At 66.7% G+C, this 55325-nt stretch carries 53 protein-coding genes (1 of these 53 running past the window's edge); 23 read left to right on the top strand and 30 right to left on the bottom strand.

Going from position 1 to position 55325, the window contains the following annotated elements; translation table 11 throughout:
* Both ACQR2C_RS27850 and ACQR2C_RS27845 read left to right on the top strand, forming a co-directional pair.
* Nucleotides 1-694 carry the 3' portion of a glycosyltransferase family 2 protein gene (locus ACQR2C_RS27850; RefSeq protein WP_315802761.1) on the top strand. Its footprint begins 239 nt before the window's first position, so the window shows 694 of its 933 coding nt (coding positions 240-933); its start codon lies beyond the left edge, outside the window; it ends in the stop codon at nucleotides 692-694.
* A gap of 78 nt (nucleotides 695-772) precedes the next feature.
* Nucleotides 773-1945 carry a M20 aminoacylase family protein gene (locus ACQR2C_RS27845; RefSeq protein WP_434882534.1) on the top strand — a complete coding sequence of 391 codons (1173 nt, stop codon included), beginning with the start codon at nucleotides 773-775 and terminating at the stop codon, nucleotides 1943-1945.
* A gap of 16 nt (nucleotides 1946-1961) precedes the next feature.
* Here the strand turns inward: ACQR2C_RS27845 and qhpR are convergent, their stop codons facing one another.
* The 4 genes from qhpR to ACQR2C_RS27825 all read right to left on the bottom strand — a co-directional run bounded on the left by qhpR (nucleotide 1962) and on the right by ACQR2C_RS27825 (nucleotide 6750).
* A complete protein-coding gene (gene qhpR, locus ACQR2C_RS27840) occupies nucleotides 1962-3023 on the bottom strand; it encodes an AraC-like transcriptional regulator QhpR (protein WP_316217337.1) in 1062 nt (353 codons plus the stop codon).
* A gap of 148 nt (nucleotides 3024-3171) precedes the next feature.
* Nucleotides 3172-4578, bottom strand: a complete 1407-nt coding sequence (gene eat / locus ACQR2C_RS27835) for an ethanolamine permease (RefSeq protein WP_315802764.1) — start codon at nucleotides 4576-4578, stop codon at nucleotides 3172-3174.
* Nucleotides 4571-5353: an ethanolamine ammonia-lyase subunit EutC gene (eutC, locus tag ACQR2C_RS27830; protein ID WP_315802765.1), complete on the bottom strand. Its 783-nt coding sequence runs from the start codon at nucleotides 5351-5353 to the stop codon at nucleotides 4571-4573. Before eutC ends, eat begins: the two co-directional genes overlap by 8 nt.
* Nucleotides 5350-6750: an ethanolamine ammonia-lyase subunit EutB gene (locus ACQR2C_RS27825; protein ID WP_316238493.1), complete on the bottom strand. Its 1401-nt coding sequence runs from the start codon at nucleotides 6748-6750 to the stop codon at nucleotides 5350-5352. Before ACQR2C_RS27825 ends, eutC begins: the two co-directional genes overlap by 4 nt.
* Before the next feature lie 250 nt (nucleotides 6751-7000).
* Between ACQR2C_RS27825 and ACQR2C_RS27820 the strand changes: the two genes are divergently transcribed.
* Nucleotides 7001-7513: a GNAT family N-acetyltransferase gene (locus ACQR2C_RS27820; protein WP_315802767.1), complete on the top strand. Its 513-nt coding sequence runs from the start codon at nucleotides 7001-7003 to the stop codon at nucleotides 7511-7513.
* Nucleotides 7514-7647: 134 nt separating this feature from the next.
* On the opposite strand, the gene ACQR2C_RS27815 is transcribed toward ACQR2C_RS27820, so the two are convergent.
* The 3 genes from ACQR2C_RS27815 to ACQR2C_RS27805 all read right to left on the bottom strand — a co-directional run bounded on the left by ACQR2C_RS27815 (nucleotide 7648) and on the right by ACQR2C_RS27805 (nucleotide 12775).
* The gene (locus tag ACQR2C_RS27815; RefSeq protein ID WP_434882572.1) at nucleotides 7648-9975 is read right to left on the bottom strand and encodes a TonB-dependent receptor domain-containing protein; all 2328 of its coding nucleotides are present in this window, start codon (nucleotides 9973-9975) and stop codon (nucleotides 7648-7650) included.
* Between the two features lie 159 nt (nucleotides 9976-10134).
* Nucleotides 10135-10506 carry a DUF2946 family protein gene (locus tag ACQR2C_RS27810; RefSeq protein WP_316178114.1) on the bottom strand — a complete coding sequence of 124 codons (372 nt, stop codon included), beginning with the start codon at nucleotides 10504-10506 and terminating at the stop codon, nucleotides 10135-10137.
* A 205-nt stretch (nucleotides 10507-10711) separates the two neighbouring features.
* Nucleotides 10712-12775 (bottom strand): hypothetical protein, encoded by a 2064-nt coding sequence (locus tag ACQR2C_RS27805; RefSeq protein WP_316238219.1) that lies wholly within the window; start codon nucleotides 12773-12775, stop codon nucleotides 10712-10714.
* A 23-nt stretch (nucleotides 12776-12798) separates the two neighbouring features.
* Here ACQR2C_RS27805 and ACQR2C_RS27800 point away from each other — a divergent pair, with 23 nt between their 5' ends.
* Nucleotides 12799-12915: an ABC transporter gene (locus tag ACQR2C_RS27800; RefSeq protein ID WP_434882533.1), complete on the top strand. Its 117-nt coding sequence runs from the start codon at nucleotides 12799-12801 to the stop codon at nucleotides 12913-12915.
* Between the two features lie 2 nt (nucleotides 12916-12917).
* Here the strand turns inward: ACQR2C_RS27800 and ACQR2C_RS27795 are convergent, their stop codons facing one another.
* From ACQR2C_RS27795 to ACQR2C_RS27785, 3 genes are read right to left on the bottom strand one after another with little or no spacing between them, the layout of a single operon-like run.
* On the bottom strand, nucleotides 12918-15740 hold the full coding sequence (locus tag ACQR2C_RS27795) for a DUF4159 domain-containing protein (RefSeq protein WP_434882532.1): 2823 nt from the start codon (nucleotides 15738-15740) through the stop codon (nucleotides 12918-12920).
* Nucleotides 15737-16693 (bottom strand): DUF58 domain-containing protein, encoded by a 957-nt coding sequence (locus tag ACQR2C_RS27790; protein WP_434882531.1) that lies wholly within the window; start codon nucleotides 16691-16693, stop codon nucleotides 15737-15739. The genes ACQR2C_RS27795 and ACQR2C_RS27790 overlap by 4 nt, the downstream gene beginning before the upstream one ends.
* Nucleotides 16693-17691: an AAA family ATPase gene (locus ACQR2C_RS27785; RefSeq protein ID WP_316217332.1), complete on the bottom strand. Its 999-nt coding sequence runs from the start codon at nucleotides 17689-17691 to the stop codon at nucleotides 16693-16695. Before ACQR2C_RS27785 ends, ACQR2C_RS27790 begins: the two co-directional genes overlap by 1 nt.
* A 265-nt stretch (nucleotides 17692-17956) precedes the next feature.
* Here ACQR2C_RS27785 and ACQR2C_RS27780 point away from each other — a divergent pair, with 265 nt between their 5' ends.
* Genes ACQR2C_RS27780 through ACQR2C_RS27760 form a run of 5 tightly spaced genes read left to right on the top strand, consistent with a single transcriptional unit; the run spans nucleotide 17957 to nucleotide 21528 of the window.
* Nucleotides 17957-18577: a DUF1285 domain-containing protein gene (locus ACQR2C_RS27780; RefSeq protein WP_315802773.1), complete on the top strand. Its 621-nt coding sequence runs from the start codon at nucleotides 17957-17959 to the stop codon at nucleotides 18575-18577.
* An 8-nt stretch (nucleotides 18578-18585) separates the two neighbouring features.
* The gene (locus ACQR2C_RS27775; RefSeq protein WP_315802774.1) at nucleotides 18586-19248 is read left to right on the top strand and encodes a CoA pyrophosphatase; all 663 of its coding nucleotides are present in this window, start codon (nucleotides 18586-18588) and stop codon (nucleotides 19246-19248) included.
* Entirely contained in the window at nucleotides 19245-19508 is a 264-nt protein-coding gene (locus tag ACQR2C_RS27770; protein WP_315802775.1) for a DUF6111 family protein, read from the top strand. Before ACQR2C_RS27775 ends, ACQR2C_RS27770 begins: the two co-directional genes overlap by 4 nt.
* Nucleotides 19505-20755 (top strand): CCA tRNA nucleotidyltransferase, encoded by a 1251-nt coding sequence (locus tag ACQR2C_RS27765; protein ID WP_315802776.1) that lies wholly within the window; start codon nucleotides 19505-19507, stop codon nucleotides 20753-20755. The genes ACQR2C_RS27770 and ACQR2C_RS27765 overlap by 4 nt, the downstream gene beginning before the upstream one ends.
* Nucleotides 20752-21528 (top strand): TSUP family transporter, encoded by a 777-nt coding sequence (locus tag ACQR2C_RS27760; RefSeq protein ID WP_434882530.1) that lies wholly within the window; start codon nucleotides 20752-20754, stop codon nucleotides 21526-21528. Before ACQR2C_RS27765 ends, ACQR2C_RS27760 begins: the two co-directional genes overlap by 4 nt.
* 10 nt (nucleotides 21529-21538) lie before the next feature.
* Here ACQR2C_RS27760 and ACQR2C_RS27755 read toward each other — a convergent pair whose 3' ends face one another.
* From ACQR2C_RS27755 to ACQR2C_RS27730, 6 genes are all read right to left on the bottom strand, one after another.
* Nucleotides 21539-23479, bottom strand: coding sequence for a diguanylate cyclase (locus ACQR2C_RS27755; protein ID WP_315802778.1), 1941 nt, complete (start codon nucleotides 23477-23479; stop codon nucleotides 21539-21541).
* A gap of 206 nt (nucleotides 23480-23685) precedes the next feature.
* Complete coding sequence (locus ACQR2C_RS27750; protein WP_316178143.1) at nucleotides 23686-24411, bottom strand: HAD family hydrolase; 726 nt, start codon at nucleotides 24409-24411, stop codon at nucleotides 23686-23688.
* Between the two features lie 31 nt (nucleotides 24412-24442).
* A complete protein-coding gene (hemF, locus tag ACQR2C_RS27745; RefSeq protein ID WP_315802780.1) occupies nucleotides 24443-25330 on the bottom strand; it encodes an oxygen-dependent coproporphyrinogen oxidase in 888 nt (295 codons plus the stop codon).
* A 106-nt stretch (nucleotides 25331-25436) separates the two neighbouring features.
* Entirely contained in the window at nucleotides 25437-25805 is a 369-nt protein-coding gene (locus ACQR2C_RS27740; protein ID WP_315802876.1) for a 6-pyruvoyl trahydropterin synthase family protein, read from the bottom strand.
* Nucleotides 25806-25821: 16 nt separating this feature from the next.
* Complete coding sequence (queE, locus tag ACQR2C_RS27735; protein WP_315802781.1) at nucleotides 25822-26454, bottom strand: 7-carboxy-7-deazaguanine synthase; 633 nt, start codon at nucleotides 26452-26454, stop codon at nucleotides 25822-25824.
* A complete protein-coding gene (locus ACQR2C_RS27730) occupies nucleotides 26451-26933 on the bottom strand; it encodes a tRNA (cytidine(34)-2'-O)-methyltransferase (protein ID WP_316178147.1) in 483 nt (160 codons plus the stop codon). Before ACQR2C_RS27730 ends, queE begins: the two co-directional genes overlap by 4 nt.
* Nucleotides 26934-27213: 280 nt before the next feature.
* On the opposite strand from ACQR2C_RS27730, the gene petA reads away from it, so the two are divergent.
* From petA to ACQR2C_RS27710, 4 genes are all read left to right on the top strand, one after another.
* Nucleotides 27214-27744 (top strand): ubiquinol-cytochrome c reductase iron-sulfur subunit, encoded by a 531-nt coding sequence (gene petA / locus ACQR2C_RS27725; protein ID WP_315802877.1) that lies wholly within the window; start codon nucleotides 27214-27216, stop codon nucleotides 27742-27744.
* Nucleotides 27745-27804: 60 nt separating this feature from the next.
* On the top strand, nucleotides 27805-29871 hold the full coding sequence (locus ACQR2C_RS27720; protein WP_316178149.1) for a cytochrome c1: 2067 nt from the start codon (nucleotides 27805-27807) through the stop codon (nucleotides 29869-29871).
* 114 nt (nucleotides 29872-29985) lie between these two features.
* Nucleotides 29986-30318, top strand: a complete 333-nt coding sequence (locus ACQR2C_RS27715; RefSeq protein WP_316178150.1) for a YnfA family protein — start codon at nucleotides 29986-29988, stop codon at nucleotides 30316-30318.
* Nucleotides 30319-30464: 146 nt separating this feature from the next.
* Complete coding sequence (locus tag ACQR2C_RS27710) at nucleotides 30465-31139, top strand: dienelactone hydrolase family protein (RefSeq protein ID WP_315802785.1); 675 nt, start codon at nucleotides 30465-30467, stop codon at nucleotides 31137-31139.
* Nucleotides 31140-31184: 45 nt separating this feature from the next.
* On the opposite strand, the gene ACQR2C_RS27705 is transcribed toward ACQR2C_RS27710, so the two are convergent.
* On the bottom strand, nucleotides 31185-31388 hold the full coding sequence (locus tag ACQR2C_RS27705) for a hypothetical protein (protein WP_315802786.1): 204 nt from the start codon (nucleotides 31386-31388) through the stop codon (nucleotides 31185-31187).
* Between the two features lie 399 nt (nucleotides 31389-31787).
* Between ACQR2C_RS27705 and ACQR2C_RS27700 the strand changes: the two genes are divergently transcribed.
* Nucleotides 31788-32840, top strand: a complete 1053-nt coding sequence (locus ACQR2C_RS27700; protein ID WP_316238227.1) for a hypothetical protein — start codon at nucleotides 31788-31790, stop codon at nucleotides 32838-32840.
* Nucleotides 32841-32901: 61 nt separating this feature from the next.
* Here ACQR2C_RS27700 and ACQR2C_RS27695 read toward each other — a convergent pair whose 3' ends face one another.
* Complete coding sequence (locus ACQR2C_RS27695; protein WP_316238228.1) at nucleotides 32902-33318, bottom strand: 4-oxalocrotonate tautomerase; 417 nt, start codon at nucleotides 33316-33318, stop codon at nucleotides 32902-32904.
* Nucleotides 33319-33450: 132 nt separating this feature from the next.
* Here ACQR2C_RS27695 and ACQR2C_RS27690 point away from each other — a divergent pair, with 132 nt between their 5' ends.
* The 5 genes from ACQR2C_RS27690 (at nucleotide 33451) to ACQR2C_RS27670 (ending at nucleotide 39372) form a co-directional block, all read left to right on the top strand.
* On the top strand, nucleotides 33451-34023 hold the full coding sequence (locus tag ACQR2C_RS27690; protein WP_434882529.1) for a TetR/AcrR family transcriptional regulator: 573 nt from the start codon (nucleotides 33451-33453) through the stop codon (nucleotides 34021-34023).
* A 393-nt stretch (nucleotides 34024-34416) separates the two neighbouring features.
* Nucleotides 34417-34770, top strand: a complete 354-nt coding sequence (locus tag ACQR2C_RS27685) for a hypothetical protein (RefSeq protein ID WP_434882528.1) — start codon at nucleotides 34417-34419, stop codon at nucleotides 34768-34770.
* Nucleotides 34728-35477: a DUF3658 domain-containing protein gene (locus ACQR2C_RS27680; protein WP_434882527.1), complete on the top strand. Its 750-nt coding sequence runs from the start codon at nucleotides 34728-34730 to the stop codon at nucleotides 35475-35477. The genes ACQR2C_RS27685 and ACQR2C_RS27680 overlap by 43 nt, the downstream gene beginning before the upstream one ends.
* Before the next feature lie 1058 nt (nucleotides 35478-36535).
* Entirely contained in the window at nucleotides 36536-38698 is a 2163-nt protein-coding gene (locus ACQR2C_RS27675; RefSeq protein WP_434882526.1) for an anthranilate synthase component I, read from the top strand.
* Nucleotides 38699-38832: 134 nt separating this feature from the next.
* The gene (locus ACQR2C_RS27670) at nucleotides 38833-39372 is read left to right on the top strand and encodes an adenine phosphoribosyltransferase (RefSeq protein WP_035646710.1); all 540 of its coding nucleotides are present in this window, start codon (nucleotides 38833-38835) and stop codon (nucleotides 39370-39372) included.
* Nucleotides 39373-39388: 16 nt separating this feature from the next.
* On the opposite strand, the gene ACQR2C_RS27665 is transcribed toward ACQR2C_RS27670, so the two are convergent.
* The 11 genes from ACQR2C_RS27665 to ACQR2C_RS27615 form a co-directional block, all read right to left on the bottom strand.
* A complete protein-coding gene (locus tag ACQR2C_RS27665) occupies nucleotides 39389-40057 on the bottom strand; it encodes a hypothetical protein (RefSeq protein WP_315802792.1) in 669 nt (222 codons plus the stop codon).
* Between the two features lie 56 nt (nucleotides 40058-40113).
* Nucleotides 40114-40875 carry a hypothetical protein gene (locus ACQR2C_RS27660; protein ID WP_009025709.1) on the bottom strand — a complete coding sequence of 254 codons (762 nt, stop codon included), beginning with the start codon at nucleotides 40873-40875 and terminating at the stop codon, nucleotides 40114-40116.
* Nucleotides 40876-41138: 263 nt separating this feature from the next.
* Nucleotides 41139-42338 carry a M48 family metalloprotease gene (locus ACQR2C_RS27655; RefSeq protein WP_434882525.1) on the bottom strand — a complete coding sequence of 400 codons (1200 nt, stop codon included), beginning with the start codon at nucleotides 42336-42338 and terminating at the stop codon, nucleotides 41139-41141.
* Between the two features lie 33 nt (nucleotides 42339-42371).
* Nucleotides 42372-42929 carry a LemA family protein gene (locus tag ACQR2C_RS27650; RefSeq protein ID WP_315802794.1) on the bottom strand — a complete coding sequence of 186 codons (558 nt, stop codon included), beginning with the start codon at nucleotides 42927-42929 and terminating at the stop codon, nucleotides 42372-42374.
* 189 nt (nucleotides 42930-43118) lie between these two features.
* Entirely contained in the window at nucleotides 43119-43550 is a 432-nt protein-coding gene (locus tag ACQR2C_RS27645; RefSeq protein WP_434845364.1) for a COG4315 family predicted lipoprotein, read from the bottom strand.
* Between the two features lie 145 nt (nucleotides 43551-43695).
* A complete protein-coding gene (locus ACQR2C_RS27640) occupies nucleotides 43696-44685 on the bottom strand; it encodes a small ribosomal subunit Rsm22 family protein (protein WP_434882524.1) in 990 nt (329 codons plus the stop codon).
* 62 nt (nucleotides 44686-44747) lie between these two features.
* Nucleotides 44748-48212 carry a chromosome segregation protein SMC gene (smc, locus tag ACQR2C_RS27635; RefSeq protein ID WP_434882523.1) on the bottom strand — a complete coding sequence of 1155 codons (3465 nt, stop codon included), beginning with the start codon at nucleotides 48210-48212 and terminating at the stop codon, nucleotides 44748-44750.
* Nucleotides 48213-48455: 243 nt separating this feature from the next.
* A complete protein-coding gene (locus ACQR2C_RS27630) occupies nucleotides 48456-49112 on the bottom strand; it encodes a DsbA family protein (protein WP_315802798.1) in 657 nt (218 codons plus the stop codon).
* A gap of 118 nt (nucleotides 49113-49230) precedes the next feature.
* Entirely contained in the window at nucleotides 49231-49710 is a 480-nt protein-coding gene (locus ACQR2C_RS27625) for a DUF721 domain-containing protein (protein ID WP_315802799.1), read from the bottom strand.
* 26 nt (nucleotides 49711-49736) lie between these two features.
* Complete coding sequence (locus ACQR2C_RS27620) at nucleotides 49737-50057, bottom strand: HigA family addiction module antitoxin (protein WP_315802800.1); 321 nt, start codon at nucleotides 50055-50057, stop codon at nucleotides 49737-49739.
* Entirely contained in the window at nucleotides 50029-50313 is a 285-nt protein-coding gene (locus ACQR2C_RS27615) for a type II toxin-antitoxin system RelE/ParE family toxin (protein WP_315802801.1), read from the bottom strand. The genes ACQR2C_RS27620 and ACQR2C_RS27615 overlap by 29 nt, the downstream gene beginning before the upstream one ends.
* Before the next feature lie 121 nt (nucleotides 50314-50434).
* Here ACQR2C_RS27615 and mutY point away from each other — a divergent pair, with 121 nt between their 5' ends.
* Entirely contained in the window at nucleotides 50435-51529 is a 1095-nt protein-coding gene (mutY, locus tag ACQR2C_RS27610) for an A/G-specific adenine glycosylase (RefSeq protein ID WP_410051434.1), read from the top strand.
* A 238-nt stretch (nucleotides 51530-51767) separates the two neighbouring features.
* Here the strand turns inward: mutY and ACQR2C_RS27605 are convergent, their stop codons facing one another.
* Entirely contained in the window at nucleotides 51768-52511 is a 744-nt protein-coding gene (locus tag ACQR2C_RS27605) for a helix-turn-helix domain-containing protein (protein WP_434882522.1), read from the bottom strand.
* A gap of 466 nt (nucleotides 52512-52977) precedes the next feature.
* On the opposite strand from ACQR2C_RS27605, the gene ACQR2C_RS27600 reads away from it, so the two are divergent.
* From ACQR2C_RS27600 to ACQR2C_RS27590, 3 genes are all read left to right on the top strand, one after another.
* Nucleotides 52978-53415: an HIT family protein gene (locus ACQR2C_RS27600; protein ID WP_434840462.1), complete on the top strand. Its 438-nt coding sequence runs from the start codon at nucleotides 52978-52980 to the stop codon at nucleotides 53413-53415.
* Nucleotides 53416-53613: 198 nt separating this feature from the next.
* Nucleotides 53614-54438, top strand: coding sequence for an SDR family NAD(P)-dependent oxidoreductase (locus tag ACQR2C_RS27595; protein WP_434882521.1), 825 nt, complete (start codon nucleotides 53614-53616; stop codon nucleotides 54436-54438).
* Nucleotides 54439-54585: 147 nt separating this feature from the next.
* Nucleotides 54586-55008: a PaaI family thioesterase gene (locus tag ACQR2C_RS27590; RefSeq protein WP_434882520.1), complete on the top strand. Its 423-nt coding sequence runs from the start codon at nucleotides 54586-54588 to the stop codon at nucleotides 55006-55008.
* Nucleotides 55009-55325: the final 317 nt, after the last annotated feature.

Genomic DNA, 55325 nt, shown 5'->3' with positions numbered 1-55325 from the left:
CGACATCTACGTGCTGGTCGATGGTGACGCGACCTATGACGCGCCGAGCGCGCCCGGCATGATCGCGCGTCTCGTGAGCGAGCGGCTCGACATGGTGGTGGGCCTGCGGGTCGACCAGGAGCAGGCCGCCTACCGCATGGGCCATCGCACCGGCAACTGGATGCTGACGAGCTTCCTTGCCGAGGTGTTCGGCCAGGCCTTCAAGGACATCCTGTCCGGCTACCGCGTGTTCTCGCGCCGCTTCGTCAAATCCTTCCCCGTCCTCTCCGACGGATTCGAGATCGAGACCGAGCTGACCGTGCATGCGCTGGAGCTGGCGCTGCCGGTCGCCGAGCTCGCGACGCCATACTACGCGCGGCCCGAAGGCTCCGTCTCCAAGCTCAACACCTGGCGCGACGGCTTCCGCATCCTCGGCACGATCCTGAAGCTGTATCGCTCGGAGAAGCCGCTGCGCTTTTTCAGCGCTATCGGCATCTTCCTCGCGCTGGTCTCGATCGGCTTCGCGATTCCCATCTTCGTCACCTATATCGAGACCGGGCTGGTGCCGCGGCTGCCGACCGCCGTGCTGTCGATGGGCCTGATGATCATGGCGCTGCTGTCGGCCTCCTCGGGCCTCGTGCTCGACACCGTCACCCGCGGCCGCCGCGAGATGAAGCTGCTCGCGTACCTGTCACACGCCCCGATCGAGGGCTGATGCGGGCGAGAGCTTGTGTCCATCCGCCGTTCCGGTCATGGTTCGGGCGTCACCGTCCCGAACGAGAACACCGCCTCCATGCCCATCCTGAACAGCATCGCCGCGCTCACCGACGACATGGCCGCCTGGCGCCATGATTTCCATGAACATCCCGAGCTGATGTACGAGGTGCACCGCACCGCCGGCATCGTCGCCGAGCGCTTGCGCGAATTCGGTTGTGACGAGGTGGTGACCGGCATCGGACGCACCGGCGTGGTCGGTGTCATCCGCGGCCGTCGGACCAGCTCAGGTCGCACCATTGGCCTGCGCGCCGACATGGACGCCCTGCCGATCGAGGAAGCCTCGGGCGTGCCCTATGCGTCGAAGACGCCGGGCCTGATGCATGCCTGCGGCCATGACGGCCACACCGCGATGCTGCTCGGCGCCGCGAAGCATCTCGCCGACACCCGCAATTTCGACGGCACGGCGATCGTGATCTTCCAGCCGGCCGAGGAGGGCGGCGCCGGCGGCAAGGCGATGGTCGACGATGGGCTGATGACCCGCTGGGGCATCCAGGAGGTCTACGGCCTGCACAACGCGCCGGGCGTGCCCGAAGGCGTCTTCGCGCTGCGGCCGGGCCCGATGCTGGCGTCGTCGGACCAGCTCGAGATCACCGTCCGCGGCAAGGGCGGGCATGCCGGTGCCGGGGTCCACAAGGCGGTCGACAGCGTGCTGATCGCGGCGCACATCATCACCGCGCTGCAGTCGATCGTGTCGCGCAACGTCGATCCGATCAAGTCGGCGGTCATCTCGATCTGCGTCGTCGAGGCCGGCACGGCGATGAACGTCATTCCGGAGACCGTCGAACTGAAGGGGACCGTGCGCACGCTCGATCCCGAGGTGCAGGACCTGGTGGAGCGCCGCATTGCCGAGGTCGCCGACGGCATCGCCCGCACCTATGGCGGTGAGGCGACGACGAAATACACGCGGCTCTACCCGATTACGATGAACCATGCGCGCGAGACCGGGGTCGCCGCCGATGTCGCCCGCGACGTCGTCGGTGCGGAGCGGGTGGTCGACAATGCGCCGCCGCTGATGGGCGCCGAGGACTTCGCCTTCATGCTGCAGGCCCGCCCCGGCGCCTTCGTCTTCCTCGGCATGGGCGACGGCAAGGACTGCCACCATCCGGCCTATCGCTTCAACGACAACATCCTCGGCCATGGCGCCTCCTATTGGGTGCGGCTGGTCGAGAAGACGATGCCGACAGATTGATGCCGGTCGCGCGGCTTTAGCTGCGAGCCGTCGCCTGCAATGACCGTTGGCGCCAATGCCGCGGGCTGCAGCCGGTCCAGCGCGAGAACGCGCGGGAGAAGGCTGAGGCTTCGGAATAGCCGAGCAGGAAGGCGACGTCGCCGAGCGGCAGATGCGCTTGGCGCAGATAGTGGCGGGCGAGGTCGAGCCGCGTCGCCTCGACCAGGTCGGAGAAGGTGGCGCCGAACTCGGCAAGCCGGCGCTGCAACGTCCACGACGTTGTCGACAGCGCATCGGCGACCTCCTCGAGATGAAGCGCGCCGGCCGACAACCGCCGCCGGATCTCGCCACGGACCAGATCGAGGAACGCCGGCGTGCCGCAGGAGCCGGCGACACCGGCAAGATCCGTCGTCAGCCGCTGCAGGCGTGGAAGATCCGCCCCCGGCATCGCCCGGTCCAGGCCGCGATCGCGAAACACCAGCGCATTGGTGCCTTGCGACCAGCCGACGTCGGCATCGAAGGCTGCCTCATGATCGCGCCAGGCCGCCGGCCGGGCGTGTTCGAACAGCACCATGTCAGGCGCCCAGCCCGATGGCAGGCACGCACGGAAGACGTTCGCGAACATGCCCATGGTCAATTCGGCATCCTGCCGGCGATCGACGATCGAGCCGTCGAGAATGCGATATTCGAGCCGCAGCAAGCCGTCGTGGCGCGTCAGGCGGGTTTCGGTCGCCTGCTGATGCCAGGGAAACCACAGCGCGAGATGCTCGATCGCCGAGCCCAGCGTCGGCGCCGCCAGCGCGATCTCGCCGATCAGGCCGAGCATCCGCGGCTGGTAGCGTTGGCCGAACCAAAGGCCGAAATTGTCGTTGCCGGTCTCCTGTGCGGCGTCTTCCATCATCGCGACATAGTCGGCGAGGTCGAGCGCGCGGCGGGTCTCGCCGAGGCAGCTGGCATCGATGCCGATCCGCTCGAACACCGCTTCCGGACGGCCGCCTGTCTGGGCGATGAAATCAGCGACGCCGGTGGCCGCGGCGGCCAGAATGTTGCGGCTCCGATCGCGCGGATGCTGGCTTTCGGCTGTCGGATGCTGTGCCATGAAATCCTCACCTTTGAGGAAATGCGCCGTTGTTTCACACCTCGTAGTTATGCAAGTCACGTGCCTGCCGGAGCGGCCATTCATGACCCCTCCGCGCAAGCACATGGCGCGGAGGGTCCTCGATCGAGACTGTCGCGATCCGGCCGGATCAGTCGGCCATGGCGCGGGCTTCGGTCAAGGCGATGTCGAGCAGGCTGTCGTTCGCCGCCATGCTGCGCTTGCCGGCGGTCAGACGATAGAGCAGCAGGCCGGCCGCGAACAGCACCACGAAGGCCGCGAACACCTGCAGATTGAACCAAATCATCGTGAGCAGCGAGAGCGTCGCACAGACCAGCGCCACGGCCGGAAGCACGGGATAGATTGGCGCCTTGAACGGCCTGATGAGATGGGGCTCGGTGGCCCGCAGGCGGAAGAGAGCGGCCATGCTCATGATGTACATCACGAGCGCGCCGAATACGCTCATCGTCACGATGTTCGCCGTCAGCGTCTGTCCGGCGAACTGGATGAGCTCGTCGGAGTAGATCGCGGCGATGCCGATCACGCCGCCGGCAAGGATGGCCCAATGCGGCGTGCGGCAGGTCGGATGCAACGCGGCGAGCTTCGCCGGCAGAAAGCCGGCGCGCGACAGCGCGAAGATCTGCCGCGAGTAGCCCATGATGATGCCGTGGAACGAGGCGATCAGTCCGAACAGGCCGATCCACACCAGCATGTGCAGCCAGCCGGAGTTCTCGCCGACCACGATCTTCATCGCCTGCGGCAGCGGATCATTGATGTTGGCGAGCTTCGACCAGTCGCCGACGCCGCCGGCCATGATCATGGTGCCGAAGGCGAGCACGACGAGCGTTAGAATCCCCGCGATGTAGGCGAGCGGAATCGTCTTGGTCGGATTCTTGGTCTCTTCCGCGGCCATGGCGGCGCCTTCGATCGCCAGGAAGAACCAGATCGCGAACGGGATCGCGGCGACGATGCCGCCGATGCTCGCCAGCGAGAATGAATTCTCGCCGGCCCAGCCGTTGGCGGCGAAATTGGCGAAGGAGAAGCCGGGCGACACGACGCCCATGAACACCAGGAGCTCGGCGATCGCCAGCACGGTGACGAACAGCTCGAATGTTGCGGCGATCGATACGCCTGCGATGTTGAGGGCCATGAACACCAGATATGCGCCGAGCGCGGCGGTCTTGGGCGACAGCGCCGGAAACTGGACGTTGAGATAGGCGCCGATGGCGAGCGCGATGGCAGGCGGTGCGAACACGAACTCGATCAGCGTCGCGAAGCCGGCGACGAAGCCGCCGAGCGGGCCGAAGGCTCGGTAGGAATAGGCAAACGGACCGCCGGCATGGGGGATCGCGGTGGTGAGCTCGGTGAAGGAGAAGATGAAGGTCGTATACATCACCGCGATGAAGATCGTGGTGATGAGGAAGCCGAGCGTGCCGGCCTTGTCCCAGCCGTAGCTCCAGCCGAAATATTCGCCGGAGATCACCAGCCCGACCGCGATGCCCCACAGATGGAGTCCGGTCAGGCTCTTCGAAAGCGTCGGCTTGGCCTCGTCACTCATGTCCATTCGCTCCTGTCGGCTTGTGATGGGTGATTTGTGTTGTTGGTTGTGTCGTCGCGATCGCGGCGTCCGGCGCCGCCTCCTTGAGGCCGATGCCGGTGACGCCGATCCGCAGCGCCTCGCGCACCAGCCAGGCCAGCTTGTCGGCGGCGCGCTCGGCGGAGAGCCCGTGGCCGTGAATGTTGGACATGCAGTTGCGGGCGCTGTCGCGCAGGCCCGGGGCCGGGTGCAGCGTCAGATACACACCGAGGGAATCCGCGGCCGACAGACCCGGACGCTCGCCGATCAGGACCGCCACAAGCCGTGCGCGCATCGCGGCGCCGACATCGTCACCCAGCGCCACGCGCGCCTGCGAAGCCAGCACGATCGGGCCGATGGACAGGCCTGTCAGACGCGCCTCGGTGGCGATCACGACAGCGGCGGCATGGCTTTCGACCGCATCCGCCGACAGCCCGTCGGCAATGATGAAGACGAGATCGTATGGGCCTGATGGCAGCCGCGACGCTTCGCCCGTGGCGAGACGGCGGCCAAGATCTGGCCGGCGCAGATAGCTGGCGCGGTCCGGTGCTGCGCTCGCGACCTTGATCACCTCGCGCGGCGCGAGCGCGCCGGCGATGCCGTCGAAATCGACCTTGCCCCATACGGCATCGCGCGCGCGCGCATGCGCCATCTGGAATTCCAGCTTCGCCGCCGTCGGAAGCCCGTCGCCGGCGCGGCCGAGCGCGACGCGGGCACGCGTCATCCTGCGCAGCAGGTCGAACGGATCGTCCCTCATGCCCGCGCCCCCTGGCCGATCAGCCGGGCTACGGAAGGCGCGCTGCCCGGCAATGGCGGCACGCGGCCGCTGTGGTCGAGGAGACCCATCCGCGCCAGCCACGCCTCGAACTCCGGCGCCGGGCGGCGGCCGAGCAGATGCCGCAGCCGCATCACGTCGTGATGCGACAGGCTCTGATAGTTGAGCATGATGTCGTCGGCGCCGGGCACCGCGATCAGGAAGTTGACGTTCGCCGCCGCAAGCAGCAGCGCCAGGTCGTCCATGTCGTCCTGATCGGCTTCGGCATGGTTGGTGTAGCAGACATCGCAGCCCATCGGCACGCCGAGCAGCTTGGCGCAGAAATGATCCTCGAGGCCGGCGCGGATGATCTCCTTCGCGTCGTAGAGATATTCAGGACCGATGAAGCCGACGACGGTGTTGACCAGCAGTGGCGAGAAGGCGCGCGCGACGGCATAGGCGCGGGCCTCGACGGTCTGCTGATCGAGGCCGTGATGCGCATCGGCGGACAGGGCCGCGCCTTGGCCGGTCTCGAAATACATGACGTTGTTGCCGACCGTGCCGCGCTTCAGTGACAAGGCTGCGTCATGCGCCTCGGCCAGCAGCTTCAGGGTCACACCGAAGCCGGCATTGGCCGCCTCGGTGCCGGCGATCGACTGGAAGACGAGATCGAGCGGCGCGCCTTTCTCGATCGCCTGGATCGAGGTCGTGACGTGGCTCAGCACGCAGGACTGCGTCGGCACCTCGAATTTGAGCCTGAGATCATCGAGCATCGTGAGCAGGCGGATGCAGGCCTCGACATTGTCGGTCGCGGGATTGATGCCGATCACGGCATCGCCCATGCCGAACAGCAGGCCGTCGAGCGTGCCGGCGGCGATCGCCTGGGGATCGTCGGTCGGATCGTTCGGCTGCAGCCGCGACGACAGCCGCCCCTCCAGGCCGATCGTGGAGCGGAAGCGGGTCACGACCCGGCATTTGGCGGCGACGGCGACGAGATCGCCATTGCCGCAGAGCTTGGAGACCGCGGCCACCATCTCCGGCGTCAGTCCCGGCGCGAGGGCGGCCAGCCGGCCGGCATCCGCCTCCCAGGACATCAGCCATTCGCGCAATTCGCCGACGGTCAGCGATGCGACGGGCGCGAATGCGGCGGCATCGTGGCTGTCGAGGATGAGGCGCGTGACCTCGTCGCTCTCATAGGGAATCAGCGGCTCGTCGAGGAAACGCCGCAGCGGCACGTCGGCGAGCGCCATCCGCGCTGCAACCCGCCGCGCGGCACTGTCGGCTGCGATGCCAGCCAGCTCATCGCCGGACCGGCGCGGCGAGGCGCAGGCCAGCAGCGTCTTGAGATCATCGAACACATGAGTTTCGCCGCGATGGCGCGACCTGAACGCACCCGTCATCTTCGACCTGCTGCTCGTGTTGCGTCAGAGCGGTCCAAGCGGCCGCGACGGCGACCACAACGCTCATGACCTGGGACAGGTTAAGCGAGGGCAGCTCCGGAAACTTGACATCTTAGCACAATCTTCGGTCATGCCGCGCGAATGCTCAGAAAATTAGCATCGGTGCCCCCCGGAGCAGGAGAATGCTGTCAACACGTGGACGGCCCGCCCATGGACCGCGCCGCTCCAGAATGCTATCTCGCCACCCCACATGAGTGACCTGTCCATTACGATCTCCGCCGAAAAGCCGGGCGACGCGCAGGCGATCGAGCGGCTGCATGAGCGCACCTTCGGCCCCGGCCGCTTCGTGCTGAGCGCCTACCGCTTACGCGAGCATGTCGATCATCTGCTCGCATTGTCGTTCACCGCTCATATCGGCACTTTGCTGGTCGGCTCGGTGCGGCAACTGCCGATCTGCGTCGGCGACACCAAGGCGCTGATGCTCGGGCCGCTGACGGTCGAGCCGCCGTTCCGCAAGCACGGCATCGGCCGCATGCTGATGGAGCGTTCGGTCGCGGACGCGCGGGCGCAGGGCCACCGCTTGATACTGCTGGTGGGGGACGCGGCCTACTACACGCGCGTCGGCTTCAAGCCGGTGCCGAAGGGCAGGGCGATCATGCCGGGACCGGTGGACTACAACCGGCTGTTGGTGAACGAGCTGATCGAGGGCGCGTTCGAGGGCGTCGAGGGCGCGATCCGGCCCGATTGGGATTACGCGCGCTGACGTTTTCCGTCATTGCGAGCGAAGCGACGCAACCCAGACTCCCGACGGAAATCTGGATTGCTTCGTCGCTTCGGTCCTCGCAATGACGACGGGGAGCGCAGGTTGCTTTCCTCCACGCCCCACCGAATTCGCAATCAGAACTTCAGATTGGCGAAGATCCGCACGCCGATGCCGGGCAGCAGCACCTCGTCCTTGGTGTAGGAGACCGAGTTGCGGATCTTCTCGTTGAGCAGATTGTTGCCGACGAGGCCGACCAGCATCTCGCGCGCGCCGAACATGTTCGGGTTGAGCTTGGTCCGGTAGCTGACCTCGGCCTTGAGCAGGTTGTAGCCTGGCGTCGGCGTCTCCGCGATCGGCGCGATATCGTTCTGCGCGAAGGCGTGCAGCAGATTGATGCGGGTCAGCCAGTTGGCGTCGCGCCAGAACAGGCCGCCGCCGACGCGCATCGACGGAATCCGCGGCACATTGGTGCCGTCCGCGAAGGTGGCGCGGACGACGTCGAACTGGTTCTCGATGCCCCAGATGCCGGTGCCGAGCGAAGCGACATCGAACTGGCTCTGGAACTCGAAGCCGCGGAACAGCGCGTTGCGCTGCGAGTAGACCGCCTGGTTCAGCTCGGTGCCGGTGGTGCCGCAGGAGGCAAAATCGTCGCCGCACATCACGCCGGTCAGCCGCCGATAGATGAAGTTGCTGAACTGCGTGTAGTAGGCGGTGGCCTCGAAGCGGAAAGGGCCGGTGGCCTTGCGCAGTCCGGCCTCGACGGTTTTGGCCGTCTCGATGGTCAGGTTCGGATTGCCGATGTCGAAGGTTGCGGTCGCATCATGGCCGCCGCGCGAGAACAGCTCGGCTGGCTTCGGCGCGCGCTCGACATATTGCGCGGTGACGCTCGCCACGAGATCGCCCGGCAGGTTCTGCAACAGGCCGACGCTCGCGCTCTTCGGCGTGTACGACGGATTGCGGGCGATGTTGGCCTGTGGCGTGCCGTCCGGCAGATAGTCGACCGGGAAGTTCGGCGTGGAGCCGTTCAATGAGACGTGCTCGATGCGGGCTGCGACCTGCGCCTTGGTCGCCGGTGTGAAGGCGAACTCGTTGAAGACGTAGCCGGCGACGCGGTTGTTGGTGTTGGGGCCGAACAGTCCGTTGAACACCGAGCCGGGATTGTCGGGGCTCGGCGCATTCAGCTCCTGGTGTCCGGCCTGCACGCCGTAGGCGGTCGTGAGCGTCGCGAAGCGCAGATTGACTGGCATCATCTGCATCTCGACGCGCGCTTCCTGCTCGCGATTGGTGAAGGTCTGCCGCACGCCGTCGGTGGTCGGATCGGTGACATCGGCGAGACCGATCTCGTTGTGCCGATAGTCGGTCGCACCGGCCCAGAAGCGGATGGCATCGATCGCCGCGGAGTCCGGGCGGTACTCGCCCTTGGCGGTGATCTTGGTCTGGTGCGCGTCGATCCGGGTCCGGCTGTCGGCGCCGTCGATGCCGGGGATATGGTAGAGCGCATCGGTCTGCGTGATCGCAGCGCCGACGAAGCCGCCTGAGAAGAAGTAGCTGCCGCCGAGCGAGGCGCCATCGTTCTGCACGGCGGAGTTCGGCTGCCGGCCGTTCACCGGGCGGGTCTGGTCGAACAGATAGGGGTAGCCGGGAATGGAGTAGTCGCCGGTCTTGCGGCCGTAGGCATCGGCATGGACAGCGAAATTGCCGCCGCCGGCATCGAGCAGCACGCCGCCCTCGACGCCGCGATCGACCGAGCTGAACGAGGTGCGCGTTTCCGCGGTGACGCAAGGCGCGCTGCCCGCGGCTGGCGCGCTCGCCGGCAGGCCATAGGTCTGGAACGGCGCCGTCGCGCAGCTCGGCAGCGCGCTGGGAATGCGATTGTTGGTGGCGCTGACGACGCCGCCGATCGAAGTCGAGCCGTAGCGTAGCGCTGCGGGGCCGCGGACGACCTCGATCTGGTCGCTGGTGAGTGGATCGATCGGCACGAAATGATCTTCGCCGAGATCGGACGCACCGCCACCGCCGATGCCGTTCTCGACGATGCCGACGCGGTTGACGTCGAGGCCGCGGATGATCGGCCGGCTCGATGCGCCCGGCGCGAAGCTCGAGCCGGTGATGCCCGGCTTGGAATTCAGGAGATCGCCGAGCGTTGCCGCGCCGGAGCGGCGCAGCTCCTCATTCGGCACCACCGTGACGGTCGCGAACTGGTCGGTGATGATGGGCGTTACGCCCTGCTGCGGCGGGGGCGGCGCGGTCTGGGCCTCGCGCGCGGGCGCCGGCGTGCGTGGGCCGCTGCGCGCCACGCGCGCGGTGGGATTGGGCCGCGGCACCACCGGCTTGCGGGCACGGATCGGGCTCGGTGCGGTCACTGTGACCTCGGGCAGTTCGGCCGCCGGCTTCGCCGGATCGTCAGCGCGCGCGGGCGCACCCAAAACGCACAACAAGGCTGCGGCGCTGCAGCCCGACATCAAGGCTCTCGACAACATCTTTCAATTCCTGATCCTGATCAGGCGTCCCACGTCTTTCGTTGCTGGCGGGATGCGCCTGCCGTCGGGTTGCGACGGACCCATTCCTGCACGCGGCCGCCGTGCGCTCGCGCAGCGGGGCAGTGTTTCGAGCGGCTCAGATCAGGCGGTGGGAGGAGCGCGCGGCTGGAAGGCGGTGTCGACGACGACGGCCGCGACAGTGGCGGTGATCGCATCGGGCAGCCGGAATGCGACCGCTTCAGGAGGCGTCAGAACGGGCGCCGGTGACAGCAGGATCGACTGCGCCATCGCCATGACGGCGCAGATGGCGCAGCCGTCAGCGGATGGCTGCTGGTCGGGGTCCTGGCTTGCGGGAGAGGAGCCGGTATGGGCCTGCGCCGTCGTGAGACGGCCGCCATCCAGCGCCTGCGCGGAGAGCCAATGAACGTGGCCGAACGCGAGCGCGAATTGCAGCACCAGCGCAAACAGCGCCAGCCGCGAGACATCCTTGATGTTCGCGCGAAACCAGCTCATCGCCAGCTCTGGCTCATGTAAATCGGCCTCATGTGAATAGGCCACCCCGTTCGGCTGGGAGGATGATCAGCCGTTGTTACAATGTAACATCGCAAGGGGGCTTCCCACCTGTCAATCAGCGCACTGCGACGGCGGGTGGAATCCCCGTCGCTGTGCCCTTCGCGCCACGTCGCACGAGGCGGTGGCGCGTGCTCGTGTCGTTGTGTCAGCGACCCTCGCGCACCCAGGTGGCGGCGAGCGCGCCGAGCAGCAGCAACAGGCCGATCACGCCGGCGAACATCGGCAGCACGCCGACGCCCTTGACGACGCTGGCGTCGCGCATCCGCACGCCCATCCAGCCGTCGCCGCTGAACAGCGTCGATGACCTGACGGGGACGATGCGCGGCATGTCGATGCCGGATCCGTCGGCGATGCGGCGGGCGTCGCCGCCGGTGGCCTGTGCCAGCGGCTTCAGCGTCTCGGTGGTCGAAGTGACCTCGGAGAATTCCTTCGGATTGGTCGGGCCGACATTGATGAGCGCCTTCAAGGTGCCGTCCGTGGCCTGCCACAGGCCGAGCTCGTTGGCCGGCAAGGTCGCGCGCCATTCGCCGGGATCGCCCTGGCTCAACGTCAGCTCACGCGTCTGGCCGGACGGCGAAGTCACGGTGACCGGAGGCACGGTGTCGCCCATGGTCTGGCGGATGACGGCGAGATCCTTGCCCTGGATCTGGAGTCGCAGCGCCTCCTCATCCAGGTCAGGCTGCTGCATCAGCCAGTGCGACGTGCGTCGGAGCAGGTCGAGATGCGGACCGCCGCCCTCGTAGCCGCGCGCCCACAGCCAGATGTGGTCGGATAGCAGCAGCGCGACGCGGCCGGCGCCGAAGCGCGACAGCAGCAAGAGCGGCTTGCCGTCGGCGCCGGTCATCACCGGCGGGCTGACCGCATTGCGCGTCTCGACGGTGCGGAAGAAGCGGCTCCAGCGCGGCGGCTCGGAGCCCGAGCCTTCGAGGCCGCGCGTCACCGGATGCCGTTTGCCGGCGTCGGACAGATGCGCATAGAACGGCTTCTCGGTGACGCCAACCGGCTCGGCGGGCAGCACCGAGTCGAGCGGTGTGCGCCAGATGCTGGTGTTGGAGGCGTAGTCCGGGCCGGCCGAGACCAGCACCGCGCCGCCATTGCGCACGTAGCGCGCGATGTTGTCGAAATAGGCGACCGGCAGCACGCCCTGGCGGGCATAGCGGTCGAAGATGATCAGCTGGAATTCGTTGATCTTCTGCTGAAACAGCTCGCGGGTCGGAAACGCGATCAGCGACAGCTCGTTGATCGGGGTGCCGTCCTGCTTCTCCGGTGGCCGGAGGATCGTGAAGTGGACGAGATCGATGCTGGCGTCTGACTTCAACAGGTTGCGCCAGGTACGCTCGCCCGAATGCGGCTCGCCCGACACCAGCAGCACGCGCAGCTTGTCGCGGACGCCATCGATCGAGACCACCGCGCGGTTGTTGACGAGGGTCAGCTCGTTGTCGAGCGGCGAGGCTTCGATCTCGACGATGTTCTGACCTTCGTGCTTGACGTCGACGTCGACATTGGCAGCCTGGCCGCTGGTCAAGGTGCGCTCGCTGATGACCTCGCCGTCGCGGCGGATCACGACCTTCGCGCTGGCGCCCGCGATGCCCTGATCATCGAGCCGGAAGCTGATGGTCTGGGGCTGGCCGACGATGCCGAAACGAGGGGCCGCGGTGATCGCGACGCGGCGGTCACGCTCGGCCTTCTGGCCCGTGATCAGGGCCTGCAGCGGAGCCTGGAAGCCGAGCGCGGCGAGGTTGCCGGGAATGTCGTGCACGCGGCCATCAGTGATCATGAAGGCGCCCGCGACCCGATCGACGGGGACGTCCGACAGGGCCGATGTCAGCGCGCTGAACAGATGCGTGCCGTCGGTCTCGCCGTCGGCCTGGCCGGCATCGACCACGCGGACCTCGAGGCCCTTGATCTTCTTCAGGCTGTCGACCAGCGACTCCTGGGCCGCCTGGGTCTGCTTGTTGCGGTCACCGAAATTCTGGCTCGGGCTCTTGTCGACCACGACGGCGGCGACCGAGCTCAGCGGCTCGCGGTCCTCGCGCGTGAACTGCGGATTGGCCAGTGCGAGCGCGATCAAGGCCAGCGCGGTGACGCGGATCCAGGCCGAACGCGAGCGGCCGAGCAACAGCAGCGCGGCGATGACGACGATCGCGCCGATCGCGAGCCACAGCACGATCGGCGGGACCAGAGGTGTGAACGCGATGCCGTAGTTCATGAGGCAAACTCGCAGTTGTCGTCATGCCCGGCCTCGTGCCGGGCATCCACGTCGCGCAGCGTGCGCCGCTGGTCGTGGATGGCCGGGGCAAGCCCGGCCATGACGGCTATGGGTTTGGCGCGACCTTCGCGCACAGCTAATTTCATTGCCCGAGCCGTTCGATCAGCGCCGGCGCGTGCACCTGATCCGCCTTGTAGTTTCCGGTCAGCGTGTACATCACGATGTTGACGCCGGCGCGGAAGGCGAATTCGCGCTGCCGCGGCTCGCCGGGAACCATCGGCAGCATGGCCTGGCCGTCGGGGCGGATCGCCCAGGCACCGGCCAGATCGTTTGAGGTAATGATGATCGGCGAGACGCCGTCGCCGCCGCGCGCCGGGCGCGAGGCGCTGTCCTCGTCCTCGTCCTTCGGCAACGCCTCGACCCAGGTCTGCCCCGTGGTGAAGCGGCCGGGGAAGTCGCGCAGCAGGTAGAACGTCTTGGTCAGCACGTGCTCGCGCGGCACCGGCTCGAGCTCGGGCACATCGAGCGACGACAGGATCTCGCGCAGCGACTGCATGCCCGGGGTCTGCTGCGCGCCGTTCTCGCCGGGGGGCGCCTCGACCGCGTCGCGGGTATCGAAGATCACCGTGCCGCCCTGCTTCATGTAGGCATCGATCTTGTTGATCGCGTCTTGCGGCGGCTTCGGCACGCCCGGCACGATCGGCCAGTAGATCAGCGGGAAGAAGGCAAGCTCGTCATGGGCGGGATCGATGCCGACGGGATCGCCGGCTTCGAGCGCGGTCCGCTGCGCCAGGAACAAGGTCAGTCCGGTCAGTCCGGCCTTGACGATGGAATCGACGTCGGCATTGCCGGTCACGACATAGGCAAGTCGCGTCTGCGACACCGCGCGCATCGCGAAATCATCGCTTGCCGCATCGGCGCGCGCGGTGGTCGGCATTGCGACGGCGAGCAGGGCACCGGTTGCAAGCACCGCAAGCGCGATGGAGGCGGGTGCTGCACGTCGCCGCCGTGCGAGCGAGGCCAGCGCGCCGCCGAGGAGAGCGACGATGACCGCGTCGATCAGGAAAAGCAGCAGTGCGGTCGACAGCAGGATGCCCCGGAGATCGCGCGGCTCGGCGGTGGTGTAGCTGGCGCGGTTGGCGCGCAGCGCCGACGTGTCGAGCTGAAGAATGCGATCGGCGGGGCTCAGCGTGTTCACTGCGGTGGGTCCCTCGGCTGGGCCATAGAATCCGGGCGGATGATCCAGCGAAGCCCGGTCGTTGAAATCGGCCGGCAGCGGCTTGGCGGTCGAAGGCGGCGGTCCGAAGGCGCCGAAGCCGTCGAGGATGTGCAGCGGCGCCAGCGTGGCCTTGGCGGTCTCGCCGGCGGGACCCGGTCCCGGCGTCGAGGTGTAGCCGGACATGTCGACGATGCGGCGGAGCATCTCGACCATCGCGCCGGACATCGGCAAATCGGACCAGCGCATGTCTGCGCTGACGTGGAACAGCGCGATCACGCCTTTGCCGCGATGCTCGCCGGTGACGAGCGGCGTGCCGTCCTCCAGCGATGCCCAGCTCTTGGTCGCCAGCACGGCGTCGGGCTCGGCGAGGACCTGGCGGTTGACGGTGACGTCCTTCGGGACGGTGATGCCGGCGAACGGACCGTCGGCGGCGAACGCGGCCAGGTGCTGCGGCTTCTCCCATGTCAGGCTGCCACCCAGGGTGCGGCCGCCGCGGCGCAGCTTCACCGGCACGAGGTCGTCGTCGCCCTGCGCCAGGCGCGGACCGGCGAAGCGCACCAGCACGCCGCCATTCTCGATCCAGTCGTTGAGACGGTCGCGCAGCTCGGGCGACAGCGTGCCGACGTCGGCCATCACGATCATCGGCACCTTCTGGTCGAGGAACTGCGTGATGACCTGCTGCGGGGCGCCGCGATCGCCGAGCCTGAGATCGGCGAACGGCGAGAGCGCCCGGGTGAGATAGAAGGTCGGGGCGAGCAGCGGCTGCGCGGTGTCGCTGGTGGCGCCGGAGACGATGCCGACGGCGCGGCGGCGCCAGCGCTTGTCGAGCAACTGCACGGCGCCGGCCGAGCGCTCGCCCGCGATCTCGAGCCGGGTGATGTCGTTGCGCAGCTCGACCGGCAGGTCGAAGCTCGCCTCGGCGTCGTGCGCGCCGGCGGCAAAGCTGAATTGTGCCTCGCCGAGCGGCGAGCCCTTGGCATCGAGCGCGCGGACGATGCCGCCGGGAACGGAGAGATCGGCGCGCAGCACCTTCACGGTCATCTTGGCGGCGGCGTTCTCAGCACCGGCGAGCGCCAGCGGCGAGGGCGTGCCGCCTTCGAACACCGTCAGGCTGCGGTCGCCGATGGTCTTGGCGAGACCGGTCACGAATTCGCTGCCGCGGCCGGGATCGACGCCGTCTGAGAACCACATGATCTCGGCATCGCCGGTCGCTTTCAGGAAGCGATTGAGCTGCGGCAGCGCATCGGCGCGCTCGGTCGTGTAGGCCTTGGGCGCGATCTGGCGCAGCGCGACGCGCGCCGCGCCGGCCGGCATCAAGGTGAGGTCACGCGCGGGCTCCGACAGCGGCAGCAGCGCGACGCCGCGGCGGTCGGCATCGGCATTGGCGATGATCTCGTCGGCGGCCCTGATGCGGGTGTCCCAGCTTGCGGCTGCGCTCCAGCTGTCGTCGAGCAGCAGCACCAGCGGCGCCTTGCTGCCGACGGCCTCGGTGCGCGGATTCCAGATCGGACCGGCCGCGGCGAAGATCACCAGCGCCGCCGCGATCAGCCGCAGCAGGGTCAGCCACCAGGGCGAGCGCGACGGTGTCTCTTCCTTGGGCGTGATGTCGAACAGGAGGCGGGTCGGCGGAAACTCGATCCGGCGCGGCCGCGGCGGCATCACCCGCAGCAGCCACCACAGCACCGGCAGGCTGACGAGGCCCGTCAGCAGCAGCGGCTCGGCGAACGACAGCGGCAGGCCCATCATGCGCCGAGCCCTCCGGGGCCAGCGCCCACTTTGACGCCGCCGCGCGCGCTGCCTTTTGCCGTGGTCATGCCGGCATGCAGGAACAGCAGCAGCTCGGCGGCCGAGCGGCTGGTGGTGTGGGTGGTGAACAGCCAGTCGAGCTTGCCGGTCTCGGCGCGGATCTGGTCGCGGTGCAGCGCCACGCGGGCGACGTAGTCCTGCGCCCAGCTCTCGGCGCGGCCCGCGGTGATCACCTCGCCGCCTTCCGGCTCGACGAACTCGACACGGCCGGAATAGGGGAAGGTCTCCTCGGCGGGATCGACCACCTGGACCATCGTGCCGTGTGCGCCCGATGCGGACAGGCCGGCCAGCATGGTGCTGATCTCCGAGATCGGCGACCAGAAGTCCGACAGCACGACGATCTCGGCGAGCGCCGAGGGGACGAAGGACGGCGGCAGGCTCGGCCTGACCGTCTCATCGTGCAGCATCGCTTGCGCGATGCGGTCGATCACGTTGCGGCTCGCGGTCGGATTGATCAGGCCGGGAATACCGACGCGCTCGCCGCCGGCGACCAGCAGCTCGGCCAGGGCGAAGGTCACGATCAGGGCGCGCTCGAGCTTGCTGTCGCGCGCGCGTTTCGACGCGAAGGCCATCGAGGGCGAGCGGTCCGGCCAGATCCACACCGTGTGCGCGGCCTCCCATTCCTGCTCGCGGACATAGAGATGGTCGTCGCGCGCCGAGCGGCGCCAGTCGACGCGCTGCGACGGCTCGCCGGAGACGAAGCGGCGGTACTGCCAGAAGCTTTCGCCGGAGCCGGCGCGACGACGGCCATGCAGACCATGGATCACGTTGGCGGCGATCTGGCGCGCTTCCAGCACGAGACGCGGCAGCGACGATGCCAGCGTCCGGCTTTCGCCATCGGCACGCCGTATCGCGAGAATTTCCTTGTCGGCGTGCCCCGTCGCTGCGGCCATCAGCCAATCCGGCTCTTCAGTTGGCGGATCACGTCCGGAATGGTGCGTCCCTCGGCGCGCGCCGGGAAGGTCAGCGCCATGCGGTGCTTGAGCACGGGCTCGGCGAGATCGAGCACGTCGTCGATCGAGGGCGCGAGGCGGCCGTCGAGCAGCGCACGGGCGCGCACCGCGAGCATCAGCGATTGGCTGGCGCGCGGACCGGGGCCCCAGGCGATCAGCTTGCCGGCGTCGCCGGCCTCGGGACCGGGACGCGCCGAGCGCACCAGCGACAGGATCGCCTCGACCACGGAATCGCCGACCGGCAGTCGCCGCACCAGGCGTTGGGCCGCGATCAACGCATCGGCCGTCATCGCGCCCTTGGCGGCACTCTCCTCGGCGCCGGTGGTCTCGAACAGGATGCGGCGCTCGGCGTCGCGATCCGGATAGTCGACGTCGATCTCCATCAGGAAGCGGTCGAGCTGCGCCTCGGGCAGCGGATAGGTTCCTTCCTGCTCGAGCGGATTCTGGGTCGCGAGCACGTGGAAGGGCTTGGGCAGGTCATGACGGGCGCCTGCAACGGTGATGTGCTGCTCCTGCATGGCTTGCAGCAAGGCCGACTGCGTGCGCGGGCTGGCGCGGTTGATCTCGTCCGCCATCAGGAGCTGCGCAAAGACCGGGCCGGCGATGAAGCGGAACGAGCGCTTGCCGCCGGCGCTCTCGTCCAGCACCTCGGCGCCCAGAATGTCCGACGGCATCAGGTCGGGCGTGAACTGGATGCGCTTAGCATCGAGGCCGAGCGTCACGCCCAGAGTCTCGACCAGCTTGGTCTTGGCGAGGCCGGGGACGCCGATCAGCAGCGCGTGGCCGCCGGACAGGATGGTCACCAGCGTGTTTTCCACCACGCGGTCCTGGCCGAAGATGACGCTGGAGATCGCATCCTTTGCCGCTCGGATCTGGCCGGAGACCTGTTCGGCCGACCGGACGATCGCATCCTCGAGCTTCTCGGCACTCTCAGCCATTTCCGTCGCTCCTTCTGCCCCGCATCTTGAACTTTCGGACGGACGTTCCGCTCCAGTTTGCCGGGGAAGCGGATGCCAATCTATGCGAAGGCGCTGTATTCGTTGAGTTAAACTATCCCCATATTATCGGCATTACGGGGTATTGACGGCATCACGTTATGGCGACCTTACCTGACCTGCAGGGCCGCCAGGAACTTTTGCACAGACGACGGCGATGGAATCTTGCACCAATCGTGCCAAGGTGGACGCAAACTCAAGGCAAACCATGGCGAAGCAAGGGCAGACCACCGACAACGGACTCGACACCGCCAACGGACTCGATCGGCTGACGTCGGCGGCAACGCAGGCCGGCACGTCCGCAAAGGGATTGCCGCCGGTGCATTTGTGGAATCCGCCATTCTGCGGCGATCTCGACATGCGAATCGCCGGTGATGGTAGCTGGTACTACATGGGCACGCCAATCGGGCGGCAGGCGCTGGTGCGGCTGTTCTCGACCATCCTCAAGCGTGAAGGTGACCGCTATTTCCTGGTCACGCCGGTGGAGAAGGTCGGCATCCGCGTCGATGACGCTCCCTTCACGGCCGTAGAAATGCGGACGGAGAGCGATGCGCGCGGACCGCTGCTGCGATTCCGCACCAATGTCGATGATTGGGTCGCATGCGATGCCGCGCACCGGCTGCGCTTCGAGCCCGGCGACAGCGGCGGCCTGACGCCCTATCTGCATGTGCGGGCCGATCTCTGGGCCAAGGTGACCCGGGCGCTGTACTACGAGCTTGTTGACATGGGCGAGGAGCGGATGATCGATGGGCGTGTCATGTTCGGCGTGGGGTCCGGCGGCGCGTTCTTCCCCATGGCCGATGCAGAAGAGGTGAGGGCGGCGCTTTGAACCAGCCCATGGTGAGGAACGGGGCCGCCGCTGTGGTCAATTCAGCGGATTTCTTCGCGCGGGGCCGCGCGCGGCTGGGCTTCGACGTTCCGCAGGCCCTGCTCGATCCCGATGTCATTCCGGCCAGCGGAGATTCCGGCACCGACCGCATGCTCGAGATCATCTCCCGCGAGCAGCCGATCCGCCCCGCGGCAGTGCTGATCCCGGTGGTCGACCATCCCGAGCCGACGGTCCTTTTGACCCAGCGCTCGCCGAACCTCTCGAGCCATGCCGGACAAATCGCCTTTCCCGGCGGCAAGATCGACGTCACCGATGCCTCGCCGCTCGATGCCGCCCTGCGCGAGGCCGAGGAGGAGGTCGGGCTCGACCGCAGCTTCGTCGACCCGATCGGCTATCTCGACGTCTACGGCACCGCGTTCGGCTTCCGCATCCTGCCCACGGTGGCGCGGGTGCGGCCCGGATTCACGCTCAAGATCAACGCCGGCGAGGTCGACGACGCCTTCGAGGTGCCGCTGGCCTTCCTGATGGACCCCGCCAATCATCAGCTGCATTCCAAGGAGTTTCGCGGCATGGAGCGCTCGTATTACGCGATGCCGTTCGCCGAGCGCTACATATGGGGCGCCACAGCCGGCATCCTTCGGGTCTTGTACGAACGGATATGTCGGCCATGATCCGTGGCGTGTTGACGGAAATCGGAATTTTCCTCATTCCTTTTGCGGTTTATGTGTTGTTCTTGCTCGCGACCAAATCGGGGCTGTTGGTGCCGGCCAGCTGGCCCTTTCATCTGATCACAAAATTGACGGTGGCGGCGCTGGTGTTGGTGATTGCAAGTCTGGTCCTGCTCGCCGAGTTCTCCGGCGCGCCGCCGCGTTCGACCTACGTCCCCGCTCATGTCGAGAACGGCAGGCTCGTTCCAGGGGTCGAGAAATGATCGACGCGCGGGTGCTGCACGCGCCCTGGCTCTCGTCCGGTCCCGCCGCGCGCGTGCTCGCGCTGCTCAATTGCGACGGAGAGGAGGCGCGGGTGGTCGGCGGCGCCGTGCGCAATGCGCTGCTCGGCATCGCCATCGGCGACATCGACATCGCGACCACGGCGCTGCCGGCGGAGGTGGTCCGGCGTGCCAAGGCGGCGTCGATCAAGAGCGTTCCGACCGGCATCGACCACGGCACCGTGACCCTCGTGCTCGAGGGGCATCCGTTCGAGGTCACGACGCTGCGCGAGGATACCGAGACCTTCGGCCGCAAGGCCAAAGTCGAGTTCGGCCGCGACTGGGTCGGCGACGCGCACCGGCGCGACTTCACCATCAACGCGCTCTCCGTCGGGCCGGACGGCGTGGTGCATGATCACGTCGGCGGTCTCGCCGACATCGCCCAACGCCGCGTGCGCTTCATCGGCGATCCCGCCCAGCGCATCGCCGAGGATTATCTGCGCATCCTGCGCTTCTTCCGCATCCATGCGGCATTCGGGCATGGCGCCCCTGATCGCGAGGGCTATCTGGCCTGCATCGCCGGCCGTGGCGGGCTTGCGACGCTGTCAGCCGAGCGCGTGCGCATGGAGATGCTGAAGCTGCTCGTCACCGACGGCGCGGTCGGCGCCGTCGCGGCGATGGCGGATGGCGGGTTGCTGACGGCGATCCTCGGCGGCGTCGCCTATCTCGGTCCGTTCGCCGCGATGATCGGCATCGAGCGCGAGCTGGAGCTGCCGCCGAGCGCGGTCCGCCGTCTTGCCGCGCTCGCGGTCGCCGTGACCGAGGATGCGCGCCGGCTCGGCGTCAGGCTGAAGCTCTCCAATGCCGAGACCAAGGCGCTCGACGGCATGGGCCATCGCTGGTGGCGGTTCGCTTCCGCCGACGAGGCGCGGGTCCGGCGTCTGCTGTATCGTCTCGGCGAGACCGTCTACCGCGACCGCCTGATGCTCGGCTGGGCGCGGGCGCGCGATCGCGGCGACCGGCGATGGCGCGAGCGTGCGCTGTTGCCGCAGCGCTTCACGCCGCCGAAATTGCCGTTGAAGGCGGCCGATTTCATCGCGCGTGGGGTTGCGGAGGGACCGCTTCTCGGTCATGTGCTCACCCTCGCAGAGGATGCCTGGTTGGCTGCGGACTTTCCGCTCGACGAGGCATCGCTGAACGCGATCGCCGACCAGGCGGCGGCGCGCGTCAATCGCGACGGACGTTCATGAATTTTCTGGCAGGCTTTGCCGACATCTCGCTCTCGCAACTCCTGCTCGTCGCCGCCGTCGCCCTGTTCGCTTCCATCATCGGCGGTCTTGCCGGCTACGGCACCGGCGCTCTCATGCCGCTCGTACTGGTGCCGATGGTCGGCGCCGAACCGGTAGTGCCGATCATCGCGATCTCCGCGATCCTCACCAACCTCAGCCGTGTCGTTGCCTATATCAGCCACGCCGACCGTGCGCGCGCCGGAATCGTCATCGCGGCGGCAGCGCTCACGACCGCGCTCGGCGCCTACGGCTACACGCGACTGACCAATGCCGGCGCGGCGTTCGTGATCGGCACGATGCTCATGATGAGCGTTCCGCTGCGGCGGATCCTGCGCAAGCGCGAGGTCCGGATCGGCAATGGCGGGCTTGCCGCCGGCGCGGTCGGTTATGGCGTGCTGGTCGGCGGCACCTCTGGCTCTGGCGTCATCCTGCTGTCGCTGCTGATGGCCGCGGGCCTGGAAGGCGCCGCGGTCATCGCCACCGATGCGATGATCTCGGTGGCGACGGGCGTCATCAAGATCTCGGTGTTCGGCCTCGCAGGCGTGGTCACGGCGCAGGTGCTGGCCTTCGCCCTGCTGATCGGCGCGGTCGCGGTGCCCGGCGCGTTCCTCGCCAAGGCCTTCGTTGCCCGCATGCCGGTGCACATCCACGCCGCCATCCTCGATGCCGCCGTGATCACCGGCGGCGGCGTGATGATCGCGTCGGCGCTGCGACACCTGCTGCCGGCGGAGTAGCTTTCCGGCGTCAGGCCACCTGCTGGCCCGTCTCCCGATCGGATGGCGTGATGGTGTCGGTCTCCGCACGTGCCACGATGGCATCGAGCGCGGCGACGGCCCGGTTCGTCACCTCGTCGATCGGCGGGACCATGCCGCCGGAGGCGAGCTCGACCCGGTTGCGGCCCTTGTGCTTGGCGCGGTACAGCGCGCCGTCGGCGACGCGCAGGATCTCCGTCAGGTCGAGGCCGGCCTCGGGATAGGCGGCGACGCCGACCGAGATCGTCACCCGCGGCAGCATGCCCTCGCCATAGCTGATGTTGAGCGCCTCGACGCGGGCGCGCAGCTCCTCCGCGCGCAGCGCGGCCTCCTCGATTCCGCAGTTCGGCAGCATGACGACGAACTCCTCGCCGCCGAGGCGGCAGGGCACGTCGTCGCCGCGGAACGTGGCCTTGAGGATCTCTCCGACATGGCGCAGCACGGTGTCGCCGGCTTCGTGACCGTGATTGTCGTTGAACGACTTGAAGTGGTCGATGTCCAAGGTCACCACGCTCAGCGGCGTCTGATTGCGCGCGGCGCGCAGCAGTTCGCGGCGTGCCGTCTCGATCAGATAGCGGCGATTGTTCAGCCCGGTCAGCGTATCGCGTAGCGACTGGTCACGCAGGCCTTCGCGCAGCTTCATGTTGGCGATGGCAATCGACAGGTGCTCGGCGCAGGCGAGCGCGAGGCGGGCCCGATCGGCGAAGCGCGCCTTGGCCTCGGCCGCGGTGTCGCGGTCGTCGAAATTGTAGGCGACGTGCAGCAGTCCGACAGTCTCGCCATGGGCCAGGATCGGGATGCAGCAGTAGTTCTCATTGGTCTCGTGGTGCACGTGGTCGCAGCGGAATTCGACCTCGCTCGTGCCATGGACGTAGACATGGCCGCGGCGCAGGCTCCAGCAATCGTCGGGGTGCAGGGTCCGGGTGGGCAGCGTGCCGTTCCATTCGGCGGCCAGTTCGAGCACGTCGCGGCTGTCGGCGTAGATGTAGAGCGCGCCCGTGCATTCCGGCATCAGTCCGCCGAGCACGGTCGAGATCATCCCGTAGAGCTCGCTCTCGGACTTGGCCGATTGCAGCCATTCGCTGAGCTCCGAGAGGGTTCGTGTCGCCGCGTTCAGGCGTTCGTTCTCGACCAGGCTCTTGCGGAACACGGCCAGCGCCCGCGCCATCATGCCGAGCTCGTTGCTGTGGCCGGCATAGGGAATCTCGGTCTGCAGCTCGCCCCTGGCGATCGCCTCCATGCTGCGGGTGATGCGGAAGATCGGCATCGAGACATCGTGGACGACGAACAGCAGCGTCGCCAGCCCGATCAGCACGCTGACGCCGTTGACCGACCACAGCACCAGGCGAAACACCTGGGCATCCAGCGTCGCGCTCTCGATCGCGCTGTCGGCGCGATGGTCGGCGAGCCTGATGCCGTGTCCGATTGCATCGACCACGGCCTGGAAGACCGGCGGCGTTTCGATGTTGACGACATGCTCCAGGCGGTCGCGGCTCGCCCCGACCTCCGGCTCGAGCATCACCGCCTGCTGCTTCTGGTACAGGTCCCATTTGTTGACGAACTCGTCGAACGCCATCTTCAACGGCGCGTCGGTGCCGATCGTGTCCTGGAAGCGCGCGATCTTCGCATCGACGTCGGTGGTGCGGCGTCTCAGCTCCTGCTCGGACGCGGCGCGTGGCTCGGCCGCGGTGGAGAGGGCTGCGCGGATCGCGACGAGATGGGTGTGGGCGATGCTGACGTTGAGATCACCCAGGGTGTGAATCTTCGGCAGCCGGTCGCGGTTGATGTTCTCGATCGCGTCCTGCAGCGCCGACAGCCGCATCGTCGCCATGACCGACACGCCGGCGAGGATCGCCAGCAGCAGGAAGACGGACGTCAGGAGCGAGTTCTTGATCGACACGCCCAGGGAGATCTGCGGCAGATTGAGAGCCATGACACCGACGCTGCTCGAACCGGCTTGCGATCGGTCGAAGCGGCGCGCAAGGACTGGCGCCTATTCCCCTCCAAGCCCCGCAGCGAATAGACGCTTGTGCGAATTTCGATTCGGTTACGGGCAGGCCGCAGGTCACCGGGGGAGGGCACGAACGGCGCGCGCGGTTAAAGGCGCGTGTCCCGTCAAGGTGAACGACGGGCTAACGCTCAGGCCGGCACCAGCTCGGTCAGCGAGCGGATGATGCGGTCGGGCTTGACGTCGGTGCCTTCGGGCAGGCCGTCGCCATGGACGTCGATCCAGATCGAGTAGATGCCGAGCCGCTGCGGCGCGACGATCTCCCATTCGAGATTGTCGCCGATCATCCAGGTGTCGTCCGGACCGACGCCGAGCCGCTCCATCGCGTGCCAATAGGCGCGCTCCTCGGGCTTGCCGAAGCCGTGCTCGCCCTCGATCTGGATGTGGTCGAAGCGATGCGCCAGCGCGAAGCGCTCGATCTTGGCGCGCTGCTGGCCGGCCTCGCCGTTGGTGACGAGCGCCAGCCTGACGCCGCGCGCCTTGAACGCGTCGATCGCCTCGTGGGCGCCGGGGAAGACGAACATCTGCTCGTCGCGGTAGGCGGTGAAGCGGTCGGCGATGCGGATCGCGAGCTCGGTCGGCAGGGCGGCGCCGGCGCTGGTCAGCGCCGCGAAGCCGCCCTTCACCACCTCCTGCCGCGCCTGGATCAGCTTCATCCGCCACTCCGCGCCCGCGACCGACCAGAAGCTGCGCGCGGAGGCCAGGATCGCAGCGGCCACGGCCTGCGGCGTATGCGGCGCGAGTTCGTCGGCGAACTCGGTGGCGACGATGTTCCAGGCGATCTCGGGACGGCCATAGGCCGACAGGATGGTGTCATCCATGTCGATCAGCATGGCGCGGGGCAGGGCGGCGGTCATAATGAGCTTACGGGTCAATCAAACAAGGGTTTCAGGGCCATTTCACTTCAGGCGGCATCGACGACAGAATGGACTCCACATTGCCACCGGTTTTCAGCCCAAATGTGGTGCCGCGGTCATAAAGCAGGTTGAATTCCACATAGCGGCCGCGCCGGATCAGCTGCTCCTCGCGGTCCGCCTCGGTCCAGGGCGCGGCAAAATTGCGCCGGACCAGCTCGGGATAGATGGCGAGAAAGGCGCGGCCGACGTCCTGGGTGAAGGCGAGGTCGGCCTCCCAGTCGCCGGAATCGTGATGGTCGTAGAAGATGCCGCCGATGCCGCGCGGCTCCTTGCGGTGGGGCAGGTAGAAGTACTCGTCGCACCAGCGCTTGTACTTGTCATAGGAGGCGACAGCCGCGTGTGCGTCGCAGGCACCTTTCATCGCGGCGTGGAAGGCGACCGTGTCAGAGTCCTCCTGGGTGCGGCGGCGGTCCAGCACCGGCGTCAGATCGGCGCCGCCGCCGAACCAGGCTTTTGTCGTGACGACGAAGCGCGTGTTCATGTGCACCGCCGGCACGTGCGGCGACCACAGATGCGCGATCAGCGAGATGCCGGAGGCCCAGAACCGCGGGTCTTCCGAGGCGCCGGGAATCTGGCTGCGGAATTCCGGGGCGAACTCGCCATGCACGGTCGAGCAGTGCACGCCGACCTTCTCGAACAGCCGGCCGTGCATCATGCTCATGACGCCGCCGCCGCCATGCCCGCCGCCATGGTCGGTGCGCTCCCACGGCGTGCGCACGAACCGGCTCGGTGCGCGCGGATAGAGCGCAGCCGGCGCCTCGTCCTCAAGCCGCTCGAACGCCGCGCAGATCTGGTCGCGCAGGCTCTCGAACCAGGCGCGGGCGCGGGCCTTGCGATCCTCGATGGCGGCGATGGTCATGGACGCTCCCCCCCTGGCACATTGGCGGTCACCCCGCCGTCAAGAGTCCATGACAGCCGGAGGTGACAGTGCTGTTGTCGCTACGGTTCGGTCCTACCACAATCGATCAGGCCTGCGGACCGAAATAGGTGCAGGTCTCGCGGCAGCTGTCGCGGTGGACGCTGACCTTGGTGACATGGCCGATGGAGCGGACGCGCTCATAGATGAAGCGCGACAGGTTCTCCAGCGTCGGCAGCCCGATCGCCTCGATCTTGTTCAGGAACTTGTGGTCGAGCATGGTCTGGATCTCGCCCAGGCGCTGCGTCAGCACGCCGAAATCCACCACCATGCCGGTCTCGGGATTGGTCGCATCGCCCCGCACCGTCACCTCGGCGCGGAAGGAGTGGCCGTGGATCTCCTGGCTGGCTTCGCCGAGCGTCGTGATCGGCAGCGTATGCGCGGCCTCGAAGGTGAACGACTTGGTCAATTCCCACATCGTGTCAGTCACAATCCTATCTGATGCCGATCATCTTGTGCGTCTGCAGGCTGAGCCGCCATTGCGGATGATGCTGGCAGTAATCGATGGCGCGCGCCGTGTTCGCGGCCGCCTCGGGCCCGTCCATCGGCTGCAGCGAGAAGCGCTCGAAGGCGAGGCCGTCGAACCGCTCCGGCTCGGCTCCCTGCTGCGGATAGACCAGCTTCAGCTCGTGGCCCTGCCGCAGGTTCAGCTCGGCGCCGGCCTTCGGGCTGACGCAGATCCAGTCGATCCCGTCAGGCGGAATGAGCGTACCGTTGGTTTCGACCCCGACCGCGAAGCCGCGGGCGTGGAGCGCTTCGATCAGGTCGGCATCGACCTGCAGCAGCGGCTCCCCGCCGGTGAGGATCGTATAGCGGTCGGCCGCCCCGCCTGTCCATTGCCCGGCGATGGCCGCGGCCAGGTCGGCGGCATTGGCGTAACGGCCGCCTAGCGTGCCGTCGGTGCCGACGAAATCGGTGTCACAGAACCGGCACGTCGCGGTTGCGCGGTCGGCCTCGCGGCCGCTCCACAGGTTGCAGCCGGCGAAGCGGCAGAACACGGCGGCACGGCCCGCCTGGGCGCCTTCGCCCTGCAGGGTCATGAAGATTTCCTTCACCGCGTAGCTCACGCTCCGGCTCCTTGTGACTGCAATTGGACGAATTGTCCGGTCTGGCGCAGCGCCTCGCCGGTGGCGATCGCCGCCGCCATCGCCACGTTCAGCGAGCGCAGTCCGGGCTTGAGCGGAATCCGCAACCGCGCATCGGCCGCTGCCGCCACGCCGTCCGGCACGCCGGCGCTCTCGCGCCCGAGCAGCAGGATGTCGTCCGGCCGGTAGCTGACGTCGAGATAGCAGGTCGCGGCCCTGGTCGTCAGCAGCAGCAGGCGATGGCCCGCTCCGGACCGCCAGGCCTCGAACGCGCTCCAGGAATCGTGCCGCCGCCAATTCAGCTGGTCCAGATAGTCCATGCCGGCGCGGCGGAACTGGCGGTCGGACACCGGAAAGCCCGCCGGCTCGATGATGTGGGCCGCGAGCCCGAGGCAGGCGCAGAGGCGCAGAATCGTTCCGGTGTTCTGCGGAATGTCGGGCTGATAGAGCGCGATCTGCATGCGAATTGGTCTTAAGACTGAGGCTGAAAGTCCGCTTCGGAAGCGGGAATTGGTGCATGGCGTGCTGCAGGGCCGATAGCGGGCTTGCGCTCGTATCGCAAGGGTGCCAATAGAACGATTCTGGACGGCTTGTTCCCCAGGGGCGGTGGAGCGAGCCGTTTTCTGCCGCCGCGGGGGACGCGGGCGCCGGCAGGATCTCCCGGTCACGTGATCTCCCAGGTCGAGATCGTCAGACGTCGAGCGGGGCGGTTCCACCGGCTGCAACGAAGAAAGGGTTGGAATCGTGACAGCGTCTACTGCGGATCATCCGACACGCCGGGATTTTCTTTTCGTCGCCACGGGCGCTACCGCGGCAGTCGGCGGTGTGCTCGCCCTGTGGCCCTTCATCTCCCAGATGAACCCCGATGCCTCGACCATCGCGGCCGGTGCGCCGATCGAGGTCGATCTCGCGCCCGTCGCCGAAGGACAGGACATCAAGGTGTTCTGGCGCGGCAAGCCGATCTACATCTCCCACCGCACCAAGAAGCAGGTCGAGGAAGTGCGCGCGGTGCCGGTGTCGAGCCTGCCGGATCCGGCGACCGACCAGTCCCGCACCAAGGACGGCCACGAGCAGTGGCTGGTCGTGATCGGCATCTGCACCCATCTCGGCTGCATCCCGATCGCGCATGAAGGCAATTACGACGGCTTCTTCTGCCCGTGCCACGGCTCGCAGTACGACGCTTCCGGCCGCGTGCGCCAGGGACCGGCGCCGCTCAACCTTCCCGTCCCGCCCTATCAGTTCGTTTCCGACACCAAGATCCAGATCGGCTGAGCAGACGTTTGTCTTGAGCTCACGCTCGATCGTGCAAGATAATTTCTTCAGGAACGCATCATGAGTGGACCTTCTGACTACCAGCCGAGCCACCCCGCCTTGAAGTGGCTCGAGCAACGACTTCCGATCATCGGCCTGGTCCACTCGTCCTTCGTTGCCTATCCGACGCCGCGGAACCTGAACTACTGGTGGACGTTCGGCGCCATCCTTTCGATCATGCTGGGCGTGCAGATCGTCACCGGCGTCATCCTGGCGATGCACTACACGCCGCACGCCGACATGGCCTTCAAGTCGGTCGAGCTGATCGTGCGCGACGTGAACTACGGCTGGCTGCTGCGCAACATGCATGCCTCCGGCGCGTCGATGTTTTTCCTTGCCGTCTACATCCACATGTTCCGCGGCCTGTATTACGGGTCATACAAGGCGCCGCGCGAGGTGCTCTGGATCCTCGGCGTCATCATTTATCTCCTGATGATGGCAACGGGCTTCATGGGCTACGTGCTGCCGTGGGGCCAGATGAGCTTCTGGGGCGCCACCGTCATCACCAATTTGTTCTCGGCGGTGCCCTATTTCGGCGAGAGCATCGTGACCCTGCTGTGGGGCGGCTACTCCGTCGGCAACCCGACCCTGAACCGCTTCTTCGCGCTCCACTACCTGCTGCCGTTCCTGATCGCCGGCGTGGTCGTGCTGCACGTCTGGGCGCTGCACGTGGTCGGCCAGAACAATCCGGCCGGCGTCGAGCCGAAGACCGAGAAGGACATGGTGCCGTTCACGCCCTATGCCACGATCAAGGACTTCTTCGGCGTCGCCTGCTTCCTGATCTTCTATTCCTGGTTCATCTTCTACATGCCGAACTATCTCGGCGACGCCGACAACTACATCCCGGCCAACCCGGCGGTGACCCCGGCGCACATCGTGCCCGAATGGTACTACCTGCCGTTCTACGCCATCCTGCGCTCGGTGCCGAACAAGCTCGCCGGCGTGATCGCGATGTTCGCGGCGATCATCGTGCTGGTGTTCCTGCCCTGGCTCGACTCGGCCAAGACCCGCTCGAACAAGTACCGTCCGCTCGGCAAGCAGTTCTTCTGGATCTTTGTCGTCGTCTGCGTCGGCCTCGGCTATCTCGGCGCGCAGCCGCCGGAGGGCGTCTACGTCGTGCTCGGCCGTATCCTGACCGTGCTGTACTTCGCCTACTTCCTGATCGTGCTGCCGCTGCTCGCCCGCATCGAGCGCCCGCGGCCGCTGCCGAACTCGATCGCCGACGACGTGCTGGCGAAGTCCGGCCGCAAGGTGGTGGCCTCGGCCGCGATTGCGCTGGTCGCCGCGGTGTCGCTGCTCGCTGGCAGCATGGGCGATGCCCGTGCCAGCGAAGGCCAGGAGAACCCGCCGTCGGTGAAGTGGTCGTTTGCAGGTCCGTTCGGCACCTTCGATCGCGGCGCCGTGCAGCGCGGCCTGAAGATCTACAAGGAAGTCTGCTCGAACTGCCATTCGCTGAACTATGTGGCGTTCCGCAATCTGGCCGAGCCTGGCGGCCCGGGCTACTCGCCAGCCCAGGCGGCCGCGTTCGCCGCCGAGTACAAGATCAAGGACGGTCCGAACGACGCCGGCGACATGTTCGAGCGCCCGGGCCGTCCCGCCGACTACTTCCCGGCGCCGTTCCCGAACGAGCAGGCGGCCCGTGCGGCCAATGGCGGTGCGGCGCCGCCGGACCTGTCGCTGATCGCCAAGGCGCGCTCCTACAAGCGCGGCTTCCCCTGGTTCCTGATCGACTTCTTCACCCAGTTCCAGGAGCAGGGCCCGAACTACGTCAACGCGCTGCTGCAGGGCTATGAAGAGACCCCGCCGCACGGCGTGACCATCCCGGACGGCTCGTACTACAACAAGTACTTCCCCGGCCACGCGATCAAGATGCCGCCGCCGCTGTCCGACGGCCAGGTGACGTTCGACGACGGCTCGCCGGCCACCGTGAAGCAGTATGCCCACGACGTCGCGACCTTCCTGATGTGGACCGCCGAGCCGCACATGGAAGCACGCAAGCGCCTCGGCTATCAGGTGTTCATCTTCCTGATCATCTTCGCCGGGCTGATGTACTTCACCAAGAAGCGGGTCTGGGCTGCCGCGCATTGAGCGGAGCGCGAGCCATCGCCGCATGCGATTGAAAAAGCCCCCTCTGGGGGCTTTTTTTCTTTTGGCCGCTCTGGCCGTCGTAGCATTGGCGAGGCACGGCAGAGGAGGGGACACATGACGTCATTGTTGGCCTTCGCAGGCGCCGCCGTGCTCGAGATCGGCGGCTGCTTTGCGTTCTGGGCTTGGCTGCGGCTCGGCCATTCGCCGCTATGGCTGTTGCCGGGGATGGCCGCGCTTGCCGGCTTCGCCTATCTGCTGACCCTCGCCGACAGCCCGCTCGCCGGCCGCGCCTACGCCGCCTATGGCGGCATCTACATCACGTCGGCGCTGCTGTGGGGCTGGCTGGTCGAAGACCATCGCCCCGATCTGTGGGACGCCGCCGGCGCCCTGATCTGCCTCGCCGGCATGGCCGTGATCCTGTTCGCGCCACGGTCGCTGCCGGTGTAGCGCGGCGACCCGTGGCCGAGCGTGGCGACATCCGGCTACGAAGGCGGTCACGTTGAAGCGAACCCGATCCCCTCCCGTCGCGCCGGACGCGCATTTGCGGTAAACCGCATTCCCAACGTCCCAAACAGAAATTGCGGAGGACCATCATGGGCACACTCATCAGCTTCAAGCGCCCCGACGGCCAGGAGGCCAAGGGCTATCTCGCCAAGGCGGCGCAGGGCAATGCGCCGGGCGTCGTCGTCATCCAGGAATGGTGGGGCCTGCAGGATCAGATCAAGGGCATGTGCGACCGGTTCGCGCTGGCCGGCTTCAACGCGCTGGCGCCGGATCTCTACAAGGGCACGGTGGTGCCCTATCACGACACGGACGCCGCCGGCCGCGAGATGAACTCGCTCGATTTCATGGACGCGACCACGCAGACGGTGCGCGGCGCCGCGCAATATCTCGCCCGTAACGGCGCCAAGGTCGGCCTCACCGGCTTCTGTCTCGGCGGCGCGGTGACGATCATCGGCGCCACCCGGATCGCTGAGCTGACCGCGGGCGTCGTGTTCTACGGCATTCCGCCGGAGCAGGCAGCCAAGCCCGCCGACGTCAAGATTCCGCTGCAGGCCCATTTCGCCAACAAGGACGATTGGTGCACGCCGGCGCTGGTGGACGGCTTCGAGGCGGCGATGAAGGCCGCCGGCAAGTCGCTCGAGCTCTACCGCTACGACGCCGAGCATGCCTTCGTGAACGAGCAGCGCATGACCGTGCACGACCGCGCGGCCGCCGAGCTCGCCTGGGGCCGCGCCACGGCGTTCTTCCACAAGCATCTCGGCTGAGCTGAGGGCAGGGGCGCACCGGTCCGAAGCGGTGCCACGCGGACTTTACACCGCGCGGACGGCCTTGATCTCGGCCGACGTCTGTTCGGCCTCGTCGCGGGACGAGGCGTCGTCGGTCGGCTCCAAGGGACGGGCGGGATCGATGCTGGTCGCCGCGTCGGCGGAGCGCCGTCGACGCTTCGTCCTCTTCGCCTGCGCTTCCAGGAAGCAATCGAGCAGCGTCTGCTGCTTCGGAAGCGCATGCGACACAGAAGGCTGTTTGCCGCGAGCCATGTTAACCAAGGTAATTCAATATGGTTAACCAATCATTGCCATACTATGGCAGATAGACAACAGGTGTTGCCCTCACGCACGGTCAAGTTATGTAACTTTTTGCGGTTGTGACAACCGCCGATCGACAGGAGAGGCCTCATGCACGCGCGCAACATGAGGTTGTGACGGGCCGCACAGCCGCCGGCTGCAGCCTTCCGCCGCCTGGCGCTGCGAGGTTTCCGCGAATCACCGTTGTTTCGCCGGGATATGAGCGTTGATCATGTTCGAAACGCGTCGCTTCGTTCGATGTTCGAATTCGCCGCGTCTCGTCGCCGGTTGCGTCGCAGAAACAATCTGAGGTAGCATTCCCCGATCCCTCTGCTGATGGAGAAAGCCGTGCGTGTGGCCTTTGCGCTGGCCGGGCTGGGCGGCTTGAACGCCCATGGCGCCGGCTTCCTCGATACGGCCCGCGCCTGGGGCGTGACGCCGGATCTCGTCACCGCGACATCCGGCCAGATCCTGGTGCTGTCGGCGTGGCTTCAGGGTCTCGATCTGCGCAACGAGCTGATGTCCTCCGACCGCCACCGGGATCCGGCGTCGCAGTTGCGCACGGTGATGTTCGGCTATCCCGGGGTGTTCCGTCCCGCCTATGCCGAGGCGCTGGCGCGCCTCGTCTCCTGGCCGGATTGGCGCGACGGCCCGTTCAACGCCCTCGCCGACCGGCTGTGGCCGGCGCAGCAATATGTCCCGGTGCGCAGCGAGGCCGACTTCGCGCACGCGGCGGAGACGCTCAACGCCACGCCGATCGGCGTCGTGTTCAACACCTATGATCCCGAGACCGGCACCGGCTATCTCTACGGCAACGAGGCGGCGCGGGCGCTGCTGCCGTCGGAGAAGTCGGTTCCCAATGCTCATGCCGTCAAGGCGCGGCAATCGGCGGCGAAGCGCGACCTGCGCTACGCCTCCGAGGTGCTGGCCGAGCGCGCCATCCGCCCGATCACGCCGGAAGCGGTCAAGGCGGCGCTGTGGCTGTCGCTGTACGGCTTCACCAAGCTGCCGCAGGGACAGATGGACGGTGCCTATCACCGTGCCAGCATCATTTCCGAGCTGCACGGTTTCGACCGCGTCTTCGCCGTCCGCCCGCTCGCCCAGGGGTGGCAGGGCCAGGCGCCGGCCAATTGGTTCGAGGTGCAGGACTGGACCACCGAGATGTGGTTCTCGGTCGGCTACAAGGCCGAGGTCGATGCGCTCAAGCGCATCAACGACCTGATCGCGAGCGGCGCCATCACCGATCCCAAATACAAGACCGTGGAGCTGGTCGAGATCCAGCCGGAGACGCCGGCCGGCTATTTCAACTACTTCGTCGAGCGCGGCGAGGTGTATGAGAACGCGGTGGTGGCGACGGAGATGAAGTTCGCGGAGCTCGGGCTGGTGAAGCCGGGGACGTGAGCGGTCGGCATTCGGTCACGGCCGCCGCCGCGCGATGCGGTAGCGGCCGCGATGGCCGTGGTCAGCCTGCGGTGATGGCTCCCACAAGCGCTTCGTTGGTCATCGGCCTGCCGTGCAGATTCCAGGTGCCGTCGACGGCATGGACGCCGTTGGACCAGATCCGGTCCCTCGCCAGCGCCCCGCCGGAGAGGTCATGCAGAATGTCGGTGGCTTCGCCGAAGAACGCCGTCTGGATGTCGTGGCTGGCGAGCGCAAAGGACGGCGTCTTGGTCTCGATCCAGGCTCCGTCGACAGGCGTGCCACCGGCGAAGGTCTGGCCCTTCGGCAGGATGTTCAGATGGGCTGTGACGTTCGCCGTCATGATCCTGTTTCCCGCGAGACCATGATGTCTCAGGAACGCTTCCGTGATCCGCGCGACGGCGATCGGCGCCTTGTCGGCAGCGATGACGCCTTCGGTGAGTGTGAGACTGATCGGCATGAGTCCTCCTGTGCCCGCGCTATGGCGGTTGTCCGGGGAATGGCGGCCATTATATAACGACCGTGATGTATTGATAGAATAACGATCGTTATGAGTCAATCATGAAATAACGATCGCTATGAGAGGCGCCAGATGCGGTATCAGGCCGAACATAAGCTGGAAGCAAAGGCAAAACTGTTGGAGGCCGCAGGCCGCGGATTTCGCCGGCTCGGCTATGGCGGGATCGGCGTCGATGGTCTGGCCAAGGAGGCCGGGGTCACCTCCGGCGCATTCTACGGTCATTTCAAGTCGAAGGACGCCGCGTTCGAATCCGCCGCCTTGGCCGGACTCGAGGAACTCAGAGCCGGCATTGCAGCCCTTCAGGCGGAGCAGGGCGCCCGCTGGGCCGAGACGTTCGTCGCCTTCTATCTCGGTGAGCGCCTCACTTGCGCGCTGGATGCGAGCTGCGGCCTGCAGAGCCTGACCCCGGACGTCACGCGCGCCAGCGCGGCCATCAAGGCCAGCTACGGCGCGGCGCTCGAACGGGTCGCCCGGCAGATCGCGAAAGGGTTGCAGGGAAAGACCGACGAGGCGCGGCTGCAAAAGGCCTGGGCATTGATGGCGCTTCTCTCGGGCGGCGTGACCATGGCGCGCAGCGTCGCCTCACCCGAAGCCCGCGACGCCATCGCCGCCCACCTCAAGCAAGCCGCACTCGCGCTGCTGTAGGACGTTTGCCGCGCGAGCACCCAGCTTCGCAAGTTCGAACCCGGCCTCTCGCCCCAACGGCGGTGAGCTCCCCTCCCCCTTGCGGGGAGGGGTTGGGGGTGGGGGTCCACGAGTCACCCTGCCCCAGATGAAATCGCCTGCGATGGATGACCATCAGCGATGGCTCGTCACCCATGAGCAGGGGTATGACGATCGTATCGTCCTCTTTGGCATTGCTGGCCTGGGTCGCATCTTTGGCGTGCTCCCACGAACGTCAGCGCCCCACGGCCCCCCACCCCCGACCCCTCCCCGCAAGGGGGAGGGGGGCGCACCGCCATCGCGGTACTAACTCAACCTCAGCGCCGCTGCCGATAGGGCTGGCATGGCAACTCGCCAAGCAATCCTGGAATACGCGTGATCATCGAGCCGATTGCCTTTGTAGATAAGAATTCCGGTGACGACGCTTTCGTGCTGGCTCGCGTCGTCGGCAATGCTGTTGGATTGGTGTTGTCGTTGAGGACGGCCGGAGACATCGAGGTCCTCATGGAAGCTGAGGAGCTCGATCGAGTCATTGATGCGCTTCAGAAGGCTCGCTCGGCGGTGGGTGGCGCGCGAGGCGACGCCGTGGCTCGGCCGACTGGGATTAGTGGATCACGCCAGCAAGGGATTCTGCGATGTCCGGTTCAATACTTCATGTGGTCTTCAATTCGTCCGCAGCGGGTACGTTGCGCGCAGCGTTTGGGAAATCCGGCCGCGACGAGCGCGTGATCGGCCTTCCCGACAGTTTGAGCTTCGGCCCGATCGATCCGCCCGATCCGGCGTTGCGAACCGCTTGGGTGGAAGAGAAATTGGGATTCTCTGGCTGGGACGAGGTCGGCGGTCAGGCAACATCGTTCTGGAGCGAGGCCCTCTCGCGCAATCACCGAAGGATCGTCTGGTTCACTCGACGCTCGACCCAGGAATATGCCGGCTTTCTCGAATTCCTGTGGCGGCTCGGTCAGGAGCCCCTTGAGGTGATCGATCTCACCGACACCATGGTGCGGAGAGGAGGCACGACCGAGCCGCAGCTGGCCGTCAGCTTGGCGCTGCTTCCGCCTGAGGTCATCAGCGACAACAATCTCTGGGATCTCGCGGAGGACCTGACCCCCGGGTCGCGTGATGTGTATCGCGAACGTTGGGCGCGCCTGAAAGCTGACAACGCGCCATTGCGCATCCTCAGCGACGGCGAGCTGATATCGGCGCCGATCTCGTTCTTTGATCCCGTGCTGCTGTCATACGCCACTGCCGAATGGCAGAAGGCCACGAGGATCATCGGCGAGGCTCTCTGCGAACCTCCGACAACCACGCTTCAGACGGGTGATCTGCTCCTGATCGCGCGAGCCCGTGCGCTTGTCGCAGCCGGTCGTCTGGAATGTCGTGGCGACGTGTTCGAGATCAATCGCAGCGAATTGCGATTGCCGGCTGCAGAGGGGTAACGGCCGCTCTTGGCCGGCGAGTTCGCTGCGCGCGTTTCGAGACGAAATTCCTCAGCCGCCTCAAGCTGATTTGGCCTGTCCAGTCCCTCGGGCAAAAATATTCTTGTTTCTACTTTTCAGAATCCATGCTTTGATGCTCGCGTCCCACCCCGGCACGAGGGGCGTATCGCGGTCGTCACGAGACGCGGGGTGGAGATGCGGTGGGCGCGTCACGTCGCAGCATGGCTTTTGTCGTGCGGACGAACGGCGGGCGCGCACGGTGAAGTCGCATGGTCCTGGCCTCCCGACGCTGAGGCTACACCGGTGGTGATGATGATCCGCTGGTCACGGGGGCAAGACAGCCCGGTCCCCGGGGAGAATGCGTATAATCCGTCAAACCATCGCGCAGGGAAGGCCGGTCGTCCGGCTGACCTGTGGTGACTGCCGCCTGCTTTTTTTGCTGCAGGCGGGCCACGGGCATCAGCCGATGCCCGGCCTTCCCTGCGCCCTCGACTTAGAAAGGGCGGTCTTGAACATCATCACTCGGGCCGATCGTGTCGCGAGAATGCGGACGTATGTTCCGTTCTCGCCCTGCCAAGGCTCTCGCCTTCGCCCCGCGGGTGCGCGTGACTGCGCCCTCGCCCCTTGTGGGAGAGGGCATGTAGGACAGAGCCGCAATTGCGGTTGGGTGAGGGGTATGCCTCTGCAAGCGCCACTCGTTGAGAGAGACCCCTCACCCAACCGCGTTCGCGGATGGGCCGCACATGCCCTCTCCCACAAGGGGCAAGGGCACTATATCGGGCAGCCGGCTCGCGGCGCCGCTCTTGATTTGCCGACGCATCCCACCCCCCTTTGTGTCCCTACCGCCCCTTGACCCCGCCCGCCGCCCGTGGTCAGTTCCGCGCCATGAGCACCCTTGTCCGCCCAGCCCGTCTCTGGTGGCGCACCTTGTAAGAGGTGGCCGGTGCGATTCATTTGACATTCGATCGCAGAGGGGCCGCCACGCAGCGGCGGCTTCCGGTTGGTCCTGTGTGGCGTTTCCTCGGCAAATTCCGTAAGAGGACGCCCAAGAGGACCCCATGAACAGGACCGTTTTCGCCCTTCCGGCCCGCAGCGACTACCGCACCTCCAGCGGGCTCGCGATCACGCGCTCCGTCGAGCAGTTTTCCGGCAATGCCAGCCGGCTCGACGACCTGATCGACCTGCTCGACCGCCGCCGCGGCGTGGTGCTGTCCTCGGGCACGACCGTGCCCGGCCGCTACGAGAGTTTTGACCTCGGCTTCGCCGACCCACCCCTGGTACTGGAAACCAAGGGCACCGACTTCACCCTGCAGGCGCTCAACCGCCGCGGCGAGGTGCTGATCGCGTTCCTGAAGGACACGTTGCGCGAGCCCTGCGTGGTCATTACTGCGGCTTCGCCGGCGCGGCTGGCCGGACACATCGTCCGCGGGCCTGCCCCGGTCGAGGAGGACCAACGCACCCGCCGCGCCAGCGTGATGTCGCTGGTGCGGGCGATGATCGCCGCGCTGTCCGCCAATGACGATCCGCTGCTCGGCCTGTTCGGCGCCTTCGCCTACGACCTCGTCTTCCAGATCGAGGACCTCGTGCAGAAGCGGCCGCGCGAAAAGGACCAGCGCGACATCGTGCTCTACGTGCCCGATCGCCTCCTGGCCTATGACCGCGCCACCGGCCGCGGCGTCGTGCTGTCTTATGATTTTTCCTGGAACGGCCAGTCGACATCAGGCCTGCCGCGCGACACCGACGCCAGCGTCTATCTGAAGGAGCCGCGCCAGGGCTTTGCCGACCACGCGCCCGGTGAGTACCAGGCCACGGTCGAGAAGGCCCGCGCCGCCTTTGCCCGCGGCGACCTGTTCGAGGCGGTGCCCGGCCAGTTGTTTGCCGAGCCGTGCGAGCGCTCGCCGGCGGAAGTGTTCCAGCGGCTTTGCCGGATCAATCCGTCGCCCTATGGCGCGCTGATGAATCTCGGCGACGGCGAGTTTCTCGTGTCGGCGTCGCCTGAGATGTTCGTGCGCTCCGACGGACGGCGCGTCGAGACCTGTCCGATCTCCGGCACCATCGCGCGCGGCCGCGATGCGATCGGCGATGCCGAGCAGATCCGCCAGCTCCTGAACTCGGAGAAGGACGAATTCGAGCTCAACATGTGCACCGACGTCGACCGCAACGACAAGGCGCGCATCTGCGTGCCCGGCACCATCAAGGTGCTGGCGCGCCGCCAGATCGAGACCTACTCGAAGCTGTTCCACACCGTCGACCACGTCGAGGGCATGCTGCGGCCGGGCTTCGACGCGCTCGACGCGTTCCTGACCCACGCCTGGGCCGTGACCGTCACCGGCGCGCCAAAGCTGTGGGCGATGCAGTTCGTCGAGGACAATGAGCGCTCGCCGCGGCGCTGGTACGCCGGCGCGATCGGCGCCGTGAATTTCGACGGCTCGATCAACACCGGCCTCACCATCCGCACCATCCGCATGAAGGACGGGCTCGCCGAGGTGCGCGTTGGCGCCACCTGTTTGTTCGATTCGGACCCCGCGGCCGAGGATCGCGAGTGCCAGGTCAAGGCGGCGGCGCTGTTCCAGGCGCTGCGCGGCGATCCGCCGAAGCCGCTGTCGTCGACGGCGCCGGACGCGACAGGCTCCGGCAAGAATGTGCTGCTGATCGATCATGACGACTCGTTCGTGCACATGCTGGCCGACTATTTCCGCCAGGTCGGCGCCAACGTCACGGTGGTGCGTTATGTCCATGCACTGAAGATGCTGGCCGAGCGCAGCTGGGATCTGATCGTGCTCTCGCCGGGGCCGGGCCGTCCCGAGGACTTCAAGATCTCGACCACCATCGATGCCGCGCTTCAAAAGAAGCTGCCGATCTTCGGCGTCTGTCTCGGCGTGCAGGCGATGGGAGAGTATTTCGGCGGCCAGCTCGGCCAGCTCGCCCAGCCGGCGCATGGAAGGCCCTCGCGGGTCCAGGTGCGCGGCGGCCGCCTGATGCAGGGGCTGCCGAATGAGATCGTGATCGGCCGCTATCACTCGCTGTTCGTCGAGCGCGACAGCATGCCCGAGGTGCTGACGGTGACGGCGGCAACCGAGGACGGCGTGGCGATGGCGATCGAGCACAAGACGCTGCCGGTCGGCGGCGTGCAGTTCCATCCGGAATCGCTGATGTCGCTCGGCGATGCCGTCGGTTTGCGGATCGTGGAGAATGCATTCCGGCTGAAGCAGCCGGCGTAACAGGTGGTCGCCGTCATCGCGAGGAGCGTAGCGACGAAGCGATCCAGAGTTGTTTTCGCGGCCCTGGATTGCTTCGCTTCGCTCGCAATGACGAATTCCTCGCGGTCACGGCAAAACAAGGTAGCGAGAGCACGATGACGTTCGATCTGGACATCAAGAACACGGTCCGCACCATTCCGGACTATCCGAAGCCCGGCATCCTGTTCCGGGACATCACGACGCTGTTGGCGGACGCGCGCGCGTTCCGCCGCGCGGTGGACGAGCTGGTGCATCCCTGGGCCGGATCGAAGATGGACAAGGTCGCCGGCATCGAGGCCCGCGGCTTCATCCTCGGCGGCGCGGTCGCGCATCAGCTCTCGGCCGGGTTCGTGCCGATCCGCAAGAAGGGCAAGCTGCCGCACAAGACGGTCAGCATGTCCTACGCGCTGGAATACGGCACCGACGAGATGGAGATGCATGTCGACGCGGTGCAGCCCGGCGAGCGCGTGATCCTGGTCGACGATCTCATCGCCACCGGCGGCACGGCCGAAGGCGCGGTGAAGCTGCTGCGCCAGATCGGCGCGACCGTGGTGGCGGCCTGCTTCATCATCGACCTGCCGGATCTCGGCGGCGCCGCCAAGCTGCGCGCGCTCGACGTGCCCGTGCGCACGCTGATCTCGTTCGAAGGGCACTGAAACGCGCGCGGCGGCGTCAGGACCGCTGCATCAGGAGCTCGTTCTCGATCTCGCGCAGCGCATAATAGTTGCGCCGGATCCATTGATAGAGCTCGGTGGAGGGGTCCTTCTCCTGGCGCAGATAGCCGGTGAAGGAGAACGAGAAGCGCTCGATGTAGGTTCGGAGGAAGGCGGGCAGGGCGGCAATGCGCAGATGCTTGCTGCGGCTGTAGAGGTCGGGGAGCTCCTCGCGCAGCACGTGGTCGTTCTCGACCACGATCAGCTGTGCCTTCGGGATCTGCCGCCGCAGGGCGTCATAGGCGCGCATCGAGACGCGGTCGCCCTCGGCGCAGTACAGCACGATCGGGACCACGTTCCGCCGTGCGGCCTCCTTCAAAAAGCCAATCTGTTCGGACATTTTGAAGAACTCGTCGAACGAGTAGTAGCCGAGGTCGATCACCTTGGGGATACCGTCGTTGAGGATCACCCGGTCCATCAATTGGATCTTGCCGTAGGTGTCCTCGATTGTCGCGGTTTCCGTGATCTGCGGCAGGAAGTCGAGCAGCGACGGCTCGCGCAGGGTGACGTCGAAGGCGAGCACCTGGCCGTTCTTGAGCAGCAGGAACTCGCTCAGGACCCGCGCAAGCAGCGTCTTCCCGGATTGCGGCCGGGGCGAGCAGACGATGTAGACGGGCGTCGCGGGCATCCGACCTATATCAGGTCAAATGCGGTTGCGATAAAGTCCCATCAGTCACGGGAATGCTATTTTTCCCCGGCCGGCCGCGGCGCCGCCGCCTTGGTCGAGCCGACGATGTCGGTCAGCTTGATCCGGTCGTACTCGCTCCAGACATTGGCGAGCCAATGCCGGACATAGCCGCGCAGCACGAAGGAGTAGTTGGCGGCCTCGTCGCGCGGCCCCTTGTTGGCGACGAATTTGAGGAACGGCACCGACGCCACCTCGACCTGCTCGAACGCCATCTCGTTGAGCTTCGGGATGGTCAGCTCGGTCGCGTCCTTGATGCGGTGGAAGTAGGAATTGTAGGTCGACTGGTCCCACTCGAAGAAGCTGGTGTTGTTGATGAAGTTCTTCACCAGGAAATATTTCGCCCCGATCATGTAGCTCGCGGTCTCGGCGATCTCGTCGAGCGAGGCGATCGACGAGCCCAGGATGTGGAACACCGCGAAGGTGATCTGGCCGGAGCGGGCGGCGTCGAGGAAGCCGATGTCGCGCAAGGCGGCCAGTGTCGGCGACATCAGGCCGGCGCGGACGTCGATCACGGTCACTGACGGCGCCACCGCGCTCAATGTGTCGAAGATCTTCATCTGGTCCGGCGTCGAATTCATGTCGACGATCTCGGTGATCTCCGGGTGGAAGCGCTTCAGGGTGCCGCGCGGATGCTCGGTGTCGAACGCCCGGGTGGGGACGTTGTTGGCGCTGAAATAATCGAGCAACGTCCGCGACACCGTGGTCTTGCCGACCCCGCCCTTGTCCGCGCCCACCACAACCACTGCCGGTTTCGCCATGGAAAGTCCTTCAGCCCTGAGGCCGGCCAGGGGGCCGGCGCATTGCATTCTGCTTTGGGCGCGAACATGGCAGAAACGCTGGAGAATTCAAATTCATTGCAGCACGGGACCGGGGAAATTTGCGCCTTCGCCGCCGCGGGCCGGAGCAATCGGAGGCATTCCGGCCAAACGTTCGTGCCGGCGAGGAAGCACTTGCAAGCGAGTGGCAGCGACGATTGCCCGTCGCACGGCATTCGCCCCCGATTCCGCTGCGAAGGAGGGGTCTAGTGCCGGCCCCAGGGACCGGTTGCGGGTGTGCTCCAAGGTCCCTCGGGAGCGGCTTGTCCCTGGCCGGATGGCGTAGGCGGGCCATCGGCCTGGCCCCAGGGACCGCCGGACGGCAGCGGTGGCGGAGCGTCGCTTTCGGTCGCGTTGGCGCCGGTGTCGTCCGGCTGTGCCTCGTCCGTGGGCAGTGCCAGCGGGCCGGGATCATGGCCGCCGGCGAACTTGATCAGCGCCTGGACCCGGGCATCGACGGAAGGGTGGGTGGCGAACAGGTCGGCAAAGCCCTCGCGCGGATTGTCGACGCACAACTCCATGACGGCGGAGGTGGCGCCGGGCAGCTCGCCGCGCCCTTCGATCTTGCGCAGAGCGCTGATCATGGCGTCCGGATTCTTGGTCAACTCGACCGACCCGGCATCGGCGAGGTATTCGCGGGTGCGCGACAGCGCCAGCTTGACCACCTGGGACAACAGCCAGGCCACCAAGATCAGCACGACCGCGATGATCACGACGATGATCGCCCCTCCGCCGGAGCCCTTGCGGTCGGAGTCGGACGAGGAGGAGGACGACGACGAGCGGCCCCAGCCGCCGCCCCAGCTCATATTGGTGAACAGGCGGAAGAACAATTCGCCGAAGAAGCCGACGACGCCGGCGATGATGACGGCCACGACCATCAGCTGCACGTCGCCGTTGCGGATATGGGTGAGTTCGTGACCCAGCACCGCCTCGATCTCCTTGTCATCGAGCGCAGCGAGCAGGCCGGTCGTGACGGTGACGGCGTATTGCCGCTGATTGAGGCCGGTGGCGAAGGCATTCAGCGCCGGGCTGTCCATGATCTTCAGCTTCGGCATGGTGATGCCGCGCGAGATGCAGAGATTCTCAAGCAGATTGTACAGCCGCGGCTGCTCCTGGCGGGTCACCGCGGTGCCGCCGGTGACGGCGTCGATCATCGTCTGGTGGAAGAAATAGGCGATCACGATCCAGGCCGCCGCGCCGATCGTGGCCCAGGGCAGCGCCTTGATCAGGTCGCGGGTGGCAGCGTTCATGTAATAGGCGACGCTGCCATTGCCGTTGATCATGACCTCCGCGATCAGCGCACCGGCGAACACCAGCACATAGATCAGCAGGAACAGGCCGCCGAGCAGCAGCACCGAACGGGTCTTGTTCGATGCGATGTGGGTGTAGAGACCGTAGGCGGCCATGGCGTCGGACCCTTCAGCGCGGAAGGCGCGGGATCAGAACTTGACGCTCGGCGCGGCCTCGACGTCGGCCCGGCTGGCGCCGAGATCGAAGAACTCCTTGCGGGTGAAGCCGAAGGTGCCGGCGAACAGTGCGGCGGGCATCTGCTGGATGCCGGTGTTGTATTCCTGCACAGCGTTGTTGAAGAAGCGGCGGCTGGCGGCGATCTTGTTCTCGATGTCGGACAGCTCGCTGGCGAGCTGCTGGAAGTTGGCATTGGCCTTCAGATCCGGATAGGCCTCGGACAGCGCGATCAGCCGGCCGAGCGCACCGGAGAGCTGGCCTTCGGCCGCCGAGACCTGGGCCGGTCCCTGCGCCGACATGGCCGCATTGCGGGCCTTGATCACCTCATCCAGCGTACCGCGCTCATGCGCGGCATAGCCCTTCACGGTCTCGACCAGGTTCGGAATCAGATCGTGGCGCTGCTTGAGCTGGACGTCGATGTCGGCAAAGGCCTGGCCGACCCGCTGGCTGAGGGCGACCAGCCGGTTGTAGGCGCCAAGGGCGAACAGCACGAGAATGACGATGATGCCGAGGACGATCCAGCCGGACATGACGGGCTCCGAGGGAGGGGGCGGGAGAACGAGGCGGCCGACACGCGACGGCGCCGCCGGTCCGCAGGTGGACCGGCGTGCATTGGTCGCATCAGGGGGGATGCCCGTTCAAGTCGCTTTGGCCTGACCGGTCCGTTCGATGGGCGCCCAGGTGGCCGAATTGGCGCCGGAGGCAACGACGCGCAGGGCTCAATAGGGACGGGCGATCCGCCATTGCTGCGTGGGGTCGTTGCCCTTGATATCGCCGGGGGCGCTGTCGAGCTGCGAGGTGTAGAGCGGCCGGTAGCGGTAGGCCCACATCTTCTTGCCGTCGCTGCGGGTGATGACGGTGAAATCGCCGGTCGCGACCGCGTTGTCGGGCGCCGACAGCGGGGGGCGCTTCTGGGCACAGTCGCCGTCGCAGGTCGATTTGGTCCCGGTCGTGTCGCGCTCGGTATAGTACAACGTCATGCCTTTCGGGTCCGTCAGAACCGGCCCGTTCTTGCCGATGATCGCCCTGGCCGGCGGGCCTTCCTGCTTGGGAGCCGGCGGCGGCGCCGAGGACTCGCCGCCATGGCCGCCCGCGAAGGCGGTCCCTGCCGAAGCCAGCAGCATCGCAGCGATCGTCATCGTCCTGAACATCGAAATGCATTCCCTTGTGAGCAGCGCATGTCAGCGCCCGTTGCAGCTCACCGTAGCAAACGCGGATTTCTCGCCGGTTTCGCGAGATCGCGAAAATGAGAGACAAACTCGACCGGACGTTAACCATGGGCGGCCGGGCAGGTATTCAGCGGCGCGGCGGCGGCTCCACGCCGTCGCCCCAGTCCCACCGGCGGGCGGCGGCGAAGGCGGGCTTGTCGCGGCGCGGGATGCTGACGACGCCGGCAGCGCCGTCCGCCTGACACAGCTTCGCGGCTGCCCCGATCTTGGTGATCGCCGGCGGCGCGAGCACGCGTGCGGCGGGACGATGCGTTGCTGGCTTGCGAGTGAGGGCAATGAAGCTGAACTTCTCGTCCTCGAACGGGACGTCGGCGCCCTTCAGCTCGCGATGCGCCCGGGACCGCGCCAGCCGCTGCGCGAAGTGGCACCAGTCCGGTGCGACCAGCGGGCAGGGGGCTGCGTGCGGGCAGGGCGCCGCGACATGAGCCCCGGCCGCGATCAGGCGGTCGCGCGCCGCGATGATGCGCTGATAGCCGGCGGGCGTGCCGGGCTCGACGATGAGGAGCGTATCGCCGGTCGTCGCCCACAGCGCGTCCACGATCGCGGAGCGTTCAGCGTCCGCCAGCTCGCCGATCATGTAGCTGGCGATGACGAGATCGGCACGTCCGGCACGATCGAGCAGCGCTCGCGCCGGTCCCAGCGCATAGGAGAGGTCGCGCAGGCGCATCGTGTCGTCAGCGAGCGTCAGCGCCAGCCCGCGCAACGCTGCATTGGAATCGACGGCGTTGAACGAGGTCAGCGGCGGAAACGCTTCCGCCGCAGCGAAGCTCGCGGTCGCTGGCCCGGCACCGACGTCCAGCAGCGAGGCCGGTGCGAAGTCCGGGCAGGCCTGCATCACGGCGTTCAGGCTCGCCGCGATCGCGGCATAAGTCGCCGGCATCCGCACGGTGGCATAGGCGATGGCGTCGGCGTCGCTCGTGATCGTTCCGGAATTGCCGCCGCTGCGATAGGCGGCCGAGATGCGGGCCGCTCGGGCCGCCGCATCCTGCCGCGACTGCCCGTGCAGCCTGGCTTCGAGGGACGCCTTCAGCGCGGCGGGCAGATCGGGAGAGATCATCGTCCTCTCCATGCGTCATCCCGGGCGCCGCTGACGCGGCGATCCGGAATGACGGAGCACGGTCACGCCACCTGCTGGTCGAGGATCTTCACGGCCTCGTCGAGCGCGACCGAGACGAGCTGCGACACGCCGCGCTCGGCCATGGTGACGCCGAACAGCCGGTTCATGCGCGCCATGGTGATCGGGTTGTGGGTGATGATGATGAAGCGGGTCTCGGTCGAGCCCTTCATCTCGTGCAGCAGGTTGCAGAAGCGTTCGACGTTGTGGTCGTCGAGCGGCGCGTCGACCTCGTCCAGCACGCAGATCGGCGAGGGGTTGGTCAGGAACACCGCGAAGATCAGCGCCATCGCCGTCAGCGCCTGCTCGCCGCCCGACAAGAGCGACAGCGTCTGCGGCTTCTTGCCCGGCGGCTTGGCGATGATCTCGAGGCCGGCCTCGAGCGGATCGTCGCTCTCGATCAGGTGCAGCGCCGCCTCGCCGCCGCCGAACAGCTCGGTGAAGAGACGCTTGAAGTGGTCGTTGACGGTCTCGAACGAAGACTGCAGGCGCTCGCGCGCCTCCTTGTTCAGGCTCTGGATGCCCTGGCGCAGCCGCTTGATGGCCTCGACCAGGTCGTCGCGCTCGGTGGTCAGCGCGGTGTGCGAGCCCTCGACCTCGGTGAGCTCCTCCTCGGCACGCAGGTTGACGGCGCCGAGCCGCTCGCGGTCGCGGCGCAGCTTCTCCAGGGTCTCTTCGATCTCGTGCAGCGGCGGCAGTTGCGTGTCCGGACCGATCTCGGCCATCGCCGCGACGGCCTGCGGCTCGCATTCGAGCATGTCGTGGATCTCGCGCTCGACGTCGCCGATGCGGCGCTTGGCGCTCTCCAGCCGCTCCTCGGCGCGCGCAGCCGCCTCGCGCGACTTCGACAACGCTTCCAGCGACGCCTTGGCGGCGCGGTCGGTGTCGCCCATCGCGGTCTCGGCCTCGGCCAGCGCGTCGGCCGCGACCTGGCGCTCCTCCTCGGCAATCGCAAGCTCGTCGATCAGCGCGCTGCGCTTCTCGGCAAAGATCTCCGGCGCGTTGTCGAGCTCGGCGCGCTCGTCCCTCACCTCGGCGATGCGCGCCTCGATGGTGGCGATCTGCGAGCCGGCGCCGCGGATGCGGTTGAACCAGTCGTTACGCTCGCTGATGATCGCCTGCACGCGGCGATCGGCGAGCTCGGCCTCGCGGGCCAGCGCCTGCGCCTCGGCGCGCACCTGCGCGGCGGCACGGCGCTTGGTCTCGATCTCGGCGCGCACGGCGGCCAAGCGGCCGTCGGCCTCGGTGGTCGCCGGCAGCTCCTCGATCGCCTCCAGCGCATTCTGGTGCAGCTCGGCGATCTCGGCGCGGTCATGGGCGAGACGCGTGGACGCCTCGACCAGCGCCGATTTGCGCGCCGAATGGCGGTTGATTTCGCGCTCGGCGTTGGCGTGGCGCTCGCGCGCCGAGTTCACCTCGCGCTGCGCGGCGCGCCAGGCTTCGCGCGCGGCGCTCTCGGCTGATGTCGCGGCCCTGACCTCGGCCTCGGCGCTCTCCAGCGCCTGGCGCTTGTTCGCGGCATCGATGCGCGCCTGCTCCAGCTCGGCCTCGATGTCGATCAGGCGGGCACGCTCGGCGAGGCGGCGGGCGGCACCAGTCGGTGCATGCGCGGCGGCGATGAAGCCGTCCCAGCGCCAGACGTCGCCTTCCGGCGACACCAGCCGCTGGCCGGTCCTGAGCTGAGAAACCAGTTGAGCGCCGCGATCGCGCGACACGACCCCGATCTGGGCGAGACGGCGCGACAGCTCAGGCGGCGCCTGCACATAGGCGGCGAGCGGCTCGACTCCGTCGGGCAGCGCGGGGTCGGTGACCTCCGCGCCGGCGACGGTCCAGTGCATCGGCGCGGACGCATCGACCGGAGCATCGAGATCGTCGCCGAGCACGGCGCCGAGCGCCTTCTCATAGCCCTTGGCGACGGTGACGCCGTCGATGATCGGCGGCCACAGATTCTTGGTCTCGCTGTTGACCATCTTGGAGATGGTGCGCGCCTCGGTCTCGAGCCGCTGCGCGCGCTTCTCGGCTTCGGCGAGCGGCGCGCGCGAGGCTTCGAGCTTCTGCCGCGCATTGGCCTGCGCGGCCTCGTTGGTCTGCACCGCGGCTTCGGCCTGCGCCTCGGATTCTTCCGCGGCTTCGAGCGCGGCGGCGAGCGTGTCGAGATCGCCGAGATGGGCGGTCTCCTGCGCCAGACGCTCCTCGTCGGCGCGGACATTGGCGATGTCCTGGTCGAGCCGGGCGAGCCGGTCGCGATGGCTGCGGACGTTGGCCTCGAGCTGGTTGCGGCGCGCGGTGAGATCGGCGAGCTGCGTCGTCAGCTCGGTGAACTGGCGCTCGGTCTCGGTCAGATCAGCCTCGGCCTCGGCGACGCGCTCGTCGACGCCGCTGCGCATCTCGACGCGCGCCTTGATCTCTTCCTTCAGCTCCGCGTCTTCAGTCTCCAGGCGCTGCAGCGCGACCTGCGCATCCTGGTTCTGCTGCTGCTCGCGCGCAACGTCGGCGGTGAGCTGCATCAGGCGGCGGTCGAGCTCGCCGACGCGCTCCTTGGCGCGCACCTCCTCGCGGTCGAGCAGGTCGCGGGCGTTCTTCAGCCGCTGCATCGTCGCGGCGGCGCGGGCCTCGGCCTCGCGCAGCGCCGGCAGATGCGACGAGCGGATCGCCTGGATGCGGGCGGATTCGGCCTGCTCGCGGGTCCGCTCGGCCATCTCGCGGACCGCGACATCGTGCACATGCGCGGCGTCGTTGAGGTCGGCATGCGCCCCCATCCAGCGCAGATGATAGAGCGTGGCTTCGGCCTTGCGCACCTTGGCGGCGACCTCGCGATAGCGGATCGCCTGGCGGGCCTGCTTGCGCAGGCCTTCCATCTGGCCGGAGAGCTGGCCGATGACGTCCTCGACGCGCAGCAGATTCGTCTCGGCCGCCTTCAGCCGCAGCTCGGCCTCGTGGCGGCGCGCATGCAGGCCGGCGACGCCGGCGGCGTCTTCCAGCACGCGGCGGCGCTGCTCGGGCTTGGCCTGAATGATCTCGCCGATCTTGCCCTGGTGGACCAGCGCCGGCGAGCGAGCGCCGGTGGCGGCGTCGGCGAACAGGATCTGCACGTCGCGGGCGCGCACGTCGCGGCCGTTGATGCGATACACCGAGCCGGCCTCGCGCTCGATGCGGCGCGAGATCTCGAGAATGTCGCGGTCGTTCACGGCAGCCGGCGCGGTGCGATCGCTGTTGTCGATCGTCATCACCACTTCGGCGTGGTTGCGCGAGGGCCGCGTGTTCGAGCCGGAGAAGATCACGGCGTCCATGTCGGCCGCGCGCAGCGATTTGTGCGAGGTCTCGCCCATCGCCCAGCGCAGCGCCTCGACCAGATTCGACTTGCCGCAGCCGTTCGGACCGACGACGCCGGTGAGACCGGGTTCGATCACGAAGTCAGTCGGTTCGACGAACGTCTTGAAACCGTGAAGACGAAGACGCGTGAGTTTCATGCACAGATTCTCTGTTGGCGGGAGACGAATCTCCCAACCCCGACAATACCATGGAAGGCAATGTCAATGTGGACTGAGTCGCCTTTGCGCCCCATTCTAGGGGCCGGACAATGGCGATGGCCGCCCGCGAGGGCAACCCGGCGGCCCCGCTTTTCCAAGGCTTTCTCGCGGCGAACGGCCCACGAATCAGAAGCGGCCCCACGAAGGGGCCGCGCTGTGTCTTGTCGGACTCAGTCTCTCGAATCAGCTCTTCAGAAGCGGGTTGATCTTCTTCTGAAACTCCTCGATCGAAGCCTCGCCCTTGATCTTCTCGCCGTTGATGAAGAAGGTCGGCGTCGAATCGACCTTGAGAATGTCGCTCGCGTATTTCTGGTCGGCGGCGATCTTGTCGAGCAGCGCCTGGTCCTTGAGGCAGGCCTCGACCTGCTGCTGGCTGAGGCCGGCCTGCTTGCCGATCCGCGTCAGCGTCTCCGTGGTGTTCTTCACCACCCAGTCGTTCTGCGAGCGGAACAGCATGTCGGTGACCGCAAAATACTTCTGTGCGTCGCCATTGGCGATGCAGCGCGTCAGCATCGAGCCCGCGGCGGCTTTGATGTCGAGCGGGAACTCGCGGAAGATGTAGCGGATCTTGCCGGTATCGATGTATTCGGCCTTCAGCTTCGGGAACACGGTGGCGTTGAACGCCGCGCAATGCGGGCAGGTCATGGAGGCGTATTCGGTGATGGTCACCGCAGCGTCTGCCGGCCCGATCGCCATGTCGGGCAAGGACTGGGGCTTGGCGACATCGGCGGCGCTCTGCGCCATCGCGTCCGAGATCAGCCGCAGCGGGGACAGGCCCGCCAGGGCGGCGAGGCCGGTCAGCGACAAGGCTGCGGTGAAGGCGCGGCGGGTAATGATCAAGGCTCTGCTCCGAAATGGGCGCATCTCGCGCCTGAAACACTCGTGACGTGGCTTTTCGCTAGCTTGAAACCCAGTTGGAGGCAATGCCGGCGCTCAAGCCGGGATCAAACGGCGAACGTCAATTTCGCTTGATGGCCGCGCCCAGCCGGGCCAGCGCGTCACGCAGCGCGTCGTCCTCGATCGCGGTCAGGGTCTGCGCGACTTTCGCCACCGTCTTCGGATCGGGCGGGGCCGGGCGGCGCTTCACCGGCGGCCGGGTCAACGGGCCCTGGCGCAGCGCCAGCTTGCCGACGGCATGCCAGCCGAAGAAGCGGTTGACCCGCTCCAGGATCACATCCGAGGAATGCTGGATCTCCAGCGCCATCGGCCCCTCGACGCGCAGGATCAAGGTGGCCGGCTCCTGCGGCTGGCCCTCGACCGGCCGCGGCCATTGCATCTTCAACGGCTGGGCATGCTCGGCGATGTCGCGGCCCGCGATCTCCGGCCAGCGTGTCACGAGTTCACGTGCGGCAAACCCCTGCTTGGCATAGGCGGCCGTCAGCACGTCGCCCATCATCAGCGAGAGAGGCTTTGCGGTGAGACGGCCGGGCTTTGCCATGATCAATGCTCGCAACGGCGCGGGCGTCAGGCCGCACGCGGCCGGATGGCCTTCAGGTCCGGCGCAATCTCGCGGCGCCGCTGCATGAGATCATAATCCATCTGGAGACCGAGGAAAAAGCCCTCCGAGATCCGGAAATAACGGGCAAGGCGCAGGTCGGTGTCGGCAGTGATGTCGCGCTTGCCCAGCACGATTTCATTGATCCGCCGGGGCGGCACGTGAACGGCACGCGCCAGCGCGTTCTGGCTCAGCCCCATCGGCTTGAGGAATTCTTCCAGCAGGATTTCGCCGGGATGGGGATTGTGCAGCAGGTTGCTTCTAGCGGTGGTAGTCGACGATTTCGACATGCGCCGGTCCTCTATCATCCCAGACGAAGCAAATTCGCCATTGATCGTTGATCCTGATCGAATGCTGGCCGACGCGGTCAGCCTTCAAGGCTTCGAGACGGTTGCCCGGCGGCACGCGGAGATCGTCGAGAACCCGCGCCTGATTCAAAAGACGAAGTTTGCGAAGCGCGACATCCTGGATGTCGGACGGCAATCTCCGGCTCCGTCGGCCGCTCCATATCAGCTCCGTCTCGCGATCCGCGAAGCTCTGGATCATCCGGAACTTATAACGCGGGACGTTATAGAATGCGAGCGCATTCTATTTGGCTCTGCCACGAGTTGGGGACTTCCGGATCAGGGTTCTGGTCTCGTTGCTCGTTTCCTCGTATGGAGGAGGGGTGGCTCAACTCAAGGCTTCTCGCAAACATGATATCGCTGTCGGGGAAGCAGGGCGTCCCGCACAGCTTCTCGCCTGGTACGACCGCCATCGCCGGCGGCTGCCATGGCGTGCGCCAGCCGGACAGCGCTCCGATCCGTATCGGGTCTGGTTGTCGGAGATCATGCTGCAGCAGACCACGGTGAAGGCGGTCGGGCCGTATTTCGAGAAGTTTGTCGCCCGCTGGCCTGATGTCACGGCGCTCGGCAGCGCCGATCTCGACGACGTGCTGCGGATGTGGGCGGGGCTCGGCTATTATTCGCGGGCGCGCAACCTGCATGCCTGCGCCGTCACCGTGATGCGCGAGCATGACGGCGCCTTCCCGGACACGGAGGAGGGCTTGCGCGCGCTGCCCGGCATCGGTCCCTATACTGCCGCGGCCATCGCCGCGATCGCGTTCGATCGCCTGACCATGCCGGTCGACGGCAACATCGAGCGCGTCGTCTCGCGGCTATTCGCCGTGGAGGAGGCATTGCCGCAGGCCAAGCCGCAGATCCAGGCGCTAGCCGCCACCTTGCTCGGACCGTCCCGCGCCGGCGACAGCGCGCAGGCGCTGATGGACCTCGGCGCCACCATCTGCACGCCGAAGAAGCCGGCCTGCGCGCTGTGCCCGCTGAACGACGACTGCGCAGCGCGCGAGCGCGGTGACCAGGAGACGTTCCCGCGCAAAGGCGCCAAGAAGACCGGCGCGCTGCGGCGTGGCGCCGCCTTCGTCGTCGTCAGGGGCGATGAGCTGCTGGTGCGCTCGCGTCCCTCGAAGGGCCTGCTCGGCGGGATGACCGAGGTCCCCGGCTCGGAGTGGCGCGCCGGCCAGGACGACGCCGACGCGCTGGCGCAGGCGCCAGAGTTGGCCGGTGTGAAAGGCTGGCACCGCAAGCTCGGCGTCGTCACACATGTCTTCACGCATTTTCCGCTGGAGCTCGTGGTCTACGCGGCCCGCGTGCCGGCCCGCACGCGCGCGCCAGACGGCATGCGCTGGGTGCCGATCGCGACGCTCGACGGCGAGGCGCTGCCCAACGTGATGCGCAAGGTGGTGGCGCATGGGTTGGGTGATTGAGGATGCGTCTGTGACGGAGGCTGAAGAACCCGGCTAGCTGACGTAGAGTGGGCAAAGGTGCGCATCACCACAGCTCGCCACGGCCGCGCTGTTTCGCGCGCCGTGCCCATCGTTTGGCTCTGGGTGCGCGGTGACGCGGTGGGCACGCTGCCGCCCTGGCGGGCGGCTGCTTTGTTCACCCTACCTGATCTCGGCCGATCGCGACGCTCGTCCGCCGCGCCCATGGCGGCCCTCGTAGCTACCCGATCAATTGAATCTGGACCCTGGACGGAGCGTCCTTGAGCACGCTGGCCGCGGTCGCGCCAAAGGTTGCCTTGAAGGCGTGGCTGAAATGGCTGGAGCTCGCAAAGCCTGCATCGAGGGCCGCCGACGTGATGGAGTCGCCGCCTCCCACACGCTCCACGGCGTGCCGGAAACGAATCCAAATCCTGAACGTCCTCAATGGCACGCCAATCTCTTGGACGAACAGATGCTGCAGGCGGCTGGGGGAAAGGTCGACTCGCCGGGCCAGTTCCTGGATCGAGTGATTGCGGGCGATGTCAGCCCTTATGATAGACACGATATGTTCGACCCGCGCATCGACTCGTGGTGGACGCGGTTCGATCCCCAATGCCTGCTCAGCCGCGAAATCGAAATCGTCGAAGCGTAGCCTATGACCGGCCTGATGCAACGCGTAGAGATTCCGCACAGCGACGATAAGCGAGCTTTCGACGTCAGGGGCCAGTGAGCTTAGGCCACATCCCTGATGGGGCGAGAGGCGCCGATAGTAAGGATCGTCAGGATCGTTGTATATCACGGCGACCGGCGCCCCGCTTGGATCAAGGGTATGCGACAAGCCTGCGGGGACGATGGCCGTAAGGCAGGTCAGGCTTTCCCCGGCCATTGTGGTGCCGATCCGCAGAGGCCCCTGAAGCGCCACCAGGCAGACCGATATTGGATGCCGGTGCAGCGGCAGCGCACCTGGACGCCCGATGAACATCATTCGCTGAGGCCAGAGGCACAACAAAGCTCTCTCGTCGAAGTTGGTAGCCGATTCTGGCAAGCGACCATTCCTCCACACGTCTATGCTGCGAGAAGATCACGCCGACGCAATCCAGCGACCTGGGCGCGCAGCTTTTGTCGTACGCGGCGTCCATAGCGGAAAGATCTGTTTGGGGAAATGATGTCCAACGCTCTCTTGATTGCGACTGTTGAGTTGTGGCGGCTTCTTGCCGTGGCCGGCATCTGGAAATGCCGCCTACACGGTACAGCCCGCTTGCAACACGCACCCGGTCAGCCTCGGCCAGACTAAGAGACGACGGTCCGTGTCACGCGCGCCGCGCCCGGCACGCGAGACCCCCTCAGCGATTGCGCCGCCGTGCCGCGGACCACGCGTCCTCGGCCGATGGAGCGCCGCGCCGTCACACAAAACGCCCCACCGCAGCCTCTCCCATACTCCGGAGCACCAGATGACCCTCACCGCCCCCTACGACCCCAACAACATCTTTGGCCGAATCCTTCGCGGCGAAGTTCCCGCCGCCAAGGTCTGGGAGGACGATCACGTCCTCGCGTTCATGGACGCCTTTCCGCAGTCGGAGGGGCACATCCTGGTGATCTCGAAGACCTCGACCTCCCGCACCCTGCTGGACGTGGAGCCGGACGTGCTCGCTCGGATGGCCGTAGCCACCCGACGCACCGCCCGGGCCGTGGTCAAGGCGCTCGCACCCGAGGGTTTCCTGATCGTGCAGTTGAACGGGGCTGCCAGCGGTCAGACCGTCTTCCACCTGCATTTCCACATCATACCTCGCTGGGCTGACGTGCCGATGAAGGGCCACGGGGAGGCGCCGATGGGTAAAACAGAAACCCTGCTCGCCCTCGCCGACCGCATCGCCGCTGCGCTCGATTGACCGCAGCCCGGCATGCGGTCCGCTGTCGCTCAAATACCAATCGGAATAGCTCGATGTGGCAGCACGAAGACGATGTGGTCATGCCTTGCGGCGACGGGCCGTCGCCCTGCGGGGTCTCACCGGAGGCTTCAAGCACTGGGAGCTTGTCCGAAGTCCTGCTCAGCAACGGCACCTGGGAAGCTCAGCAAGGATTCTCACATGTTTCGTTCACTTAGCATTGTCATCACCGGGGGAGCGACAGGCCTGGGCTTTGCGATAGCGAACGCGCTTACCCCTCAAGGCGCTCGGCTGACGCTCCTCTCGCGGCGGACCGATAATCTGGACCTCGCGGCTCACGAACTTCGTCGGCGACACGCCGGCGCCGATATCGAGGTTCAGGCCGTCGATGTTGGCGATCCAATTGCGACGTTCCAGGCCATCGGGGAGGTTGCTCGTTGCCGAGGCGGGATCGACATGGTGTTCAACAATGCCGGCGTGATGCGCGAGGGGCGGTTCGAGACCCTCACCGACAATGACTTCCGGGACGTGATGCAAACCAATTTCTTTGGTGTGGTGAACGTCACCAGGGCTGCTTTACCCCATCTGGGCGCCACTGGCGGGCGGTTGATCAATATAGCATCGATCGCTGGTTTAACCGGCATTTTCGGTTTCACCGCCTATGGATCTGCGAAACATGCCTTGGTCGGCTTCACCGAATGCCTGCACTACGAGCTGCTGCGCCAAGGTATCAAGGTTCATCTCGTCTGCCCGGGAGAGTTCGAGACGCCGATGGTCGCGGAGCTCGATTCCTATCGGACACCGGAGAACCGGAGACATACGCTGACCATCCCGAGAACTCCCTTGGACCTCGTGGTTGCGGATACATTGCGGGGAATCCAGCGCGATCGGCATTTCATCGTTCCGGGTGGGCGTGCCCGGCTGGCCGTCCTCGGCCTTCGGCTCTTCCCATCGATTGCGCGTAGGCTTGGCGCGCGCATGGTCGCGAAGCTTGAGCGGAAGCGCCGGCGTGAGGGGCCCGGGTGAGAGAGAGCGGATTCACGCCTCGAACAACGACCTGGATCAGCGCCCGGCAGCCGCGCCTGGACAGCGCTCGGCGATGGCGACTTCGGCTGCTGACACAGGGCTGGCAGCAGCGGACATTTAGAACTTGGGCGCAACGAGGAGGCACCCATGATCGCAACCGCAATCGACACGCTCGCTTCGCCGCCCTGCGCCATGTTGCTCGGCTGGCGGCTGATCGACGGCCGCCCGGCTGACGGCTGGATCAAGATCGGCTTCGACGGCAAGCCGGAGTTCTGCAACCCGGCCGGATTCATCCAGGGTGGCATACTCGCATCGATGCTCGACGATACGATGGGACCTGCGGTCTTCATCAAGACCGAGGGCCGGCTCTACACGGCGACCGTCAGCATGACCGTCAACTTTCTTGCGCCGGCAAAACCTGGACCGATCGTCGGCGAGGCGCGGGTGCTCCAACTCGGCAGGACGATAGCCTTCATGGAGGCACGCCTCACTGGCGATGCCGGTGTATTGCTCGCCACCGCAAGCGCGAGTGCCCGGCTGGTCGAGGCGACGAAGGCGCTCGCCAAATAACCTCAAGCTTGCCGGATACGCAGGACGTTCCGAGATATCTTGCTCCGGCGACCGTACCGACACGCTCCGCCGTCGTCCCGGCGAACGCCGTGATCCATGCCCCCAGGGAGCGGATTGGAGAGTTACAGAGTTACGGTGACGCTGCTGGACTGCACCCCTCAAGTGAGACACGATAATCTCAGTGACAATGGGTAAAGTCATCGCATCGTGTTTTGCTTGAACGCGGCTTCGAACTCAAGAGGAGATCGATAGCCGAGGGCCGAATGCAAGCGCTCCTTATTGTAGATCTCGGCGATGAAGCTGTTGATCCGGCGCCG

The sequence above is a fragment of the Bradyrhizobium sp. HKCCYLRH3061 genome (assembly GCF_051168015.1).
Lineage (GTDB): Bacteria > Pseudomonadota > Alphaproteobacteria > Rhizobiales > Xanthobacteraceae > Bradyrhizobium.
Note: the sequence above shows the minus strand (reverse complement) of the source record. Positions and strands in the feature narration are given on the sequence as shown.

Excerpts from the sequence above, each read along its gene's own strand:
- ACQR2C_RS27750 (WP_316178143.1), bottom strand. The coding sequence starts at position 24,411 with ATGACCGCCGCCCTGCCCCGCGCCATGCTGATCGACATGGATGACACC.
- ACQR2C_RS27810 (WP_316178114.1), bottom strand. The coding sequence starts at position 10,506 with ATGAGCTGGTTTCGCGCGAACATCAAGGATGTCTCGCGGCTGGCGCTG.
- ACQR2C_RS27760 (WP_434882530.1), top strand. The coding sequence starts at position 20,752 with ATGAATTTTCTGGCAGGCTTTGCCGACATCTCGCTCTCGCAACTCCTG.
- ACQR2C_RS27845 (WP_434882534.1), top strand. The coding sequence starts at position 773 with ATGCCCATCCTGAACAGCATCGCCGCGCTCACCGACGACATGGCCGCC.
- ACQR2C_RS27640 (WP_434882524.1), bottom strand. The coding sequence starts at position 44,685 with ATGATCTCTCCCGATCTGCCCGCCGCGCTGAAGGCGTCCCTCGAAGCC.
- ACQR2C_RS27755 (WP_315802778.1), bottom strand. The coding sequence starts at position 23,479 with ATGGCTCTCAATCTGCCGCAGATCTCCCTGGGCGTGTCGATCAAGAAC.
- ACQR2C_RS27590 (WP_434882520.1), top strand. The coding sequence starts at position 54,586 with ATGATCGCAACCGCAATCGACACGCTCGCTTCGCCGCCCTGCGCCATG.
- ACQR2C_RS27690 (WP_434882529.1), top strand. The coding sequence starts at position 33,451 with ATGCGGTATCAGGCCGAACATAAGCTGGAAGCAAAGGCAAAACTGTTG.
- ACQR2C_RS27645 (WP_434845364.1), bottom strand. The coding sequence starts at position 43,550 with ATGTTCAGGACGATGACGATCGCTGCGATGCTGCTGGCTTCGGCAGGG.
- ACQR2C_RS27710 (WP_315802785.1), top strand. The coding sequence starts at position 30,465 with ATGGGCACACTCATCAGCTTCAAGCGCCCCGACGGCCAGGAGGCCAAG.
- ACQR2C_RS27655 (WP_434882525.1), bottom strand. The coding sequence starts at position 42,338 with ATGGCCGCCTACGGTCTCTACACCCACATCGCATCGAACAAGACCCGT.
- ACQR2C_RS27605 (WP_434882522.1), bottom strand. The coding sequence starts at position 52,511 with ATGATGTTCATCGGGCGTCCAGGTGCGCTGCCGCTGCACCGGCATCCA.
- qhpR (WP_316217337.1), bottom strand. The coding sequence starts at position 3,023 with ATGGCACAGCATCCGACAGCCGAAAGCCAGCATCCGCGCGATCGGAGC.
- ACQR2C_RS27720 (WP_316178149.1), top strand. The coding sequence starts at position 27,805 with ATGAGTGGACCTTCTGACTACCAGCCGAGCCACCCCGCCTTGAAGTGG.
- ACQR2C_RS27665 (WP_315802792.1), bottom strand. The coding sequence starts at position 40,057 with ATGCCCGCGACGCCCGTCTACATCGTCTGCTCGCCCCGGCCGCAATCC.
- ACQR2C_RS27775 (WP_315802774.1), top strand. The coding sequence starts at position 18,586 with ATGGTGAGGAACGGGGCCGCCGCTGTGGTCAATTCAGCGGATTTCTTC.
- ACQR2C_RS27740 (WP_315802876.1), bottom strand. The coding sequence starts at position 25,805 with ATGTGGGAATTGACCAAGTCGTTCACCTTCGAGGCCGCGCATACGCTG.
- smc (WP_434882523.1), bottom strand. The coding sequence starts at position 48,212 with ATGAAACTCACGCGTCTTCGTCTTCACGGTTTCAAGACGTTCGTCGAA.
- eutC (WP_315802765.1), bottom strand. The coding sequence starts at position 5,353 with ATGAGGGACGATCCGTTCGACCTGCTGCGCAGGATGACGCGTGCCCGC.
- ACQR2C_RS27730 (WP_316178147.1), bottom strand. The coding sequence starts at position 26,933 with ATGCAGATCGCGCTCTATCAGCCCGACATTCCGCAGAACACCGGAACG.
- ACQR2C_RS27620 (WP_315802800.1), bottom strand. The coding sequence starts at position 50,057 with ATGTCGAAATCGTCGACTACCACCGCTAGAAGCAACCTGCTGCACAAT.
- ACQR2C_RS27595 (WP_434882521.1), top strand. The coding sequence starts at position 53,614 with ATGTTTCGTTCACTTAGCATTGTCATCACCGGGGGAGCGACAGGCCTG.
- ACQR2C_RS27820 (WP_315802767.1), top strand. The coding sequence starts at position 7,001 with ATGAGTGACCTGTCCATTACGATCTCCGCCGAAAAGCCGGGCGACGCG.
- ACQR2C_RS27795 (WP_434882532.1), bottom strand. The coding sequence starts at position 15,740 with ATGATGGGCCTGCCGCTGTCGTTCGCCGAGCCGCTGCTGCTGACGGGC.
- ACQR2C_RS27695 (WP_316238228.1), bottom strand. The coding sequence starts at position 33,318 with ATGCCGATCAGTCTCACACTCACCGAAGGCGTCATCGCTGCCGACAAG.
- ACQR2C_RS27650 (WP_315802794.1), bottom strand. The coding sequence starts at position 42,929 with ATGTCCGGCTGGATCGTCCTCGGCATCATCGTCATTCTCGTGCTGTTC.
- ACQR2C_RS27790 (WP_434882531.1), bottom strand. The coding sequence starts at position 16,693 with ATGGCCGCAGCGACGGGGCACGCCGACAAGGAAATTCTCGCGATACGG.
- ACQR2C_RS27675 (WP_434882526.1), top strand. The coding sequence starts at position 36,536 with ATGAACAGGACCGTTTTCGCCCTTCCGGCCCGCAGCGACTACCGCACC.
- eat (WP_315802764.1), bottom strand. The coding sequence starts at position 4,578 with ATGAGTGACGAGGCCAAGCCGACGCTTTCGAAGAGCCTGACCGGACTC.
- ACQR2C_RS27625 (WP_315802799.1), bottom strand. The coding sequence starts at position 49,710 with ATGGCAAAGCCCGGCCGTCTCACCGCAAAGCCTCTCTCGCTGATGATG.
- ACQR2C_RS27825 (WP_316238493.1), bottom strand. The coding sequence starts at position 6,750 with ATGACGGGTGCGTTCAGGTCGCGCCATCGCGGCGAAACTCATGTGTTC.
- hemF (WP_315802780.1), bottom strand. The coding sequence starts at position 25,330 with ATGACCATCGCCGCCATCGAGGATCGCAAGGCCCGCGCCCGCGCCTGG.
- ACQR2C_RS27815 (WP_434882572.1), bottom strand. The coding sequence starts at position 9,975 with ATGTCGGGCTGCAGCGCCGCAGCCTTGTTGTGCGTTTTGGGTGCGCCC.
- ACQR2C_RS27785 (WP_316217332.1), bottom strand. The coding sequence starts at position 17,691 with ATGGCTGAGAGTGCCGAGAAGCTCGAGGATGCGATCGTCCGGTCGGCC.
- ACQR2C_RS27715 (WP_316178150.1), top strand. The coding sequence starts at position 29,986 with ATGACGTCATTGTTGGCCTTCGCAGGCGCCGCCGTGCTCGAGATCGGC.
- ACQR2C_RS27770 (WP_315802775.1), top strand. The coding sequence starts at position 19,245 with ATGATCCGTGGCGTGTTGACGGAAATCGGAATTTTCCTCATTCCTTTT.
- ACQR2C_RS27805 (WP_316238219.1), bottom strand. The coding sequence starts at position 12,775 with ATGAACTACGGCATCGCGTTCACACCTCTGGTCCCGCCGATCGTGCTG.
- ACQR2C_RS27780 (WP_315802773.1), top strand. The coding sequence starts at position 17,957 with ATGGCGAAGCAAGGGCAGACCACCGACAACGGACTCGACACCGCCAAC.
- ACQR2C_RS27765 (WP_315802776.1), top strand. The coding sequence starts at position 19,505 with ATGATCGACGCGCGGGTGCTGCACGCGCCCTGGCTCTCGTCCGGTCCC.
- ACQR2C_RS27615 (WP_315802801.1), bottom strand. The coding sequence starts at position 50,313 with ATGATCCAGAGCTTCGCGGATCGCGAGACGGAGCTGATATGGAGCGGC.
- ACQR2C_RS27660 (WP_009025709.1), bottom strand. The coding sequence starts at position 40,875 with ATGGCGAAACCGGCAGTGGTTGTGGTGGGCGCGGACAAGGGCGGGGTC.
- ACQR2C_RS27600 (WP_434840462.1), top strand. The coding sequence starts at position 52,978 with ATGACCCTCACCGCCCCCTACGACCCCAACAACATCTTTGGCCGAATC.
- ACQR2C_RS27670 (WP_035646710.1), top strand. The coding sequence starts at position 38,833 with ATGACGTTCGATCTGGACATCAAGAACACGGTCCGCACCATTCCGGAC.
- ACQR2C_RS27800 (WP_434882533.1), top strand. The coding sequence starts at position 12,799 with ATGCCCGGCCTCGTGCCGGGCATCCACGTCGCGCAGCGTGCGCCGCTG.